The organism is Peribacillus deserti, from assembly GCF_002863585.1.
GTDB lineage: Bacteria > Bacillota > Bacilli > Bacillales > DSM-1321 > Paraperibacillus > Paraperibacillus deserti_A.
On record NZ_PGUY01000041.1, the window covers coordinates 1 to 57,671 of the forward strand.

Sequence of the window (57,671 nt, forward strand, 5' to 3'; positions counted from 1 at the left end):
TTCAAAGAACAATCATTGATCAGTATTGGTCAGTCGCTCGTAAGCAACTTAATAATCATAACATATCCCAGTCGTACGGTCAACACTTTTTTGTAATAAAAGTAAAAGTATAATCCGTCGCAATAGAAACAAAATCTGTTTCACATTATGCGTTACTAATTTTCATCAGCAATAAAGCAACTTTACTATCCTAACACGTTTAACTCGACAAGTCCATAGTTGTTTTTATGAACCTCATTAAAAGTTATTTGTTAATGATATGTATAGAAGATAATATCATCGTTCCATCTTTTAGTCTATACAATATTCCAACTTAGTTCATGGTATTTTATGGAAAAATATGAAGGCTGGAATTTAAATATCCAGCTTATTGAGGTATCACAGCGCACTTCTCCACATTTATCATTCAATTTACACCGGATATGGAAAGAAGGGTTAACTCTCTTCCTATTAAATGTAAAAACAAAACGAACTAAGCTAACTTGTATCTAAACAAGCTTTTTCCCAGTACAGCAGAGGTCTTGTTTCGTACCCCATTGAGCTTAGCCGTAATCACATAATGAACGCTTAGTTCGCTGATATAATCGGAAGCCCTGCCATAGGCAGTTATATTAAAGAATTGATCAGTATTTCAACAATACACTCATGCTTTCCTTCCACCCATAAAGTTCCCCTGCGAGAGTCAACACATCTTTATGATATTAAAACCTGCGAAGCCTTTTTGTATCCAGAAAGCTGCACCGGTATTTATAAGTCTAGACCAAGCAAGGTTCATACCGAATGGATGCACTTAAGCATAACCTGTGTAGTCTAGGGGATATCTTCACATATTACTTTTTTGTAGAGCTTCAAAAATCGATTTGGAGAACCGCCAACTGATCAGCAAGTAGAGCGGAGAAGTTATGGCAGGTGACACCACCACCCACCTACGCCTGCGTATTACCATGACACGTCTGCTCCCTCATACCATTATTCCTATAGTGTGTATTTATCAACTTTATCAGTCATATAGAACGTATTCCTCGAATAGAATGAATGTCAGAAAAAAGACTTTTGGGGGAACTATGAAAAATCATATATTCATTAAAGCATCGCTGCTTACTATTGGTTTATTGGGACTATCTGCTTGTGAAGGACAGACAGAAAAAGAACAGGAATTAGAGAAAAAAGTCGCAGAGCTGCAAAAAGAACTGAAGAAACAAAAGCAAACTGTTACTAATGAAGAAAAACGGCAGCAGAAAGAGGAAAAGACGGAGAATGCAGAAATAAAAATCATTCACCCTCTTTCACAAAGAGTTCTAAAAACTATAATTCCCAAATCCCTGGGGTATGGTAAAGATGAGGAATCCTATAAGAATGAAATAAAAAACTGGGCGAGGGCAGCTGCAAAGGGTTCTGAAACTTCGCTTGGACTCGACCAAAGAATGATTCCTGACAAAATAGGGCCAAACGGAGAAATATTGAAAGGGAAACCCCGGATCATATTCGAAGAAGCGGAGTTTTTGGAACAAGTTATGGGTATGTCAGACAGCGGTGGTGACCTTAAACTCCCCTTAACGATTACCGAAAGTGGATATAAATCAGAAGATGTGTCTCACTTAGGAGAAGCAGTAGCTGCATCATTCACAACACGCTTTGACAGCTCGGTTTCAGGGAGAACGCGAAATATCGAACTTTCTGCACAAGCCATTCATAATGTAATCATTGGTACTGGAGACATTTTCTCCTTTAATACAACAGTAGGGCCAAGCGACTCAGCACATGGATATCAAAAAGCTAAAGAAGCATTAAACGGAAAGCTGGTTGACGGGATTGGCGGAGGGATCTGCCAGACTTCCTCCACTTTATACAACGCAGTTGACCAATTAGGCGTAAATTATGTGGAAAAACATCACCATTCCCTCAATGTAGGCTACGTGCCAAATGGCAGGGATGCCACCGTTTCCTATGGAGGGTTAGATTTTAGGTTCGAAAACACTTTGGGTGTGCCATTTGTGATCAAAACCATTATCGATAAACAGAACGGTAGATTAACGGTTGAAGTACGGACTTCGAAAAAGTATCTAGGGCAGATTAAAAGATAGAAAAGAAAATCAAAATCATTTTTTTACCTTTGCCCTGTCCAGAAGCATGAATGCTGAAACCGCTACCCTTTACTTGCGGCCGGCGGTTTTACCATTTATCCCAGTAAATGTAATTCTTTCATGCATCTATAGAAATATGCCGAAATGAGTAAACTGGAATAAACCCTGATCGGTTAATTTTAATTCCGGGATAATAGGCAGGGTTAAGAAGGACAAAGTTAAGAATGGATTAAAATCTCCCGTAAATCCTATTATTTAGTGCATCATGAAAACGGAACACCTTGCTCCAGACCTCTTCATGGCTGTTATCGGATGTAACCCATTTTTAATATCCCGATGTGAACTAATTTCCTCTTTCCTGCAATTCCTTATCCAATAAACAGTTCCTTGCTAAGTTGTATTGTTTCATTCCTAATCAATGGATTCACCTTAAATTAACTAAAAATGAACGAGTAATCCTAATCTTATGTAAAATTTATCACAGATAAAATGTTACTATTTTTTAAAAAAGAATCCCAAGAATTAAAGATACCATCTGCCGGCTGCCCTCCTCGAAAGGGGGATAAAGGACAAAACTCAGTAAACAACCGAAGCAAAGGTCCTTCATAAGCCCGATGAAGGACACATCTTACTAAAAAGCCGAAGCTAAAGTCCTTCATGAGCAAGATGAAGGACATAAATCTGTGTTCTAGGACATTCATATATTTGTAGAGATAGAACTACCTTAATATATGCGAACATATGAAAAGGCAAGGCACACATTTCTCTTGAGCATAAAAAACAGCTTAGTTAAAACTAAGCTGTCACTCAAAAATTTGGTCCTGCACTATACTGTTTATTCAGCTTCTATATATGGGAAGGAAACCTTATTTACTTAACAATTCTTCTTAAATCTCTTACAAGGGACCTTGTATCTCTTTTAACCTCTCTTTTAAACGCTCTCAATCTATTTATAACTCTTCTTAACTGAGTACGGTTTATGTTCCGATTGCCGAGATTACGAAGGTTACTTAGATCACCTAAATTCCTTAAATCACCTAAATTGCTTAGATCACCCAAATTCCTTAGATTACCCAAATTGCTTAGATCACCCAAATTCCTTAGATTATTCCTACTAGCCATTCGTTTCACCTCCTTTAATTGCAAGGTACGTCAATTTTTACTTAGACGTATAAAAACCAGGGCAGGTCCGTATCTTGGTATTCTTCTTCCGACCTGGGTACCTCACCCTTGATAGAGGCCAAGAAACCAGAAAATACTAGTGATGCGAATCCGAGTCCATATTGTCCAAGTGGAAGTGTCCCTGGTGAATAAAGCAAGTACATAGGTTCACCTCCTTCATTACCTGGCTTGTATTGTCACTTTCTTGGGTCAGACCTTTCGGGCAGCCATTCGGCTAAAAATGGCGGAAACGTACCGGGACTAAATGAAGTATGTCCGCCTGCTAATAGCCTATAGGTTTTATCCCGGCTCGACACAAGCTCCATTATAGGCTTAACCATCTTTTCGGGAACCAGGGAGTCATTTTCTGCAGCTATAACAAGCAGATTTGCTTTTATATTCTTTAATGATGCTTTTTTGTTTTTAATTTTAATACTGCCTTTTACGAGTTTATTTTTTTTGACAAAGTCGTTGGTCATTTGTTTTATGGATGCTCCTGTTAGTGGAATATGATCTTTAGTCCAGTGGTCGATACGGCGCCATTTATCAACATAATTCGGATCCTCCACCCTGCTTAACAGGGTCAGATAATGGGAAAAATGTATTGGAAAAGTCACAAAATCTAATCCTTTATTTACAAGGAAGCCCGGTACTATCTGCATGGCATCAAGCCATTCATCAACATCTACCTCCCCTTCCCTGATTGCCTCGGTCCATTGATCAAAACCAGGAGGATCGCTGAAGTCAATTGGCGTTGTAGAAAGAATCAAATTCTTTACAGGCTCCTTAGCAATCGCTGCATACATCGCTGCAAGAGTTCCTCCTAGACAAGTTCCGTACAGGGTGATTTCTTTGGCCGATGAATGCCGCAGTGCCTTGCGTACTCCTTTTTGAATATAATCACTGACATAGTCGCTGATACTGATGCCCCCATCCTCATACCCTGGTTCTCCAAAATCCAACAAATAGACTTCAAAGCCTTCGTTTACAAAGGAACCTATCATACTGTTTTCCGGAGAAAGGTCCAGAATAATCGGTTTATTAATCAGGGAATAGATAATAAAAACCGGAACTCTGTATTTTTTCTCAGCAGGAGGGTAATACCACAGTACTGCTTTATTTTTCTTCCAGACTGCTTTTCTTTTAGTTACTCCCATTTCAGGAAGCGGACCATTCATCGCTTTCAAAGCGAGAGCCCATCTACCTTCAAAACTGTTTATATCTAAGTTCTTATTTTCTTTTTCCATGTATGGAGCTCATTCCCTCGATTAAAGAGTTTACAAGGTAATCAATACTTTCTGATTTCTTGGACCCTTTCTTGGAATACTCCTTCTTTTTCTCCTTTTTGTGTTTGCTCTCTTTTCGTTTAGCTTCTTTGCATTTTTTGTAGATCTTTACGAGCTTTTCTTCTAAGTGGTCGATTTTTTCCTCGAGCTGAACCTGCATTTTAGCTATATTCGCTACATCCCTCTTGGTCGGGAAGTTGCCTAATGCAGATAAGGCTTCCATTGCTTCTTGCAGCTGCTTCGCCATCTTGGCAGTGGTATTCGATTGAAGGCTCGCCTCTTTGATCCATCCATCATTGTTCAACGCTTCTCTAATGATGGTATTAAGCTCTTTCTCCCTCTCAATTCCCAATCTACGAAGCTCTTCAAAGTAGTTATCTGAATTCGTTTTATTTTCCATATTTAGTATCCCTTCTACGATTTTTCTTGGTATCATAACAGGAGATATGTTTTCTTTTTCATTCAGTCACTTTTGTAAAGAGGAAATACTCCTGCCCTATCCTTGTCCTACTACACTATGCAAAATCAAAAGAAATGGAACGGACAAATGTACAATTTTATAGAGCAATAAATAGTCCATAATCAATAACAATCATTTTATTTTCGGTTGATAGAGCGACATTATCGAGTCTTAAATCGACTGGTAAAATTCCGTTTCGATAAAATGTACTACTAAGCATAACTAAACTGATCAAATTGTTTATATTTATTGCTGCTTTACGTTTCACTTTCTTCATAACAATCCAGCCTTCCCCCATTTCAAGAACCGGGCATAAAAATGGACGTATTTCTTTATGACAGCTGTGATAAAGTGTATATTCCTTTTTGTTGCTAGTCAGGCCTATTCCTGAGACCGCTACTTTTAAGACATATCCATTCCCAAGATCAAACACCATCCGGTTTAAGCCATTTCCGATCATTTTATAAGGAAGCTGCATGATTTGTTCTGCAATCTTCATTTTTTGGTAGGGTGTATCCAGCGGGTAATTACCCATTTGAGATACCCACCGTTCAATCAATTGCCTTTCTTGCTTAGTCAAAAATCTTCTTTTTTTTAAACGTTTCTTCTTTTTATGATTATCGGACATATAGTAATAGCCCCTCTTTTTACAGATGAATTTCACTTTTTACCTATTGAGTTGGACATCAGCCACTATCTGGCTTTCTTTCTTCAACTATCATTCTTAATCCACCTCTAGGCCTTAGGGTGATGGAGGGATAAGGGGTTATAGGATCATGATCCGGGGCAAGCTTCACTCTGAATCTCCGGGCTATTGAAGCAATGATAAGTACACTTTCCATCATGGCGAAATGATTTCCTATGCAGACTCTTGGGCCTCCTCCAAATGGAAAGTAAGCATAAGTCGGGATTGTTTTTACATAATTGTTTTCGAATCTTTCAGGGCGAAACATCTCCGGATCAGGAAAATATTCAGGTTGTCGGTGCATTACATACTGGCTCATCATAATCATGTCGCCTTTTCTAAAATGGCAGCCGCCTATTTCCACATCTTCATCAGCTTTACGGCTAATTACAAATGCAGGCGGATACATCCTCATCGATTCCCACATGACATTTTGGAGGTAGGGTAATTTCATAAAATCTTCAGGAGCAGGCATTCGGCTTCCGATTACACGGTCGACTTCATCAAAAAGTTTCTGTTCAGCTTCAGGATTCTGTGAAAGCAAGTAAAATGTCCAGGCCAGAGCGTTGGCTGTGGTTTCGTGTCCAGCAAGAAATATGGTCATCAGCTCATCACGGACTTGTTCATCTGTCATTCCAATCCCGTCCTCCTCGTCCCGAGCGTCCATTAAAATTCCGAGCATGTCCTCATGTTTTATAGGATCCTGCCGTCTTTGTTCAATGATGTTATAAAGTACTGAATCAAGCTCTTTGATTGCCTGCTTGAAATCGCGATTTTTTTTAGTAGGAATCCACAAGGGCAAATTAAATAGAGTTCTCATTCTCTTTACAGCGATTCGCATGGCTGTTTCTATAGGAGGACCGAGGGTGTTATAGCCCTCCTTAAAATCCAAGTTAAACATCGTTTTCGAAATAATATCGAGTGTAATATTCATCGTATCCTGTGTAATAATCCGTTCTTCTCCGTTCCGCCATTTGGATACGTAATCATTGGTAATATCGATCATGCTCTGGCCATAACCGCTGATATTCGATCTTTTAAAGGCCGGTTGGATCAGCCTGCGCTGGCGCAAATGGTATTGTTTCTCACTGGTCAGCAAGCCTTCTCCGATAATTGGTTTTAATGAATTAAAGTCCTGGGATTTAACAAAGGACTTTGCTTTCGTAACAAGCACCTGCTTGATCAAGTCTGGATCAGATATCAGATACACTTTTTGAAAAGGCCCAAACCGAATCTTAGCAATGCTGCCATAACCGGACAAACGCTGCAAAAAACCAAGCGGATCAGCCTGGAAATCCTTGACATGCCCGGTAAACAGCCTCCCCTTTGGGCCGCGGGGAATCAGCTTCAAAACATCCGAATCACTCAAAATCAACACATCCTCCGTTACCATAAATAAGTTCTCACCCCCATCATATGTCCAATGCTCCAACCTGCCTGTACCAAAGCCCACAACACAAAAAATGGGGACTGTCCCCCATTTCCCAGTTGCTCTAAGCCTGATGCAAAGGCTTTTTCAATGGGGACAGTCCTTATTTCCCGTAGGACATTTCACCTGAATTGTTGAAAGTGCTGCAAGACCAGTTGATTAACAGCCTGTGGAACTTCTATCTGTATAAAGTGGCCTGCGTTTTGTATGATTGAAACCTGTGCATGCGGGATGCTTTGTTTTTTTAGTTTCCAGGCAAACTCCATAGGGACGTAGGGATCGTTCTCTCCCCATATAATGGAAATCGGAATTTTCAATTCACTGAGCTTATCCTGATAGATTTTCACGGTATCCAGATTCCCGGACCTGTATAAATCGAGGATCACTTTGCTGGACTCAGATGTGCGAAACGCCTGGTAAAAATCCTTCATGACCGTATCCTCAATGCCTGGAATGGATTTTCTTGTGCCAGCCTCAAATTGTGCTGGGTCTGACATCTGCTTCATCACCTCTTCACCCACCCCGGGCGTCCGCCAAAGCTGCGCGAGTTTATGCCAGGTATATTCATCAGAAATCGTCGAGTTGGAAACGATCATGCTCAAAACTTCCTCCTGGTGATCACACGCCCAATTAAGACCGATTAAACCACCCCAATCATGAACCACTAAATGAAGCTGACCCAGGTAAAGTTTGTTCTTGAACTCAGAAACAAACTGGCTGAAGCGTTCCCATGTCGAGGGTTCATCGAACGGTTCGCTCTGGCCAAATCCGGGAAGATCTGGGGCAACTGCCCGATATCCGTTTCCAACAATGGCCGGAATAATATCCTTCCAAACCAAACACGACTCCGGAACTCCATGGAGTAATAGAACAGCAGGATTCTCCGTTTCCCCTTCATCGAGATAAAAAACCTTCTTGTTATTGATGTCCGTCTGCTTTTTTTTCAATTATCCGACCCCCGAAATGCATAATGTAAACTTAAAAGTTTGTCCATGCTGTTAGAGTATGCCTGAATCTGACAGTCTGCTTGTGAAACCATATAAAAAACACAAAAAAAGAGGTGCATCCCATGCACCTCTTCCCGCCTTATAATGAAGGCTATTTGATCTTAATATCTTAGTTTTTTCGTTGATGCCTCCCACCTCGCAAACGGTATGTCACTATCATTAACAATCAGCTGCTTCATCGAAAGTCTGCGTTCTTCCTTAGGCAGTACAAGCTCTGTATAAATAAAATGGTCATCAAACCCAATGGCTGCTGCCTGGTCTTTCGTACATGCATAATACACCGCTTTTGGCCGTGCCCAATAAATGGCCCCCAGGCACATCGGACATGGTTCACAGCTTGTGTAAATTTCACAACCATCCAGCTGTTGATGCCGAAGCACTTCACAAGCCGCTCTGATTGCCCGGATTTCGGCATGTGCTGTAGGATCGCAGGAGGCTGTCACTTGATTTTGTCCTGCCGCAATAATTTTCCCCTCTTTTACAACCACTGCGCCAAACGGTCCCCCGCCGTTTAAGGAGACATTCATTTTGGCTAGGTGTACCGCTTCCTTCATGAATTTTTCTCTCTCCAAGCCCATTCCCCCTAAAAAAGGTATAGTTCCACTAAACTAAATTCAGAGGGAATTTCCTATTCACCTGTTAGATCTCTAGCCAACATTATCGTTAAATTTTGGTTGATTATACAAGAACCTAATGGGTTACTATATGAAGGGTCTGAAAAGGATTTCAATTTTTAACAAAATACGGAAGGTTTACACTTTTTTAAATATATTCACTATTCTAAAATATCTTTTTTATCCTTTTATATTGGAATTTAGTTGAAATATACTAAATTGTGTTTACAACATTACGGATTAAAGTTATTATAAGATAATTAAAAGGAGGAGAAAGTATGTCATCTATAAATAAACAGAAAATTGTGGATAGTGTCCCTCAAAAAGGGTTCTTCGGACATCCTAAAGGCTTATTCACACTATTCTTCACTGAGTTCTAGGAGCGATTCTCCTACTATGGTATGAGAGCCATCCTCGTTTATTATATGTATTACTCAGTTTCAAAAGGCGGTCTGGGAATTGATGAAGGTACAGCCCTAGCCATCGTATCCATTTATGGATCACTGGTTTACATGTCCGGGATCATCGGAGGCTGGCTGGCCGACAGGATTTTCGGTACACAAAGAGCCGTATTCTTTGGTGGAATCCTGATTATGCTGGGACATATTGTTCTTGCAGTACCTGGAAGCCTCTCCATGTTCTTTGTTTCCATGGTACTAATCGTCTTAGGTACCGGTCTTCTAAAACCTAATGTTTCCAGTGTTGTCGGGGAAATGTATGCTGAAAAAGACGAACGCCGTGATGCAGGTTTCAGTATCTTCTACATGGGGATTAACGCCGGTGCATTCCTTTCACCATTAATTGTCGGAACAGTCGGAATGAAATACAGCTTCCACCTTGGATTCGGTATCGCTGCCGTTGGTATGCTGTTTGGACTGATTCTATTTGTTGCTACAAAGAAAAATAATCTTGGACTTGCAGGAACTATGCCTGCAAACCCGTTATCACCTTCAGAAAGAAAAACTGTATTCATTAAATTAGGACTTCCAGCAATCGTACTTGCTGTTATCATTATTATCGCTGCTACTTCGGGCACTTTAACAATAGAAGGTTTTATTAATCTTGTAGCTGTTCTAGGCTTTGTTATTCCTGCTCTTTACTTTATCTTTATGTATCGCAGCCCTAAAACAACTTCCGTTGAACGCTCTCGTTTAATCGCTTATATTCCATTGTTCATAGCTGCTGTTATGTTCTGGGCGATCCAGGAACAAGGTTCAACGATCTTGGCAAGCTATGCTGACAAAAGAACTCAGTTAGACTTTGCAGGCATTCATATCTCACCTGCATGGTTCCAATCTCTAAACCCATTATTCATCATCATCTTTGCTCCAGTCTTTGCATGGTTATGGGTAAAATTAGGCAAACGCCAGCCGACTATACCTCAGAAATTCGCACTAGGTTTATTGTTCGCAGGTTTATCATTCCTTGTAATTCTGCTTCCTGCTTACTTTGGAGGATCAGATTCATTGGTTAGTCCATTATGGCTTGTCCTTAGCTATTTCATTGTTGTACTTGGTGAGCTTTGCCTGTCACCAGTTGGTCTTTCGGCAACAACCAAACTAGCTCCTGCTGCGTTCTCTGCACAAACTATGAGCTTATGGTTCTTAGCAAGTGCAGCGGCACAAGCTCTGAATGCACAGCTGGTTAGATTCTACTCAGCCGATACCGAAATGGCTTACTTTGGAACTATTGGTGTAGCTTCCCTAGTACTAGGATTCATCCTCTTGGCAATTTCACCAAAAATTCAAGGTCTTATGAAGGGTATACGTTAATTCATACCTCTATATTCAGACAGCTTGTCTTAGACAGGCTGTCTTTTTTGTTTCCAACAATAACAGATATACATACTCTCCGTATCTTTTTCAATTTTGGGCATATTAAGGTTGGATAGTCCCTCGTTATAGAATAAAAATGCGAGATAAGGAGACCAATTATTCATGAAAAAAACCATCGCTGACTTACTTATCGATTCATTGCTGCATGCAGGTGTTAAAAGGATTTATGGAATTGTAGGAGATTCGCTGAATGCAGTACTGGACTCTATAAGACGTTCAGGAAAAATAGAATGGATCAGTGTCCGGCATGAAGAAGTAGCTGCCTTTGCTGCGGGATCCGATTCACTGCTTTCAGACAGTATCGCAGTATGTGCAGGAAGCAGCGGTCCTGGGAACCTTCATTTGATTAACGGCTTATATGATTGCCATCACAGCAGGATACCGGTTCTTGCCATAGCTGCGCATATCCCGAGTAATGAGCTGGGTGGAGAATATTTTCAGCATACTCGTCCCGAACACCTATTCAAAGATTGCAGTCATTTCACCGAAATTGTGACACGGCCGGAACAAATGCCAAGACTGGTGACCATCGCCCTGCAGCATGCTGTTTCCAAGAAAGGAGTATCTGTACTTGTACTGCCAGGTGATGTAGCCTCTCTGCCAGATGACGAAACCGTACCTGAACATGTTGTTCACATTACCAAGCCTGTGGTACGCCCTTCAGATCCTGAACTAGCAAAGCTTGCTGAATATCTGAACAAAGGAAAAAGAATAACCCTTTTATGCGGTGCTGGCTGTGAAGGAGCGCATGCTGAACTCATGCAGCTCTGTGACAGGCTGAAATCTCCTATGGTTATCGCACTAAGGGGAAAAGAACATCTAGAATACGATAATCCATATTCAGTAGGCTTGACAGGCTTGATTGGCTACTCTTCGGGGTATCATGCCATGATGAATTGCGATGTATTGCTGATGCTTGGGACAGACTTTCCATACCGCCAGTTCTATCCGAAAAAAGCGGACATCCTGCAGGTTGATCTAAGAGCCGAACATTTGGGGCGGCGGGCTGCGTTAAGTTATGGATTGTGCGGGGATGTAAAGTATACGGTTGAAGCCCTGCTGCCGCTATTAACCGAGACTCATGATTCTTCTCATTTAGACAAATATGTATCTGATTATGCTGATGTACGCAAAGGGCTGGACGACCTGGCAGTTGGGAAACCCGGCCGAAAACCGATTCACCCGCAGTACTTAACCAAAATGGTGAGTGATCTTGCAAGCAAGGACGCCGTCTTTACCTGTGATGTCGGAACACCTACTTTGTGGGCTGCCCGCTATCTAGAGATGAATGGGAAGAGACGCTTATTAGGCTCTTTTAATCACGGGACCATGGCGAATGCTCTTCCACAGGCCATTGGGGCTCAAGCTGCCGATCGGAACAGGCAGATTATTGCATTATCCGGTGACGGAGGATTAGCCATGTTAATGGGTGATTTATTAACACTTCGACAGCACAAACTTCCTGTAAAAGTTGTAGTATTTAACAACAGTTCCCTAAGTTTCGTTGAATTGGAGATGAAGGCTGCGGGGTATCTCGAAACAGGAACGGAGCTGAACAATCCTAACTTTGCCGAGGTAGCTCAGGCAATTGGTATAGAAGGAATCCGAGTGGAAGACCCAGCTGATCTAGAAAGTGCTTTAAAACGGGCGTTTGAAACAGATGGACCGGTTTTGCTCGATGTTCTGGTCAATCGCCAGGAGCTCTCCCTCCCGCCTAAGATTAATTTTGAACAAGCCCACGGATTTACCCTATGGATGTTAAAGGCAGTTCTGAATGGTGACGGAGATAAATTGGTTGAACTAGCGAAGACTAACTTGATTCGTTGAGTCTGTAACATAAAAAAGCCTTTCGATCTGGAAAGGCTTTTTTATGCACTTTTATACTTGTAGCTTACTGAATGTTAAGCAGGCTAACTTTTTACATCAGCCTCTATTTTCTGCTATCTTGACAGATTTGCTTCCATATTATTTAACAGAGTGAATAAAACTCTTTTTGCACCTATCAGCAAATCTTGTCTCCCAGTCCAGCTATCCGGTGCTTGTATGTACTCGCCTGAGGATGATGGTCTCTCATTAACCGCCAGTTCACAAATGATATCCTCGGAAAACTCCGGATGGAATTGAATGCCCACTACGTTTTCTCCATATGAAAAGGCTTGGTTTGTACATCCTGTACTGGAAGCTAGGAGTGTTGCATCCTGCGGTAAATCAAACGTATCGCCATGATGTTCAAATGCTGGAAATTGATCAGGAACTCCTTCAAAAAACGTCGACCTGGCTGAAACCTGTATCGGCCACCACCCCATTTCCTGGTGTTCATGCGGATACACCCTGCCGCCCAAAACCTCCGCCAGCAATTGGGCTCCCAGGCAGATACCAAGCACCATTTTTTTGCCTTTTATTGCTTTTTTCATAAACTCCTTTTCCACAGCCAGCCAAGGAAAGGCCGCTTCCTCGTAAGCTCCCATCCTCCCGCCGAGAATGATCAGCATATCAAAGCTCTCTATATCTGGAAGGGCTTGGTTTTCGTACATTTTGGTACAAGCCAGTGGATAATTTTTTTCTGCAGCCCATTCTTCGATGTGGCCTAATGCAGCTAACTCATCGTTTTGTATATAATGTATTTTCACAATAAACCCCCTCCAGCTATAACTGATGTAATAACGGGTTAGAATCTTGTCGAAAAGATTTTGCGCTCCCAGTCACTTACATATCGGGAGTACTTATCCCATTCTGTCCTCTTGATTTTAATAAACTCTTCCCATATAGTCCTGCCAATCGTTTCTGCCAGTACGGAATCCTGAGCCAGTGAATCAATGGCTTCGGTAAGGCTTTTTGGCACCCAGTTTATGCCTCGTTCCTTCAGCTGAAATTCGCTTGCCTGGCTTACATCAAAGTCAACAGGCTCTCCCGGGTCGATGGTATTCTGAATGCCGCGGAGACCTGCTGCTACTAAGCATGCTGCCAGGAGATAGGGATTGGCTGTCCCATCTGCACCTCTATACTCGAAGCGTCTTGTTCTTCTTTTCTCAGGAATTCGGACTAAAACAGAACGGTTTCCGGATCCATAGCAGATGTGTGCAGGAGCCCATGATCCCGGCTGCATGCGTTTATAGGAATTAATGCTCGGTGCCCCTATGGCGATCATTGAAGATCCGTGCTTTAAAAGGCCCCCAATGAAATGATATGCTTTTTCTGACATATCAAGTCCGCGCTGATCGGTTGTATCTTCGAACAGATTTTCCCCGCCTTCATCATAGAGGCTGATATGGACATGCAGTCCGCTGCCTGATAAATGTTGAAAAGGCTTCGGCATCAAGGTTCCAACCATCCCTTTATCACGTGCGATCTGTTTGTATAAATGCATAAAAGTCACCTGGTCATCGGCAGCCTTCAGAGCATTGGTATATTTCAAGTTGATTTCAAGCTGGCCAGGTCCATATTCACTCGAAATCTGCTCCGTTTGTACTCCCATAGCTTCAAGCGAATAAACAAAAGCCTGAATGAAATCCTCTTGTATATCAGCTCCTTCTGTGGAGAAACAATGGCTGTTATCCGCTGGGACAAGCTCTCCATCCACTTCTTTCAATAAATAGGCTTCCTGTTCAAAAGCCATATTCATTTTTCCGCCAAGTAGAGATTCAACCTCATCCAGCAGGCGCTTTAATGCACTTCGAGGGCAGCCGTGCCATGGATCTCCATTAATGTCCACCAGATCGCAAAGCATACGCGCTGTATTCTTGCGGTATGGAAGAATGGCAAAGGTTCCTGGATCGGGGACGGCAAAGAAGTCACCGTCGTTTGGGCCGAATGCTGGATTCGGTATATATTCATCAAAAACATCAAAGCTCATAATAGCTGTACTGAAGTTGACTCCCTTTTCCATGACATCTTTCAGCTGTGCAGGGCGAATGGTCCTTCCACGTGTGACACCTGCATAATCGAGAAACTCCACCCGGATGAATTCTATCTTTTCATTATTAACTATGTCTAAGACGCTTTCTTTCGTCAACATTTATTCTCCACTCCTTTTTGCAGCCTGCTCTTTATAGTGTAGATAAATAATTCGACTCCTATAGGGATGATCTCTTCATCAAAATCAAATTGTGGATGGTGCAAATCATAAGAGGGTTTATCCTCAATTGCTGTACCAAGCCTGAAATAGGTGCTTGGAACTTTTTCGGAGAAGGATCCAAAATCGTCTGCTCCCATGGAAGGCTCCTTTAATTGAACAACTTGTTCAGAACCAAAGAGCTCTTTTGCGCTTTCTTCTAGGGCGTGTGTCACCCACTGAGTGTTGATTACAGGAGGATGGCTCTCCTTATAATGAACTGCAGCTTTTCCTCCAAAGCTTTTAGCAATGTTCTTACTTAGCTCCATTACTTGTATCTTTAGCCTTTTTCGAGTCTCCAAGGTTACAGCCCTTGTGGTTCCCTCCAAAACTACGTTGTCAGCTACTACATTGTTTGCGGTTCCTCCATGTATTTTTCCGACGTGAACAACAACTGGCTCTACGGGCCTGCTTGACTTCGTTACCAAGGTAGGAAGAGCTTGAAGAATTTGCGAGCTAATGGTAATGGCATCAATTGCCTGATGTGGCCTTGCGCTGTGCCCGCCCTTTCCCTCAACTGTGATCACAAAATCATCACAGGACGCAGTAACCGCTCCATATATGACACCTACTGTCCCATGGGGAAGGTGTGGCCATAAATGGAGAGCCAACATCACATCTACTCTTGGATTCTCTAATACTCCGAGATTGATTAGCTGCTGGGCAGCACCATCTGCCTCTTCTCCAGGCTGAAAAATACACCTCACCCGTCCAGAAAGGAGGTTTTTTCGCTGGTAAAGCTGATATACCACTCCCAATAGAATCGTCGTATGTCCGTCATGACCGCAGGCGTGCATTATGCCGGTATTGGATGAAGAAAACGGAAGGCCCGTTTTCTCCTGAATAGGGAGGGCATCAATATCTGCCCGGATTCCAATATGCGGCCCTTCCCCGTTTTCACCAATAATGTCAACGAATATCCCGGTTTCTCCTATTATAGTAAATGGAATTCCCCATTCATCAAGGAGGGAAGCAATATAATCACGTGTACGAAATTCCTGGAAAGATAGCTCCGGATGTTGATGAAGATAACGGCGGATTTCTATTAAACGATTTTTAAGCTCCTCATTAACTAGTATTTCCTTCTCGCTGATCACCCTGTTATGCCCTCCCTACAATGTGGTTTCTTTCCTTGTGGTGCTTGTTGTATTTTTAGATTTATTGAATATACGGAACATGACGTATAAGACTGCCATCCAGATGGCACCGCGAACAAGTGTCATAGGAGAACCGACAAACGTTCCGTAAAACACGATGGCAATTCCCACAAAACCTAAGATAGGAAACAACGGATATAGCGGCTGCTTCCATGACAGCTGCTGTACTTCGTGCAGTGCATTTTTACGGTAAAGAACCGCGGCAATCAGTGCCAGCGTCCAGGAAACTAGCCAGGCTAATACAAGCTGGGTGGAAAGCTCCACGTAAAGGAAATCCGGATTCACCGATCCAAAAAAAACTAATCCAACTGATGCAGCCCATACAGCCACAATCCCGTACACAGGAGTTCCTGTTTTTGGATGGATGTACCCAAAGAAGGCTGGGAGATAACCACTTTTTGCCTGTGCATAAAAGATCCGGGACGAAGCATACAGCGTTCCCATCAAAATACAGGTAGCTGCAGCAATCCATGCGGTCATATTCATAATATAGGCGCCGGCAATTCCAAATATCATATTGGCTGCTTCGGTGAACGGCGAGCCATCCATTGTGATTTGATCCCAAGGAATTAAGCCTTGTAGTACAATTTGTGCTGCTGAGTATAAAGTTAAGAAAGTAATACTTGACCAGATTAATGCCTTAGGCAGATCTCTTGGATTTTTAACCTCTCCGCCGGCGGTTGCCAGTGTTACAGCCCCAAGGTAAGCATAGGTTCCTAATGGAATAGCTGCCCAGAAGCCGTCTGCTCCGTGCGGAAAGAATGGAGTGAAATTATTAAAGTTAATATCCTTTAGTCCAATAAGAGAAAAAAGCGCCATTACAAGCGTCATGATAATAACGAGTATAAGCTGTGTTTTAGCTGCAATTTCCGTACCTAGAATATTTAAAATTGCAAAAATAGAGATAAATAGTATCGCAAAAAAGACTGGCCAAAACTCCCCTTTAAGCTGCGGGAAAAACCACATCGTCAGCTTCCCTAAAGCAAGTCCAACACTGCCGCCGGCAATGACCCAGCCCATTGCAAAGGTGAACCCGGACAAGAAGCCCCACCATTTACCCATGAACCGCTCGACCCAATGTGACATGGCTCCTGCGTTCGGCATTCCTACGGCCAGTTCTCCCAATGCAATCATTAAAAATAGCTGAGAAAGACCGGCAACCAGATAAGCCAGAATGGCTCCCGGGCCTGCTGTTGCAATCCCCTGACCCATAAGAACGAATACACCATCCCCGATAACTGCTCCAACCCCAAGCGCCCAGATCGACCAGTATCCAAGCTTTCTCTGAGGCTCAAGTTCTAATTGAATAGGTTTGCTCATTATTTTATTTACCCTCCTTTAAAAAGTCCTGATATACATTTTCAAAATTGCGGTATAACACCATTTCACCAATAACTTGAGCCGTCTCTGGATCCATATAATCCGAATCTACCCAGCCATTAAGCACTTCCTCAAAGCACTCTTTAAATAAGTGGACACCCAGCCAGTTCATTTCGGGCATGGTAAATGCATCCGATCCGTACATCACCTTATCAAACGGTGCAAATTCAAACACCTGGGATAAAATCCTTTTTACGCCATGCCCGCTGAACGGATTCTGCAGGGAAATATCCATATACACATTAGGAAGGATGCTCACAATGAATGCCGCCTCTTCAACCCAGGGATATCCGCCGTGAACAAGATGTACTTTAGTATCCCGGTACTTTTTATCCCTTAACATCTCAAGTAAAAAGCTCGGGCTTGCTTTCGGAAGAACCACCTCGCCATCACCAATGCCTGTATGAATGTGCATTACTTTATTCGCTGCTGAACATTCTTCCATTGCAATGTGCAGGCAATAATCACGAAGATTTTTGACAGCTGCCCGGCTGTTTCCTTTGAACTCTTCGTACTCCTCTTGTGCGAGTGCTTCATTCATTGGAGTAATATCCAGCCCGCTCCGGTACGCAATGATCGATTTTAACCCTACCATCCCCTCTTTTTTCAGCGCCTCTGCTAAATCTCTCCGATACGAATCCACAAACTCAGCGAAGTTTTTACATTCGCCGCTTAATCTCACCATCACTGGTTCAATCCGGTGGATCTCCCATATTTGCACCCCGCATAATTCTCTATATTCCTTCTTGCTTAACGGGGGCTGGGGATATCCGAAGTCCCCCACAATTCCAGATAAGTTAGCATCCTGGAAAAGCTCCCGGGTATAGGTTTTGAAATCAATTGCCCTTTTATTGCGCTGCTCCACTACCGCTTCTAGAGTCGGCTCACAGGAAAAATATTTTGCTAATCTTTGGATGAGAATCTGAACCCACATATTACTCCCGGGAAAGGGCTGTTTGTGAACCCGCTTGTAGTTTTGAGGGATTTCATTTGGAATGACTGCCAGTGAAAGCTGTCGAACATACTCATCGCCCGTATATGGCTCTCGGTTTGCAAGGTATGGATGTGCATGAACATCGATTGCATGGATATCCTTTAATGATACTTTCATTTGAACCCTCCTATTTGTATTTGCTATTTACAATGCAAGTTCTGTGCCAACTTTTGCTTTAAATAAAAAAATAGAAAAGCTTTAATGCAGGGCACTTTTTTTATTTGACTCATAAATTACCCGCAAAAATTTTTGCATATGAAAATTTTTTTGCGGAAGATTCTTTTTCACCATACTTTAGGTTAAAGGATACAAAATTTCTTTTTAATATATAATAAGTTGTGATAATATTTTGAAAAGTAAGTCATTTCAGTTATAAATGATAAATTTTTTCCGCAAAATTTTTTTCCTAAAACTAAAAGCAGGTGATCTGTTGAATGAATTCACACCTCCGATCTTAGAGGATATCTGGAACGCTACTTTCGACTGTATGATTCTTGTTAACGAAGAAGGTAGTATCCTCTCCCTTAATCGGCCAGCCACACGTTTATTTTCCGGGAATCCCTCTACCCTTGCTGGAGCCTCCATTTACGAATTAATTCCTTCGGAGGAATTTAGAAAAAGCTTGCAGAAAAAGACAAAAACCGGTATTTCTATTTCTTTAGGTACGAAGCAATTAGTCGGAAACATGATATTTCTTGAGAGGGAAAATACTGCCAGGGGCTATCTGCTGATATTTAAGGATATTTCCCAAGTGCAGAATCTTCATCATCAAATCCATGAAATGAACAAAACAAAGCAGTTGTTTGATTTGATGCTTGATCAGCTTGAGGAAGGCATCTGTGTAATTGATGAGCATGGAACGATTCTGTATTATAACCGGAAAGCTGGCGAGGTGGATACATTAGAGCCCGAGGGTGTCAGAGGCAGACGCGTTCAGGATATGTGGAATGTGGATGAACACACAAGCACACTCCTGACATCCCTTCGAACAGGACGTACCCTAAACCACAGAGAAACACAATTCTCTGCTAGTGGGAAAACAGTCACCTCCCTATTCAGGACCGTACCTCTACTCCTTGGGGACCATCAATATGGTGCGATGGAAGTTTCTAAGGATATTACAGAACAAAAGCAGCTTGCTGAATCCATTATGCAGCTTCAAAAGCAGAACAAAGGGAATTCAGAAGCTCACTCCTTTGTATCTCTTCACAAAAACAACACACGTTTTCAGTTTGAAAATATCATCTTCTCAAGCAGAGAAATGGCACTTACCGTAGAGCAGGCCCGCCGTTCCGCTAGATCTAGGTCGAATATTCTGATAGTCGGGGAAACAGGTACAGGTAAAGAACTATTTGCTCAGAGCATACATAATGAAAGCCCGAGAAAGAATAACTCCTTTATCGCGCAAAACTGCGCTGCTCTCCCTGAGTCCCTGCTAGAGAGCCTGCTGTTTGGAACGGCTGCAGGAAGCTTTACTGGTGCAGTTGATCGTCCAGGGTTGTTTGAGCAATCGCATGGCGGCACCCTTTTACTTGATGAGATTAATTCAATGAGCACAAGCTTACAGGCTAAGCTGCTTCGTGTCCTTCAGGAACGGAAAGTACAGCGTTTAGGATCTTCTAAAGTCGTTGATATTGATGTAAGAGTTATTGCAACGATGAACGAAGATCCACACGAAGCCATAGCCGCCGGCCGTCTTCGAGAGGATTTATTTTATCGTATAGGGGTGGTGAACCTGGTGGTTCCTCCGCTTCGGAACCGAAAGGAGGATATTAGGATCTTAGCGGATTACTTTATTACTAAACACGCTCAGCTCCTGGAGGTAACCGTTAATGGATTAGAGCCGGACATTTTCCGTTTTTTCATGAATTATCACTGGCCTGGAAATGTCCGGCAACTGGAGCACGTCATTGAAGGCTGCCTCAACCTTGTCTACGATGAGGACACAATCGGTTATGATCAATTGCCGCCCAATCTGAAAAATAAAATTCAGCAGCAAGAACAGCCTTCTCTAAAAGAGCAATCTATACAATTTGCCGGAAGCTTACCGGAGCAGATAGAAAAGCTGGAACGCATCATGATTGAACAGGCTATGAAAAATACAGATAACAACATTACAAAAGCTGGGGAACAGCTTGGTATTTCGAGGCAGACACTGAATTACAAGCTGAAAAAATATCTAATTTTTTGTTAAAGGAGGAAAACTCTTGTTTAATCGATTTCTTGAAACAGAAGACCAAGTGATTGCTGACAGTTTGAAAATTCGCTTTTACCCGATTTCGGTTAAATCCGCTAAGGGCACGCGGATTACTGACCAGGATGGAAAGGACTACCTGGACTTGGCAGCCGGATGGGCAGTTGCCGGAATTGGATATGGCCATCCAAGGGTCAGCTCGAAGATTAAGGAGCAATATGACACTTTATCTTTCACCTCTCAGCTCTCCGCACCAGAGCAAACCATGGTGTCTCTGGCACAAAAACTGATTGATATAACTCCGGGCAGTTTTCCAAAAAAGGTCTGGTTTGGACACTCCGGATCTGATGCAAATGATTGTATCTTTAAGCTGGTCCCGCTCGAAAAAAATCGGTCGAGAATGATCTCCTTTATGGGTTCGTATCATGGCCAGACTCTAGGGTCTCTATCCCTTTCCGGACATCCAGCTCAATCCCGATTTATCGGCAGCGGAAACGTTGTTAAAATTCCATATCCAAATCCATACCGCCCTCCTTTTGGCGAGACAGACCGTTTAACTGATCAAATCATCGATTTTCTTGAGAATGAAGTGTTTAAAACGGTTTGCCCGGCAGAAGAAACGGCTGGAATTATTATCGAGGGAATCCAGAGTGATGGAGGCCTCATCATTCCCCCTGATGACTTTCTGCCGCGCCTTCAAGAAATGTGCAGACATTTTGGAATTCGTCTGATCTTCGACGAAGTCAAGGTCGGTTTAGGAAGGACAGGCAAGTGGTTTTCCTTTGATCATTATGGAATTGAGCCTGACGCAGTGGTACTTGGCAAATCCCTGGGAGGCGGGCTTCCGATTAGTTCAGTCGTGGCCAGAAAGGAAATGCTCGATGTCGGAACCGGAATTCATATGTTTACAACCAGTGGTAATCCTGTAAGCAGTACTGCCGCTCTTGAAACCTTGAAAATTATCGAGGATGAAAGATTAATAGAGAATGCCCGACACAAGGGAGAATACTTCATAAGCCTACTTACAGAACTCCAGAAAAAATACCAGTGGATAGGGGACATCAGGGGGAAAGGCCTTGCAATAGGAGTAGAACTGGTGGAAGACCGGGTATCAAAAACCCCAGCCGCGGAAAAGACGGCTGCAATCTGCTACCGATGCTATCAGCTGGGACTGCTAGCGTTTTATGTAGGCATTCATAGCAATGTAATCGAAATCACTCCGCCACTCACGTTGACCAAAGACGACATTGATTTAGCTGTAAGCATACTAGATCAGGCCTTTTCTGATCTGGAAGAACAAAAAATTGATATGAATCTAGTCAAAGAGTATGCAGGCTGGTAAAAGTATTAGGACTCTGTATTAAATAGAGCTGCGAACTGCTCTATTTAATACAGAGTCAATATATATAAACACGCAAAACGTTATTAACTGCTAATCTACTAACTGACGTGATTAGTTTTTGTAAGATTCGAACCCAAATAAGTCCGCATCACCTGTTCCGCCGTCTGCACTAAAAGCTGCTCACATCCACTTTTCTGCCTTAAACGGCGGCGACTAAATTGTCAAGCGTTCCTTCACCGTCCGCAACCGGTACCAGGACTGTTTCTGCAGAAGGAAAAGCTTTTTAAAACGCCTCGTTCGATGGTTTTTGCTGCTTCAAAGGCCCTTAAGGATCCTTTGAAAGAGTTGAGTGCAATGACAATTCCGACCTGAAAATCTCCCCTTATAATCTACTTTTTAATCCCGTTTTAAGATATGAGAACGACTCTAGTATTCAAAAAGACAACAAAAACTTGTAGAGAAACACTTCCCCTTTCTCTACAAGTCTATATATAGATTATTTTATTTTAATGGGTGGCTGTACTAACACATGGCTCAAATATCTTTCTTTTATTTGATTCAATGTATAATCCCCGTCTTGATCCCAGATCGCCTTGTTGAAGATTTCGACTTCGATCGGGCCTCTGTAGCCTGCTGCTTCGACGGCTTCTCGTATTCGTGCAATCTCAATGACGCCGTCACCCATCATCCCGCGACCCATTAACATGTCAGGAGTGGGGACGATCCAGTCTGAAACATGAAAGCCTAATATTCTTCCTTTTGCTCGATTTATCTGGTTGTAGAGATCCGGATCCCACCACACATGAAATACATCAACCACGACGCCTACCTGATCCGGCCTGTATGCTTCGGCAAGGGTATTGGCCTGATTCATCGATACCACCACTGACCGTTCGGCGGCGTACATCGGATGCAAGGGCTCGATGGCTAATTTTATTCCATAGCCCTCTGCAAAAGGGACAAGCTGTTCAATTCCATCTGCCACCATTTTCCGAGCACCATCGATATTTTTATCTGCTGAAGGTCCACACACTAAGACCAATACATCCGTACCAAGCTCAGCCGCTTCCTCAACAGCCCTTTTATTATCATCAATCCTTTTTTCACGTTCTGCCCTGGATAGTGCAGGGAACATGCCTCCGCGGCAAAGGCTGGAAACTTGAAGGCCAGCATCCTGGATTAATTTTTTGCTTTCTTTTAATCCGAGTTCTTCCACCTTATGGCGCCATGGAGCGATCCATGGGATTCCTGCCCTCACACACCCTTCGACGGCTTCACGGAGATTCCACTTTTCTGTTGTGATTTGATTCAAGCTTAAACGATTAAAGTTTTCCACTGACCATACCCTCCTGTCGGATACCTGCTAAGTTCAGGACAAGTTTCATTCTTTCAGCGGCCTGCTCAGGATCGGAAAGCAGACCAGCCTTATCGGCTAATGTAAACAAATCCGACAGGTGTACAATGGAACGAGCGCTTTCTGCTCCTCCTATCATCCTGAAATGAGATTGATGCCCATTCAGGTAACTCATGAAAACAATTCCTGTTTTATAAGAGAAGGTCGGTTTTTGAAAAATATGCCGTGATAAGGGGACTGTTTTTTCCAATAAAGAGTTATATCGGGCTAAGTCACCGTCGTCCATGGCGTGCAGTGCAGCAGATGCAGCAGGCGCTATCGCATCAAAAATGCCCAGGAGCGCATGGCTGAATCCTTTCTCATCACCCTGTATTAATTCCGCATAATTGAAGTCATCGCCCGTATACATTTTTATTCCCTTTGGAAGCAATCGGCGCATTTCGATTTCCCGCTCGGCATCCAGGAGGGATATTTTAACGCCGTCAACCTTATCTTTGTTGTCCCAGATTACGTTCAGGCATACTTCCATGGCATTATCCAAATTCTTAAATCCCCAATACCCGGATAGGGATGGGTCGAACATATCTCCCAGCCAGTGCAGGATAACTGGGCTCGAAACCTGTCTGAGGATATTGCCGTAAATGCGCTCGTAGTCCTCAGGCCCTTGAGCACATTGGGCAAGGGCTCGGCTCGCCATCAATATGATCTGAGCATTCTGATCCTGGACAAATGCACATTGCTCCTCATAAGCTGCTTCAACATCCTCTAATTTCACGGCAGGGTGGGGCGTTAAATGGTCCGTGCCGGCACCGCAGGCAATCCGGCCGTTTACAGTACGTGCTTCGGCTGCCGACCGTTTAATTAACTCCTTTGCCATCTCATAGCTCAGACCCATTCCTCTTTGTGCAGTGTCCATCGCTTCAGCAACTGCAAAGCCATGCGACCAAAGATGCCTTCTGTATGAAAGCGTACTATCCCAGTCTATCTGAGAATTCGAAACGGGGTCTGTGGCCGCTAGAGGGTCTGCGACCACGTGTGCGGCCGAGAAAGCTATCCTGCTTTTAAAATTTCCTTTCGGTCCGTCCACAGAACCAAAATTCCCTGCTGTATACTCATAAGTTGAACCGCTGCTATTTGGAAGCGTTAACGATTTTCCCACTCTTTTTCACCCCCAGGCTAAGTTCTGGTATATCAATCCACCGGCGTTCCTTCCATGATTGGAGGCCGAGCTCAGAAAGCTGTGTTCCTTTAGCTCCTTCTAATAAAGTCCATGGAAACGGTTCATCCGCAGCTACGTGCTTAAGGAATAATTCCCACTGAATTTTAAAACCATTATCATATTCCTGGTTTCCAGGCACTTCCTGCCACTGTTCCTGGAATGGAAGTGGATTAGGAATGTCTGGATTCCATACTGGCTTAGGAGTACTTACCCTGTGCTGTATCTTGCATTCGCGCAATCCAGCTACCGCACTCCCCTCCGTGCCATCCACATGAATAACAAGAAGATCTTCCCTATTAACCCTTGTCGTCCACGAAGAGTTAACCTGGGCGATGATTCCGCCTTCCAGCTCAAATGTCGCGTATGCTGCATCGTCAGCTGTGCAGATATATGGTTTATTATTTTCATCGACTCGTTTCGGTATATGGGTTTTGCCAATACAGGAAACAGATTTTACCTCTCCGAACAGGTTATCAAGCACATAGCGCCAATGGGCAAACATATCGACGATGATTCCTCCGCCATCTTCCTCGCGGTAGTTCCAGGACGGGCGCTGGGCCGGCTGCCAATCTCCTTCAAATACCCAGTAGCCAAACTCCATCTGTACCGAAAGAATCTGTCCGAAGAAGCCTGAATCGACAAGCCGTTTTAATTTAAGCAGACCTGGCAGGAACAATTTATCCTGTACAACGCCATTTTTTATACCTGCTTCATACGCCAATTGGGCAAGTTCGAGTGATTCCTCCAGATTTGAAGCTGTTGGTTTTTCACAATAAATTTGTTTTCCTGCCTGAATTGCTTTTCGTATCGCCTCTGCTCTTCGTACTGTGGTCTGTGAATCAAAATAGATTTCATTGTAAGGATCGTTCAGGCAATCATCCAAACTTGTACTCCAGCGTTTGAGGTTATGTTTTTCCACAAGGGCCTGTAGTTTCGCTTCGTTTCTTCCAACTAAAATGGGATCAGGGATGATCACATCTCCATTTGGCAGTGCAACCCCGCCTTGCTCTCGGATAGCGACGATCGACCTGATTAAATGCTGGTTGGTCCCCATCCTTCCAGTGACTCCGTTCATAATAATCCCTATGTGTTTAACGGCCATATTCTCTTGTCCTCCCTGTCTTTCAGGCTGAATGCCATGAATAGTAAGCTTTAAGCTTATTTAAATTGTAAAAGAAACTAAATACTGGAGTCTCTGCTATATCGGAATGATTTTCGCAATATCGGAAATAAACGGCTGAATAGTAAGATTCATGTCATTTATGTTGAAAAAGGTGTGAATAGTCCTTTACCCATAAAACGACCTCTCCACGGTTTCTTAGGGAGAGGTCTCTTACAACTGCCTATTCTTGGTATACAAAATCTGGAAGGTACAATGAGAGCTGAGGGACAAACGTGATAACCAGCAAAGCACCAATTAAGACCACAATAAACGGGAACGTTCCTCTTGTTACACCCATTATGGACAATTTGCTGATCCCCGAAGCAACGAACAGATTTAATCCAAAAGGAGGAGTCAGCATCCCTATTGCCAGGTTGACAATCATGATCACTCCGAAATGGATCGGGTCAATGCCCATTTCCATTACAATCGGCAAGAATAGCGGCACAAGAATTAAAATGGCTGCACTGGAATCCATAAACATACCGACAATCAACAGAATTACGATAACTAATAACAGGAATGAAACCGGACTGTTCGCGAACTGCAGGATCTTACCCGCGACCGTGGACGGAATTTGTTCAAACGTCAGGTACCAGCTGAATACTTTAGCTGCAGATATAACAAACATAATCATCGCTGAAGTGACAATGGACCTTTTTGCTACTGTAACCAGCACTTTAAAAGTCAGTTCTTTATAGATGAAGAATCCGATGAACATGCTGTAGACAATGGCGATAGCGGCGGCTTCGGTAGGAGTGAATATACCAAAATAGATACCGCCCAGAACGATCACTGGCATTAAAATTCCCCAGACAGCAGAGATTGTCGATGACCATAACTCTTTGGCAGTCGGTTTTTTATCGGGTTTATGCCCCTGCCTCTTGGCGATGATGAAGCTGACGGCCATAAGTACAATCCCAATAAAAACCCCTGGTATGACACCGGCAATGAATAACTTACTTATCGAAACTTCCGCAACCGAGCCATACACTAAAAAGGTGATGCTCGGCGGAATAATGATTCCAAGGGAGCCTGCTGCCGTCATTAATCCAACCGAAAATTTTTCCGGATAACGTGCTTCCTTAAGAGAAGGAATCATAATGCCGCCTATCGCAGCAACTGTGGCCGGGCTTGATCCGGACAGGGCTGCAAAAAACATTGAGGACAATACCCCTGCGATCGGCAGTCCGCCCGTTGTCCATCCGACCCATTTTTTAGCAAAATCGATGAGTCTTTTTGATGTTCCTCCGGCAAGCATTAAATCGCCTGCGAACACAAAGAATGGAATGGCCATCAACGAAAAAGAATCAACTCCGGAAAACATGGACCTCGCCAGTGTATCAACCGGAACACCGCTGACCATTATAGCTGTAAATCCGCTTAATCCTATCGCTATGGCTATTGGTGTCCCCAGCAATAACAGAATGAAAAAAACGATAAATAAGATCACAGGTTTGCTGCCTCCTTGTCCGATAAATCATTTACAGGCCCTTTTGAGGAACGTATATTTTTGATGTCAGTAACGAGCAATTGTACAAATCGGATGAGCATTAGAGCTGTACCGACTGGTACGGCCAAGTATGGAATATACATTGGCATTCCGATTGCAGGAGTCACACTTCCAAAAGCAATAACATTTGAGATCATAACGCAACTGGACCAGATTAAAACAACACAAAAGCTGATGGAGATTAAATTGGCCAGGATAGAAAAAGAACCTTTCCACCTTGCAGGAAGAATTACAACAAGGGCATCGACGGTTGCATGGGCTTTTTCCCGGACCGCAATACTGCTTCCTATAAAAATAAACCAGACGATCAAAAATCTTGCTGCCTCTTCCGACCAGGAAAGGGAATAGTTAAATACGTAGCGCAGGACAACCTGGACAAAGATTAACAGTGAGGTAAATACAAGGGAAACGAAACCCAGATACTCCTCAAAGTGATTTAAAAACTGATTGGTTCGCTTCATGATATCTCTCCTTTCAAAAAAGGGACGGCTCTAAGCCGCCCTACTAATTATGTTATTTACCTTCTGCTTCTTTGACGGCATCCAGTAATTCCTGGCTTCCCTCTACCTTCTCGAACTCGTCATATACTTTCTTTGTAGCTTCCTTGAAAGCTTCTTTCTGCCCTTCATTTAACTTAGTTATTTTGATCTTCGAATCCTCTAGCGTTTTCATATATTCAACTTCGTCAGCAGCGGACTGGTCCCACTGCCAGTCATTGACTTCAGCAGCTACTTCATCAACTGCCTTTCTTAAATCTTCTGGAAGGTCTTGATAAAATTTGTTGCTGATCAGGAGAGGATAGGCCATGTATCCATGTGAGCTTAAGGTCATATAATCCTGAACCTCATAGAATTTCTTGCTGACGATATTGCTTAGCGGATTTTCCTGGCCATCTACAGTCTTGGTTTGTAGAGCTGTGTATAATTCAGCGAAGTCAATCGATACACCTCCAGCTCCCATTGCTTTAAACTGTGAAATAAGAAGCGGACTCTGGGAAACCCGGATCTTCATTCCATCTAAATCTTCCGGCCCTTCAATTGCGCGCTTTGAGTTAGTTAGATGTTTAAAACCGCCATCCCAGTATCCCAATGCCCTTAGGCCTTGCTGTTCCAGGCGTTTGTTTAGCATTTCCCCCAGCTTCCCTTCCATTGCATTACGAGCCGATTCCCGATCGCTGAATAAAAATGGAAGGTCAAATACTTCATACTGTTTAACGAAAGAAGGCAATACCCCTGTAAACGGAGCATTCATTTGAATGGTTCCTGACTGCATTTGCTCTGTAATTTCACGGTCAGCACCTAATTGGGAGTCAGGGAAAATCTCTACCTTGATCTGGCCCTTTGTACGTTCCTCAAGAAGCTTTCCAAACCTTTCCGCAGCTTTCCCTTTTGCTGTTGAAGCGCTTACAACATGTGCAAACTTAATGGTATAAGATCCCTTTTTGCCAGATCCTCCTTTCGCAGTGCCGGATGATTCCGATTTCCCACAGCCGGATAGCACCAGCATGAACATTAAGATGATAACTGACAAGCCACTCCACATTTTCCGCATTGTTTTCTCTCCCCTATTTAAATATTTTACCTTACAGACTATTTTGAATATTTAAAACAAAAAAGTCTTACTAGATTGGGAAAAGAATTCTTAAATTTGGAAGACACTACTCATTTTTCTCAATTATTAGAAGCGGATAATGACAGGTCATTAGCAAGCTGGCCAGTTGTCCTATATTTATTAGGGGAAATTCCTACCAGGTTACGGAAGGTGCGATAAAAGGTCGATACCGTTTCATAGCCTACTTCAAAGCATATTGATACGATGTCTTTCTCTGTTTCGGACAGTAAATCCTTCGCCCGGTTAATTCTAATTTTCTGCAAATATTGTAATGGCGTATCATTATACTTTTTTTTAAAAATATCATTCATATATCTTGTGGAAATCCCAAACAGAACGGATAGGTTTTCAGCCGTTATGTTTTCGAAATAATGGGTGTCTATGTACTCTCTCATCTGGATGCATCTCACATCATTTGCATCCTGCACTTTCTTGACTCCCTGATGGCGAAGAAGGATTAAAAGAGCTTCCATCAGATAAATGGGAATCGCAAATTCGCTGTAAACATCTGTCGTTTTTTGTTCATAAAGCATTTTCCTGAATAACGGCCTGATTTCGCTGGCCGTGAACAAGTCCAGTTCCACATGCTTAGAATGATTTTTTATCAAGCTGAGTATCCCTTTATAGACAAAGGGATTTAGTACTGGGATGGAAAATGCCAGCACCAGCACGGTCAGTTTTTCATTAGCCTTTATAGAGTGAATTGTTTCAGGAACAATCAAAACAACCCGGTCCTTTGAAAAATCATAGGTCCTTCCATCCAAGGTGATTTCCCCTTCTCCCTCAAGGGCATATAGAATTTGAAAGTGGTCATGGTAATGCTCTTTTACCATCTGCCCTTTTAAGTGTTTACTCTCATAGAGATCCACACCTGTTTCAGGAAAAACTAACTTTCTATAAAGTTTCTTCTCCATTTCGACTACCCCCTGTATCTATTCACCTTAAGTTATCAGGAATTATTCCGGCTCTGCAGCATCTTAGCTGGTGATGTATTTATTATTCTCTATCCACGCTTTTGTTCCTGTATAAAAAACATTAATGTGTAAATTTAACAACCATTTGTGAATCTATAGGTTTCAAAAAGAGTTAGGAGAACATACTGCATTTCGAAAAAATGAAAAAAATAATTGTTGGATAATATTGGTCCCTCAAGCCATGCCACAAGAAAAACGTTCAGCCCAAGGGCTGAACGTTTAAGTTTTTAATATTTAATACAGATAGTAGAAACTTCACTATAAAAATCGATGCTGAACATTCCGCCCTGGCGTCCGACCCCGCTTTGCTTTTCTCCGCCATATGGCGTTCTAGGATCCCTCAGGAACCAGGTGTTAACCCAGGTCAAGCCTGCCTCAATTTCATGTGCTACCCGAAAGGCCCTGCTGCTGTCCTTTGTCCAAACAGAGGCACTAAGCCCATAATGAGTATCATTTGCATATGAGATCACTTCCTCCTCGGTATCAAACGGCTGAACGGTGACAACAGGCCCGAAGATTTCTTCCTTAATAACCTGGCAGCTGTTATCAAGGCCCGTAATAATTGTTGGTTCTAAAAAGTATCCCTTTTCCTGGCTTTGTACAGGGTTGCCTCCAGTCTCTATGGTCCCGCCTTCTTTTTTGGCTGTTTCTATATAATCCAGAACGCGATTATAATGCTGTTTGCTGATCAATGCCCCAATATTTGTGTTTCCTTCAAGAGGATCACCGACAATCTGCTCCCTGGTTTTACTAATGAATTTTTCGAGAAACTTATCATAAATCGAGCGCTGCACATATATTCTCGATCCGCACAGACAAACAGCCCCCTGGTTGATGAAACTGCTCCTTAAAGTGGTTTCTACCACTTCCTCTAAATCGCAATCCTCAAAAATAATATTAGGATTTTTTCCGCCAAGCTCAAAAGAAAATCGCTTTAAATTAGATACACCTGCTCTCATAATGCTTTTACCTGTTGAAGTTTCCCCTGTAAAAGCAATAGCCCTTATGTCTTTGTGTTCCGCAATCGCCTCACCAACGGTTCTTCCTGCCCCATTTACAATATTTACAACTCCGTCCGGCAATCCTGCTTGTTTACAGATTTCGCCTAACAGAGTGGCAGTCATTGGAGTCCAGCGCGCCGGTTTTAAAACCACGGTGTTGCCCATTGCCAGACACGGTGCAAGTTTGGCACTTAGCAATAAAAGGGGCAGGTTCCATGGATTGATCATCCCGACGACACCGAGGGGACGGCGCACTACAAAATTCATGGCTCCCACTTCCATTGGATATGCCTCCGTACCCATGGTTGAGATAAAATTGGCATAGAAATGAAAGCTGCCCGCCGCCCTTGGAATATCGACATTGCTGGATAGCCATAGCGGCTTTCCAGTATCCATTGTTTCAAGGAGTGCCAGTTCGTCCTTTCTCTCCAAGAGCAGGTCCCCAATTTTCCGAAGAATAGCCGCCCGTTCACTTACCTTTGACTTCTTCCAGGTTTCAAACGCATTTTTAGCTGCTTTTACAGCAAGGTCTACTTCATAAGCGCCGCCTTCCTCTACCTGGCCAATCACTTCTTCTGTCGCAGGATTAATATTATCAAAGGATTTATTATCAACAGAAGAGATATATTCTCCATTTATAAAGTGCTTACAATCCATATTCTTGACTTTTACCGCCATTGGTAAGTCCTCCTTCAATTATTAATATTGGAATCTTCAATTTAGAATAACTTACAATCTTACAGCCTTCCCCCTGCCATATAAAAACAGGACAAACAGGATGACAAGACCATAGATAATTTGTTTTCCGGCATCATTTATATCAAGCACCGTTAAAATACTCATTAACAGATAAATAATAATTGCACCGGCTGCTGTTCCAGCATATCCGCCTTTCCCCCCAAGAATTGAGGTGCCGCCAATCACAACCGCTGCTATGGTAGGAAGAAGCAGAGAGTCGCCCATCCCCAAATGTGATAATCCATAAAATCCAACCAGCATCATTCCTGCCACAACAGAAAACAAACTGCTGAGAATGTAAACCATGATGATCAGCCGTTTATTCTGAATTCCGGACAGATAGGAGACACTTGTATTCGTACCAACGGAGTAAAGCTTTCTGCCAAAGGTCGTTTTGACCAATAAAACCACCACAGCGGCTGAGAGAATAATCCATATGATCACTGCGGTCTTTATGCCCAGAATGGATCCAGTGCCTAGAAATCTAAGCCAGTCAGGCGATGCACCCTTCGGATTTCCATTTGAATATACATAGGTAATGCTTTTTAGAATGCTGCTCATAGCCAGGGTCATAATGATGGGCGAGATGTTGAGATAAGAAATTCCAATCCCGTTAAACGCCCCAATGAAAATACCGGCTGCCAGTACAGCTGCGAAGGCTGCAACCCCCCCATGCTCTATAGAAACCTGCGTCATGATAACAGCTCCGAGGTTCAAAGTGTAGGCAATCGAAAGATCAAGCCCTCCCGATAGAACCACTAAAGTCTGGCCGATTGCTGCAATGCCTAGAAATGAGGCTATCACAAGCAGCTGCATCACATGATCAACAGCAAAATACTGGGGCTGAATAATTCCCGATATAATATAGATGGAGACCATCGTTACATAAATTTTGAGCACACCATACTTATGAAAAACGCTGACTGTTATTTTTGAATGGAGTGGATTTTTTTTGACCATTTCCGTATTCATGTCGATCCTCCTCCCTCTAACCCGTTCGCTGCAAGGATTTGATTTTTATTTTCGGTAACAGCCCCACTGAAAGCGCCAGCAAAAGAATCACACCCTGGACGGCATTCTGGTAGAAGGACGGAACACCCCAAAAAATCAGTAATCCTAAAACCAGTGACAGGATCGATGCCCCAGCTACTGCACCCATATATCCCCCCTTGCCGCCGGCAAGAGATGTTCCTCCGAGAACTACAGCCGCAATCGAATTTAATGTAAACAGGCTGCTGCCCAGCGGATCACCGGAAGCTGTTTGTGCAGTTAACAACAATCCTGCACATGCAGAAAATAATCCTGACAGCGTATAGGCCCACAGCTTTGTCCGGTCTATATTAATGCCCGATACGAACGCAGAGTACTCGTTGCCTCCTATGGCATATAGAGATTGACCCAGGCTGCTGCGCCTCAGCGGAAACCAGACCAGGAAAATAAAAACGGCCAGAACAACGGCCGAAGCAGGAAGTATGTCAAAAATCCTGCCTGTTAGTATTTCTGTGTACTGATAAGGTACCATTCCTCCAGGTGTCGGACGTATATACAAGGCAATCCCACCGTATACCGAAGCGGTAGCAAGCGTGACAATAATGGGCTGAAGCCTACCATAAACAATAATGGCTCCGTTGATGAATCCTGCTAAACAGCCTGCCGCCAATACAATAATCACGGTAAGCAGAATACCGGCTGCCTGGCTCCCCGCCTTTTGAGAAATGGGTTCCATATATGTTGCAGCAATAGAGTTAGTGAGTCCAATCATGCTTCCAATAGATAAATCAATGCCTTTTGTCAAAACTGTCAGCGTTTGGGCGAGCGAAGCAATAGACAAAGTGATAACCTGGTTAAAAATCGATTGAGGTCCATAACGTGTGAAAAAGTCGTTCTGGTTAAGCGCGAATAATACCAGTATTAAAAGCAGGATTCCAAAAGCCAGAACTGCTTCTTTATTTCGTCTAAACAACAGAGCTTGATTGTTCAAGCAATAATCACCTCCTATGCTACGCCAAGAGCGGCATTGATAATATGGTGTTCTGTAATTTCCTCACCGCTAAAGGTAGCCGTTACCCTTCCCTGTTTAAAAACTGCTACACGATGGCAGACCCCCACCAGCTCAGGCAGCTCAGTGGAGTAAAAAATTATGGTTATTCCCTGTGCAGCAAGATTTGACATGTATTGGTAAATTTCTGATTTTGTCCCTACATCTATGCCTCTCGTTGGATCAGCAAGCAGCAAGATGTCGCCCTCTGCTAAGATCGCTTTGCCAATCACAACTTTTTGCTGATTTCCGCCGCTTAAGCTCCCAGCCTCTTGTTCCAAGTTTGAAGTTTTGATTTTTAAAGATTCGACCGCATGGTGAAGTTCGTTTAATTCAGAAGTCCCATCAATGAAGCCCATTTTTTGTCTTTTATCCAGGGTCATTAATGCCAGATTCTCTTTTACTGACCGGGTTAAAAGCAAACCCTCGTGCTTCCTGTCTTCAGGTACCAATGATATTCCTGCCTGTATAGCTGACTTAGGGCCCTTTAGGATAATGCTCTTATTATTTACTATGACATGGCCTTCTGTAATTGGGCATGCACCGAATAAGGAACGGAGAAACTGGCTTTGTCCGTGACCCTGAAGTCCTGCGATACCAAAAATTTCACCTTTTTTTATGACTAGATTAATATCATAAAAGTTCCCTGAAGAAGTCAGGTTCCGGATTTCTAATGCAGTTTCATTAGAATGCGGCTTCTTCTGCGGGAAGGTTTCCTCTACTTCCCTTCCTGCGATCCAGTGCACGATTTGATCCTTTCCCACTGTTCCCCAGTCGAAATCCGCTACATATCTTGCATCCCTGAACACGGTAGCCCTGTCAGCAATCCGATCAAGTTCATCCATTCGATGAGATATGAAAATGGCCGTAGTCCCTTTTTTGGTTATCCTCTTAATTAAGGTAAATAACAATTCTACCTCCTGGCTCCCGAGTGCAGAGGTTGCTTCATCAAAGATAATTATTTGGGGTTCACGGGATAAAGCCTTTGCAATTTCTACTAACTGCTGATCCGCCAGAGATAAGTCAGCAACTCGGCTTTCCGGGGAAATAGTTAGACCGAGGTCTTGAAAAAGATGATCTGTCCAGATCTTCATTTTCTTAAATTCGATCAAGCCCCATCTCGTTTTTGGTTCATGTCCAAGAAACACATTTTCTGCCACTGATAATTCTGGTACCAGGGAAAGCTCCTGAAAAACAGCAACAATTCCTTTACGTGACGCATCGATTGGAGAATCGATCGTCGTTTCCTCACCCATATATCGAATCGTCCCGGAATCAGGTTTTACAACTCCGCATAATATCTTTACCAGTGTACTTTTCCCCGCGCCATTTTCACCGAGAAGCGCATGCACTTCTCCTGCGCCACACGAAAAATCACAATCAATCAAGGCTTTGACCCCGCCATAGCTTTTACTGACATTCCTTACTTCCAGTAATGGAGCATTCGGTTCTGCCGTTTTCTCCTGAACCTTATCCACGTATCCCACCTCCGCTTCTATTATGGGGAGCTGCATAATGGAACGGTTATACCTCAAGGTATAACCGGTTCACCATGTCTGAATCTCTTCCTTACTTCAAGATATCTTCAATCTTTAAGCCAAAACTGTTTTCTGGATTAGTCCAGTCAACATAAAAGTTATCTGGCTGGCCGGGTGCATACCATTTATCCACATCATTATTATCAGCTGTTGGCAACGGGATAATTGTCTTCTTGTCAACCTTTTCGCCGTCAAGAACCTTCAGCGCTACATCTAAGGCGGATGCACTTAAGTATGGCGGCTGGCCGGTGGCGAATGCTTTTACATTGCTTTCTTTCATATGTTTAAACAGGCCGTTCAACATTTCTCCTGTTAATGGGATGGATGCCGGATCAATCTTATTCTGCTTCAAGGCTTCAACAATCGCATTTTCGCCTCCTCCTTGAGTCAAGATTCCATCGATGCCCTTCGATTTATGGGCGGAAAGCATATTGTTAATGACAACAGACGTGGTCGCATCATCATAATTCCCAAAGCCCTCTTGCAAAATTTTGATATCAGGATATTTAGCAAGAACTTCCCTGTGTCCTTTATCTCTGTCTTTATCAATTTGAATTCCTTCAACCCCCTTGATTAAGAGGATGTTTCCTTTACCGCCCATCTGCTCGACCAGCCACTCAGCCTGGAGCCTGCCGAACTCTACCTGGTCGGTATTTACGTTATACACTTTATTGGAATCAACGGTGTTATCAAAAGCTACTACTACAATTCCGCGATCAACGGCTTCATTGAGAACAGGCGCCAGGGCTGTAGGAGAGGCAGCATTTACTACGATGGCGTCATAGCCTTTTGAAATCATGTTGCGGATTTCATTAATTTGTGCCTGGGGATCATTGCCGGAGCTGGAAGAAAAGAACTCACTGATTTTGCCTGCCTCCTTCTGCTTTTGCGCGTAAGCCTCAAATATTTTTACCATCTGTGACCGCCAGGAGTTGCCGGTGAATGAATTGCTTAATGCCACTTTATAGCCGCCCTTTTTCTCCTTGGCTTCTTCTTTTGGAGTACTTGAAGTTTTGTCATTTGCACAGCCTGCAAGCACACCGATGAGCAGTAAAACAGCCGCAATCCATTTAAGCCATATAAACCCATATTTCTTTCTCAACATCTTTTCCCTCCAATTGGTTTCACTTTTATTAATATCCTCGGTAAAACTACAGTGTGGGTTCTGCTTTTAACATCTTCTGGGGCTGGTCAAAATCCGGATAACCGCCTCGCTCGGCTGAAGCCCCCGGGAAACCAATCCTCCGCAGTACATTTGGATCACTTAAATATAATGCTGACACATCCATTCTTAGCTGTTTGAAAAACCCGGGTTGATGAGATTTTATTAACATCATTAAGTCGTATACTTTTTCTGTTTCCAGCAGGCAAACACTTGTACCGAAATGCTGGCCAGCCAGGAGTTCTGCATTTTCAACTCCCTGCAGATACAAATCCCTAAGAATACCACTTTCAACCCTCTCCGCTAGAACTGGGCCTGCATCCACTTCAGCAGCTCCCTGGTCCCTTCCATCCGCTGGAATTATCCCATTCGCAAGGACCGCTAGTATAGCGGCTATCTCCGATACTGACAGATTCATGAACAATCTCCCTTTCGATAGTTATAATTCTCCTTTACTTACAGCTTCACCGATGAAATCAGCCGCTCTGCTTGCAATTGCCATTGCCGTTAATGTTGGGTTTAATCCTGTCCCAGTAACAAAAACACTAGTATCACAGATAAACAAATTGTTTATATCATGAGTCTGGCCATACTCGTTAACCACAGATGAAGCTGATTCATCACCCATTCTGCAGGTTCCCATGGCATGTGCCCCATAATTCAAACCAATGCGGATTTTACGGGCACCTGATGCCTCCATAAGCTCTGCAGCCTTATCGCGGGCGGCAGCTGCCAGTTTAATATCGTTTTCAAGCCATTCAGTCGTTAGCCTCGCTACCGGTAATCCTCGATGATCCTTTACGTCCGGATCTAGTGTAACGGTATTATTTTCATTTGGAAGCCCCTCCGCATGCGCCCACCATGCTGCAGTGTAGGGGTAATCGTATAAAAACTCTTTGTAATCCGCTCCGATGAAATCACCGCTCAGATTAGCGTAGGTGATCGGTGTCATCATATAAGAAAGAAGGATGTATCCTCTTGCATAATCATTGTGCCGGTTAGGTTGATAGAAATCCTGTACCATAACCTGCCCCATCTGTATTCCCTTGTATGCATTCACCAGCTCGTCAAAGGTACCGAATACCATCCATGTTGGATGGCTGAGCAAATACTTTCCAACAGTCCCGCTGCTGTTAGCAAGGCCTTCAGGAAAACTAGGGCATGATGACAAAAGCAGCAATCTTGGCGTTTCAATGGCGTGAGCAGCCAGAATCACGATGCGGGCCTGGATTTCATGCTCATTTCCGTCGGCATCCTTGTAAAGAACTCCCGTCGCTTTTGCCTGAACAGGGTCATATTGAACTCGATGAACGAATGCTTCACTAATGACCCTGGCCCCTTTTTTTTCCGCTTTCGCCAGGTACGTATTTTGACTCGTTGCCTTCGCATCAGTTGGACACCCAGACCCGCACCAGCCACAATAAATACATGCTGGGCGCCCATCATACTCCATCGAATTTATAGCAATTGGCGGAGCAAATGGCCTTGTTCCTGACTTCCTGGCTCCCTCAGCTAATACTTGGGCATGCCAGCTCATACGGTGGGCTGGCATAGGAAGTTCATATGGTTCAGGCGGCACAGGGCCACAGTCCCCAGCAACACCGAACTCCTTCTCCACCTTGTCATAATAAGGAGCCAGGTCCTCATACGAAATAGGCCAGTCTTCTCCTACTCCTTCCGTACTGTAGGTTTTAAAATCATTTTTGTGAAAACGCGGCATTACCCCTAAATAAGTTAACGTTCCGCCTCCCACCCCTATACCAGCCTTAGGAACGACAGAATGCTTCCCCGTATATACCCTCGGTTCATTCCACTGGATTTTTTTACTGTTCGCTTCCGAATTTGTTAAATCCACAGGAGGTTGGAAGCGCTTACCATTTTCTAAAACAACAACTGATAATCCCTGGTCAGTTAGATTCTTGGCAGCCAATCCGCCCGTTGCTCCAGCCCCAACAATGACAACATCAACGGCCATGGTCATTTAAATCCCCCCTTGAACTCTTTATCCGTGTATACTTATCAACCTAGCTCAATAATAATCAGAAAAATAAAAGCCGTCTTATCATTTAGAGAATTGTTTTCCGAATTTTGGAACAAAACGAAAATCCATCTTTTTTCCTATAAAAAAAAAGCCGCTCCCCAGTTAGGAACAGCTTTTACTAGTTTTATATAAAGATTTATCGTCCCTTTTTTACCTCATGAAGCAGATCCGGAAAGTTCGTAAACATACCGGTCACGCCCCAGTCAATCAGCTTCACCATCGTTTCCTTATCATTAACCGTGTAAGGATGGATTTCCAGGCCGCTCTTGACCACTTTTTGTACATACTCCCGATTTAGGTATGTGTAGTTCGGTCCTACTCCTACGGCATATTCCTTAATTTCTCCGATTTCGGCATCTGTTATATTTGCATTTGTTTTGTAAGATAGCAGTTGAACGAGTTTAATAGATGGATCCAATTCGTGCATGATTTGCAGGCTTTGAGGACTAAACGACTGGACCAGCAGTTTTTCTTTATTAATATGATACTTGTTAATCAGACGTAAGAGCTCCTTTTCCATTCCCGGATACACGTCTGGCGATTTTGTTTCTATGTAATAGCTTTTGTTTTTTCCGAAAGTCTGGAATGTCTCCTCCAGAGTCGGTACTTTCAATCCCGCATATTCCGGATCAGCATATTGAGGATATTTTTCGTTGAACCAGGTGCCCGCATCTAACTGCTTTATTTGCTGCAGCGTAAAGTCCCTGACAAGTCCCGTCCCATCTGTCGTCCGATCCAGCTTCTCATCATGCATATTAATCAGCTGTCCGTCCTTCGTCATCTGCAAATCTATCTCAATATAATCCCCATGCATCTTCTCGCCCATCTGATAAGAAGCGATCGTATGCTCTGGTGCATAACCAGAAGCACCTCGGTGTGCTACATTCACAATATCCTTATATTTTTCCCCTGCCATTGCATTTCCTCCACCTGCCGCAATGCTTATTCCCAATACTAGAGCACCAGCTGCTGACATCCATTTTCTTTTCAAAATACCCATCTCCCATCTCTATTAACCTTCCATTTAAGAATAATGCTCAATTGTAAAGCAGATTTAATAGATACGTAAAGATTGGTAAATGATAGATTAAGAGGTCGTAAATGTAGCTCTTTCATTTTGGACACAGTTGCGGAATTTGAAGGTAATAGAGGAAAAAATAATGAATTGCGGGAAACACAATGGATTCTTTAACCACTAAAAAAAGGGTGACAAAAATCGTCACCCTTGTCTATTAATCTAACTCATTTTCCAAGATATATTTAATATCCTCTTCCACTACTTGAGCAAAATCTTCGGTAATTGCTTTACTTTTTTGTGCCTGAATGTGATTAAGCAAGGCATGCAGCATGTCAGCTGTTTTGGCTTTTTGTGCCGCTTTCACTTGAGCATGAAGACTCGTTACGATTCCTTGCTTAGTAATTGCGTGGTTAGCTGCACCCAAGTCGATTAATTCATCCAGATGGTCGATATCCATTAAGATAAAAAGTTTGTATTCTTTCGAGGCAATATTGCCAGCTGTATCTTCCGCCCATACTGTAAGAGTATGTTCTCCCGGAGTTAATGAAAGGGGCTTAACCTCACTAATGGAAGAGACTACATTTCCATCAAGTGCATATTCCACCTTAACGACTCCACTCAAGTTGTCTTCAACCGAGAATTGCGTATCCATTTCAGAATCAGTCTGATAGAATGCTAGTTCCCCGTCCAAGCTGATTTGCGGAGCCGTTTTGTCGATCCAGACCTCAACTGATTTCTCATTCTCCACATTGCCAGCTTTATCGACACTGCGGTAAGCAATCCTGTTTTTACCTTCTTCTGATATCACTACAGGTTCAGTAACTGTTCGCCATTCGCCGCTGTTCAGGCGATATTCAGTTTTGGAGATCCCTGTTCCATTTCCGTCATCACCTGTAAAAATGACTGTAACATCCCGATTGTTATACTTTTCACCAGTCAATCCATTTGCAGTAACCGCTGTAACAGGCGCCGTAATATCGGACAGTTCAAAATGGTCCTGACTTAGAGGCTTTAACTGGTACACTCCTTTAAACACTGAAGAAATTCCAGTGATGTTAAGGATGTCACCTTCTGCAAATGACTTGCTCCAGTCAGCGAATGAAATGCCTGTCCGGCTGTCTACTCTAACCCTTGTCGTGCTCTGCCCGTTTATTGCATCAAATTCAAAGGATCCGGAAGTTCCTGCTGCCGGGAGGTTCTTGATTTGAACATTTTCCAGCGTTATCAGAGTTCCCTGATTCGCGTCGTTCACCGAGGATTGAACAGCTGCGGCAGGGATATCAGCTGTACCGATTTTCTCTATTTTCACAGGATCCGCCAGTTCGATTTCTGTATTAAACGTCTTTTTAACAGCGGTGATGCGGACAGAGTCCCCCGAGGTAAATCCTGTTGTGTTTTGGAATACGTAAATTCCTGATGCTCCTTCTTGAAGATAAAATCCTTGTCCTCCAAAGGCACCCGGCTTTGAAGTGATCGTCCCTTCCACCGTAACCACGGTTCCGTCTGCCTGTTTTCTAGCATCTTGGATTGAAATCACTTCTGGTGCGGTATTTTCATTCGGAAGCGGCTCCGCAGGAACGTTCCCGAATGTAACGGCTTCCGTCTTAACATTAGTACTTCCTTGTCTCAATCTCATGTTTGCAGAACCAGTTGTACCTGGTTGGACCTTGATTGTCAACGTTTTAGAAGCATGTCCGGTTTTGTCAGCGGTTACCGAAAAATTCGAGCTATAGCCATAGGTATTTGGCCAGGTTCCGTCCGCATTCTGAACCTTGGCAACCTGTGTACCTCCAGTCAGGTAGATGCCAAGATTTAAGTTTGATACTGTACTTCCGGCTGCTGCGCCATCTACTTCAACCCGGACCTGAAATTCCTGGCTGTTAGGCAGAACATTTTGATAAACAAGCTTGTAAGCTGCCTGTCCAACTGGCGGAGGTGGAGGCTGTGTTCCTTCTGAAGCTCCATAAGAACCAGGTCTGAAGGTTTTTGAATCATACCATTTATAGCCGGCTGCTGGAGCGGCCCATGGTTCAACCTGAGGCTCGATCGAGGTTGCCGGGTCTTCATTTTCCTTCTGCGAAGGATCTAGAATCAGTTTTGTCGGCTGATCCAGCTCCATTCCCGGAACCTGGTCAAAGCTCGTGTAGCTTTCTTTATTCGCCAGCCACTTTACCGTCTGAACAAGGAATTTCCCATCATCCTGCTCTTTAAAGCCATCATATGTTGTTTTTTTGGAACCATTCTCTTCACGAAGATATTTAGGTGAGCCATCTTCAACTGGAGATGAATCACCGATAAATGCCGCTTTACCTTGTCCTAATTTAGAAATCGCGGCATATGGTCCTTCAGCCCGGCCGCCGCCGTTATAAACACCTTTATCAACTGCATTGCCCCATCTTGTATTTGTTGATGGCAGATACACGATCCCCTTTGCTTTCGATGGATCCACTATGGCAAGCGTTGAACCCGCATGCATGGCTACTGAATCGACTCCCTCAGTAATGCCAAAGGATTGGGCAGGTGCTGCAATATCAGCAGCGGTTACATCTCCAATCGCATTATAACGGAAACGAATGCCGAAGTTACTTCCAAGCCAGTCGGAGCTCTGAACTCCCTGCATAGCTGGCGATCCTGCTTCTTCTGCAGTCATTCCCTTGGCCGGATTCGCAAATGCACCCCGGCGGTAGCCGTTCATCACTTCAGAAGCATCCCACCTATTCTTGTTGCGGTCTGCATTATAGTGGTCGGCAATAAAGAAGATGCTTCCGCCTTCACGCACATATTGCTCCATTGCATCTTGTTCGGACTTTTTATAAGGAATATTTGCTTCCCCGATGATGAATACATCGTAGCGTTTTAACTTTTCATACGTTACTGCCTGCTCGCCGAACGTATAAGGAATCTGTCGGGATAATTCCTCCACACTGAATCCAGCGTCTGTTAACCCTTTCGCAAAATCAGAAAACGCACCGTCAATGACCCAGTCCGCAGCGCCCGCTGTCTGGCCGTGAGTATTATCAAATAGCACCTTCTTGCCTTGTCCATCCGGCAATACAGCCGCAGCTGAATCGGAAGCTGCAAAAGCATTCCCTATATGGCCAGCTAGAGCATTTGTAACGACTAATACTGTGAGAAGCATCAGCCTCAAGGTGTGCAAAAAAATTCGGTTTTCCAATCCCTAACCTCCTAAAAATGAATAAATTACATATAAAGGAAAAACTAACTATAGTATCCCATAGAATTGGTGTTTTTTAATGATACAAAGGATTCAATACACATTTTAAAAAACAGGTCTAATTTACCAAAAGGATGACTCCACTCTTCTTATCTTCCTAGAGGAAAGGCGCTGCCGTTTTCACATCTAACCTTATAAAGAAATGCCCGGTACCTTACGCTTATCATTTCTCAGGTAAGGTCTATCTATTTCGGAGTGCAATTCCAATCAGGCATAACAAAAAAAACAACTCAAGCAGCTTGAGTTGTTTTTTTAAATATGGTGTACATCATTTATTACATAAATACCTCATCAGCCGGGTTCTTCATGCTTAAGCTGTACTCTTTCCTTGCAACTCCAGATTCGTGCGCTGCATCAATGACGGCTCTGCGTACTTTATCTACTACCTTTTCGTTGAATACGCTTGGTATGATATAGTCGGCATTTAATTCGCTTTCTTTAACGGTGGACGCGATCGCTTTGGCAGCTGCCAGTTTCATGTCTTCCGTGATTTCGGAAGCACGGCAGTCAAGGGCCCCTCTAAACATACCCGGGAAACACAATACATTGTTGATTTGGTTTGGATAGTCAGACCTTCCTGTCGCCATCACACTTACGTATGGTTTTGCCACCTCTGGAAGAATCTCTGGTGTTGGGTTGGCCATTGCAAAAACAATCGGGTCCCTGCCCATATTTTTCACATCTTCTGCTTTTAATACACCTGGGCCTGATACACCAATAAATATATCCGCACCTTTAATGACTTCGGATAATAATCCTTCTTCCTCATATGGATTAGTGTTTTCTGCATACCAATTCCATTGTTGGTTTTCATATGTTTTCGTTTTTACAAGTGCACCCTTCTTATCCACACCGATTACATTTTTAGCGCCGGCGCGGAGAAGCATCTTGGTGCAGGCAATTCCGGCTGCCCCGATGCCGCAAATGACTACCTTACAATCCTCAAGTGTTTTCTCAACAACCTTCAAAGCGTTAAATAGACCAGCTAAAATAACAACCGCTGTACCGTGCTGATCATCATGGAAAACAGGTATGTCGAGTTCTTCACTTAATCTTCGTTCTATTTCAAAACAATGAGGAGAGGCTATATCCTCTAAGTTGATACCGCCAAATGTCGGTTCAAGCGCTTTCACGACATTGATGATTTCCTCAGGATCCTGTGTGTTCAAGCAGATTGGAAAGGCATCGATATTGGCCAGCTGTTTAAAAAGCATGGCCTTCCCTTCCATTACAGGCATGGCCGCTTTCGGACCAATGTTTCCTAAGCCAAGAACTGCAGATCCATCCGAGATAACGGCAACCGTATTCCGCTTTATAGTCAAGGAGTTGGCTAAGCTTTCATCATTATGTATAGCGGTGCAGACACGAGCCACTCCAGGTGTGTATACCCTCGATAAATCATCACGATTCTTGATCGGTGTTTTTAGCCGCGTTTCGATTTTACCGCCTAAATGAACCAGGAAGGTCCTGTCAGAAACATGATGCAGCTTAACTCCAGTGATACTTCTAACTTCCCTGACCACTAAATCGCTGTGCTCCTGGTCGAATACAGTTACGGTAAAGTCCCTTATCGTATGAGATTTCCCCTCGCTTATAACGTCAATAGCTATAATATCGCCATTTAAGCCATTTATTAGAGTGGCGATCCGGCCAAATGTTGCTTTTTCTTTGTCGATTTCCAACCGCAAAATAATATTTAAATTTCCTCCTGCTGTGGCCATATACCATTCTCCTTTGTTTTTTCTGCACTCTTTTCTATTATATTCAAAAATAATAGAATTTTACAAAACTTAAGCGGTTACAAAATAAAAGAAAGAGCCGCCGTTACACATCTATTATATCGAACTACCATATTGTAACGGGCACTTCTTTTAGTTTCAAGCGAAAAAATAATATTTTAAAAGATTTGTATGGTACTTTTATCAATTATCCATCTTTAAATGACATGTCTAATCCTCTCTTTCCTTCTTCCAGTATTCATAGATTACTTCTGTTAAAAATGTATTAAGCTGGCCTTTCTTTAAACTTTTAAGCCATTCCGCCTGATCAATCGGCAGAGTAGCAGTCAGCTTCACCTTCACATCAGGCATTTCTACTTTCCTGATATCTTCGATGGAAATGCCTTCCTCTATATCAGGAAACACAGCCTCGTTTTCATGGACATGCATGATATCGGTATATTCACTTATGTCATCCAGTTCACAATATAACTGAAGCTGAGGCAGCCGCCCGGCGACTCCTCCCCTATGCATGATTGCCTGAATTTCCTGTCCATCTTCTAACTCTATTTCTACAATCAGGTTTTCTTCTTTTTTATATTTCTGTTCTACTATTTCGCTGACGATCATGCCAAGCTCCAGGCTGTATCCCCTGCTAGATTCAAAGATATAGATCGCATGGTTAAATATATATACTTCTTCACCATCAATTTTTACTGTTTTGACCTTTGCTGCCACTTCACTCTCTCCCCCACGATATTTTTCTACATAAGGAGGTCATGTCCTGTAATCACAATTTTTTTCTCTCTTATTATTCATCTTATCTCAGTAAACTCTTTTTTTCGATAGTAGATTCCCCCGTATTTGCTCGGTAATGGGTTTTTTCACGAAAATATGTAAAAAAACTGACGATGAAAACAACTTCTGAAATAGAGGAACATTTCCTGTTCCTGTTGAAATTTCTTACTACAGGGAGTGACGACCCCTCATTATTTTTCGGAAAGGTAGTGAAAGTATGAAAATCCTCAAACTACATCCCAAAAATCCTGAAAAATCCAGACAGATGAGCCGCACTGTAAGAAAGGTAAATGTTTCAGCTGCTGAAGCAGCCGCCGAGGAACAATCACGGGGGAACCCGCTAAAGATCTTCACCATTCTTGAAACCTTATCTGTGCAAGGAAACAGCGTCTTTGAAAGGATCCGAATCAGAATGGAGGCCGCAAAGAAAAACTCCTTGGCATTCTCCCCGGCGGATCTCGATTTTATAGGCCCGGGCGATCAAGCTGCATACTTCATAAAAGAGAGGGGTGGTAAATGATATAAGAGCCGTTCCGTCCTTCAGTAAAAAGGGCCGTGCACACCCTTTTTTGCGAAAGAAACGGAGCCTTGCTGCCCCACAACCAAATACTGTTGAAATGCTGGGGGTACTGTCCCCCAGATTATTTTTTTGTGCAGGTCTTAGCGGGAAAGAAAGACTCTTAACCACTTACTATTAGAAAAAAAGCGATTTATTTTCCCGTGATATTAAAATGAATGATTTCTCTACTCCTGTACATTTCAAGTTCCTCCAACGTTTCCCTTCAACTAATTATGACCTCGATTACCCGCGTGTTGGGTGTAACTCCGTAATACCAGTCTCACGTTATCCTTCATCTTCCCTATGAAGGACTTTTCTCTCACTCTTTTACTACCTTTTGTCCTTCATCACCCTCATGAAGGACTTTTCTCTGCTTCATTTACTACCTTTTGTCCTTCATCGCCCTCATGAAGGACTTTTCCCGGACTCATTTACTACCTTTTGTTCTTCATCACCCTCATGAAGGACTTTTCTCTGCTTCATTTACTACCTTTTGTCCTTCATCACCCTCATGAAGACTTTTCAAACCTTCATCTACTACATTTTGTCCTTCATCGCCCTCATGAAGGACTTTTCTCTGCTTCATTTACTACCTTTTGTCCTTCATTACCCTCATGAAGGACTTTTCTCTAACTCATTTACCACCTTTTGTCCTTCATCGCCCTCATGAAGGACTTTTCTCTCCTTCATTTATCACCTTGTGTCCTTCATCCAACTCATGAAGTACTTTTCTCTCACTCTTTTACTACCTTTTGTCCTTCGCAACCAGCGGGACTTCGTTTTCATACTTAACGGCCCTAACGCACCCGGACACTTTGATACATGGATTTAAGATGGACGGTTAAATTTGTTTTTATGGGGCATAATAAGCTTTTAAGAAGTGAGTGTAAAAGACAACTTACTTTGGTGTACCCAGTTTCCCAGGGACACTGAATTGTCACATAAAAGGTCTAGAATTGTAGGTATAACTCGAACGATTGCATATTGATTTGCAGGTAGTTATAAGATAGTATAAGGATATTATTTTTACGAAAAGGGTGACTAAGGGCGATGATCTACTAATTCTATTTTAGAGAACATTCGTATAAGCTAATGCGTACGTTTATTTCTGGATAGGGTTAGTGTGCCTTTGATGCAGCCATAAAAGAAGAATACACATGTTATAGTGTGTATATCCGGTATTTTATGTCCTCTTACAAGTGCCTCCTGTCCAGAACGGAAAGGGAGGTTTTTTTATGACTGAAACTGCAGTACCCAAAATTACGATTGGATCGATGTTTCAAAATCAAGTTATAAGAACGATTCTGTTGTCTGTTTTTTTCCTGCAGATTGGGATCTGGGTTCGAAATTATTCTATTTTACTGTACGTAATTGAAAAGACAAATGAAAATCCAGTGGCTGTTTCGATGATTTCAGTGGCTGAATTTGCACCCATTTTTCTTTTTTCCTTCATTGGAGGGACGTTTGCCGACCGATGGCGGCCGAAGCGGACGATGATCTGGTGCGATATTTTAAGTGCCGTTTCTATATTCGTAGTTCTGTTAACGCTATTCTTTGGGAGCTGGAAGGTTATTTTCTTTGCAACACTTGTGTCTTCCATCCTGTCGCAGTTTTCCCAGCCATCTGGAATGAAATTATTTAAATTACATGTCCCACCGGAATTGGTACAGATGGGGATGAGCATGTATCAGACCGTATTTGCCTTATTTATGATCCTTGGCCCGGTTATAGGGACCTTTGTGTATCAGAAATTTGGCATTATGGCTTCAATTGGTGTAATGGGAGTCGCTTTTATCTGCTCAGCGGCTGTGCTGGTGATGCTTCCTGCGGATCGTGCACCGGAACAGACTCAAGGAAGTACATCAATCCTCAAGGAAATGAAAGACGGCTTTAGATATGTCTGGAACAGCAAACCGCTGACATTACTTGGAGCATGCTTTGCTGCGGCAGGACTTGCAATCGGCCTCACTCAGCCCCTGGGTGTGTTTTTAATTACCGAGCGCCTCGGTCTGCCGAAGGAACATCTCCAGTGGCTGATGGCTGCCTTCGGTATCGGTATGATCCTTGGGGGAGGGCTGACCATGGCCATGGCTAAAAAATTCCTGCCGCAAGTGCTTCTTGCCCTGGGAATGGCGGCAAGTGCGATTGGATTTGTCGGGATGAGTTTATCAACCGCCCTCTGGCTTACTCTAGCGTTCCAGTTTTTCGCGGGAGTCTTCATGCCGTGCATCCACATCGGAATCAATACGATGATTTTGCAAAATACGGATGAAGCTTTCATCGGCAGGGTCAATGGTATCTTAAATCCTCTGTTCATGGGCGCCATGGTCATTACCATGTCACTTTCCGGATGGCTAAAAACCCATTTATCTATCGTTCTTATGTATGAAATTTCAGCCTTGTTACTGGCTGTAGGTATCATCACGCTGCTGCCGTTAATGAAAAAAGTTCAAGACGGGGCTCCCCAGCAAGAAGTCAGGGAAGAACTATAAAAGATAGACCAGATTCAGAGATGATGTCGGGGGCTGTTGCTCATACGCAAAAAAAAAGAGATTTCCAAGTGAAATCTCTTTTTTTCCTTTACATATTTCTTCCCAGGGAATTCTGGGTCCTCATATCGACTGTTGGTACAGAAGCTTTTTCAGCCTTTCTGCTTTTCCATTTTGTATAAAGCTCTCTTGAAACGTTCGTCCACTTAATGATATTGGCGATTTTGTCCTGATTTCCATCCAGTTTGTTCTGGGCTTTAGCAGAAACATGCTGAAGAGAGGAATTGAATCCCTGCAGTGAGTTGCCGACGTTTTTCACATTCACAAAGATTGAATCGAGATTCTCCGATTTTTCCTGAATATTCTCAGCCAGCGCATTTGTTTTATGAAGGAGCTGAGCTGTCTCTACTGTTACTCCCTGCAGCTGATTTTCCAGGCGTGAAATGGTATCGGAAACCGTCAGCATGGTTTTCTCCAATGCCTTTAACGTTCTTGTCAAATAAACTACTAATAATACAAATGCAACTGCAATGACGGCGACACTTAAGTATAAAATAATCTTCATCCTGTCTCCTCCTTGATTGTTATAGTGTTTTATTACCCGCATGCTGGCAAGTTAAACTGTTATAGGTGGTTTTGCTTAACCGCTCCTTTAAGAAGGCATTCCTCCTCAAACTAAAAAAGGACACTTCTCCAGGAGAAATGCCTCTTTCCAAAAGTATTATATCTTAGTTAGAAGCTCGGCCGACTCAAGCCGGCGTCCTTCTCGATTGGAGATTGCAGCGAGTTCATTTACAAGAGTCAGATTAAAAGCATCTTCCAGTGTTATATCAGGCTGCTTTCCGGAAACAAGGGCACGTGCCCATTGATCGATTGGCATGGCGATACTTTCGGGCATTTCAGGTATCTTCCATTCGCGGGACTGCTGGGTTCTGATCTTTACCTTTGAATCCTCGATTAGGAGTGTACCCTCTGTCCCATATAGTTCAAGCTGGAATGGGCTGCCGCTGGAGACAAAACCTGTTTCAAGAATGCCGAGCGCACCTGAATCATATTCCACCAGTACAGCCGAATTTACGTCCACATCATGCCCGTGCGTCTGTAAACGTGCGGTTACGGCTCTTACATTCCCGGCCAGACGGTTTGTTAAATAGATTGGATGTGCACCAAGATCTATGAAGGCTCCCCCTCCGCACTGCTCCTTATTGTAAAAATGCTGCGGCAGCCATCCATGTGGATTCTCCTCAGTCTTTACAGCCCCGTTGTGGGCAACACGGCAGCGTACGGTGGTCAATTTTCCGAGGAGGCCCTGATCCATCACTTGCTGCGCATATAAATAATAAGGTGCTGTTAATCTTGGCAATGAGAGCGTGAGCAGCACCTCATTTTCTTTGACAGCCTGGAGAATTTCCCGCGCATCCTGAACGGTGATGGCCAATACTTTTTCAGAAAAGATATGTTTTTTGTTTCTTGCTGCTGCCATCATAATGTCCTTATGCATGCTGGTAGGAGAAGCTACAATTACGGCATCGATACTGTCATTTGTTAAAACCGCATGCAAATCCTGCTCAAACGGGACTCCAAGGGACTGACCCCATTCTCTGCCGCGGGTCTCATTTTCATCCCAAACCATTTTTATCGATAAGTCCGGATTATTTTGAGCCTGCTCTGCATATTCGTCTGCATGAACATGCCATCTGCTTAATAAAGCAACATTAATCATATACACACCCCTAAAATTTGTTTGAAAGCGCTATCTAAGACATTACTTAAAAGTATACAATACCACTTTCTTGCGATAAAGGATAAAGTAGCGTCCAAACGAAAATAGACCCCGGTCGAGTACGATCGGGATCTATCCTGCTTTAATCTCCTATAAACTATTCATAACTCTCTCTATACGCTGTAACCCTTCTTCCAGGATAGATCGGGGACAGGCGATATTCATGCGGATAAAACCTTCGCCGCCGCTTCCAAAGATATAGCCTTGATTAAATGCCACTCTTGCCTGTTTATGGATGAGTTCCTCAAGAGCTGTGTAATCCAGTCCAAGTTTACGGCAATCAATCCAAGCCAGGTATGTTCCTTCAAGAGGAAATACATCTATTCCGGGAACATGCTCCTCAAGGTAGCTTTTGAGAAAATCATAATTACCCTTTATATATTCCAAGAGCTGGTCCAGCCATTCTTCCCCATACCGATAGGCACTTTCCGTTGCTGCCACACCGAAGGTATTCATCGATCCCATAAAATTTGCCTCAAGGGCTTTTTGAAATTTTCCCCTTTTATGTTCATTTGGAATGATGATATTAGAAGTCTGCAGTCCTGCTAGGTTAAAAGTTTTACTCGGCGCCGTGCAGATGATTGAGTTTTGTGCAAAATCTTCTGAAATGGAGGCAAATGTGAGGTGTTCGCCCTCCAATATAAGATCTGCATGAACTTCATCCGAAACCATGAGGATGTTGTGTTTCAAACAAATATCACCTAGTTGAACAAGTTCTTCCCTTGTCCATACCCTGCCCACTGGATTATGAGGGCTGCACAGGATCATAAGCTTTACTTGGTCATCTATTTTTTCCTCAAGGTCATGATAATCCATCACATAACGCCCATCCTCTTCCTTAAGCGGATTAGATACCACCGTACGTCCGTTCATTTCAATTACTTTAGTAAACGGATGATAGACAGGGTGCTGAATAACAATCTTATCTCCCGGTTCGGTAAATGTTTGGACAATCACATTTAGAGCCGGCACGACTCCAGGGCTATGGCAGATCCATTCACCCTGAATACTCCAATTATGCCGCTTCTGCATCCAGCCGATGATTGCCTCATGATAGGAACCCATCCCTTTTGTATAGCCAAAAATACCATGTTCCGCCTTATCCTTAAGCGCATCAATAACAGGCTGAGGCGCCCTGAAATCCATATCCGCTACCCACATTGGAAGAATATCCTTATCCCCGAATATAGCCTCCGAATGATCCCACTTCACAGAACCTGTATTTGTCCGTATGATTTGTTTATCGAAATCGTACCTCATCTGTTATCCCCCTAGTATTTTTAATCCAATTATGTTGTCTCCCTTTTCATTATATCCATTGCTGCAGGTTATAGATAATGGTTTGAATCGGTCATGGAAGAATTCCTGGATTCCAACAGAAGAGATTAAGTTTATTGCCCTTTAACCAGAAAATAGGGACTGTCCCCATTTCTCGATTATTTCCCACAGTGAGGTAATGACTAAGGGACAAAACGTCGTTCCTAAGGCTCCAGCTGTTTGCAAACAAAATGTTTAGATTTGCAGTGCCTAAGATATTTTATATAATAGAGAAGCCTTTACTTATACTTTCTTGTGGTGATTAAATGCAGCAGCACATATCGATTTTAATTGAACATTATGGATATATTGGAATCATTGCAGCTTTAGCAGCAGGGATCATTGGCCTGCCTTTGCCTGATGAAGTTTTGCTCACCTTTACCGGTTATCAGGTATTTAAAGGAGAAATGCTTTTTATTCCATCGTTATTAAGTGCGTCTGCTGGTGCAATCGCGGGGATATCCATCAGTTACTTTTTAGGAATTAAATTAGGAATGCCCTTTTTGAGGAAATATGGTCCAAAAATTCATTTGTCTGAAGCCAGGCTGGCCAAAACAAGAAATCTGTTCAATAAGCTGGGGCCTATCCTTCTTTTGGCCGGCTATTTCATACCGGGTATCCGCCATGTTACTGCTTATTTAGCCGGAATTAATGGATTTTCTTATAGAAAATTTTCTTTCTTTGCCTATTCCGGTGCAATATTATGGACATTTACCTTTATTTCTTTGGGAAGGAGTCTGGGTAAAGAGTGGTTGATCGTTGAGTTTCTTCTGTCGAAATATAGCAGGTACGCAATCATTTCTGCTATTGTCATTTTCATTGCGGGATATTTCTTTTTCACCATGAGGAAAAAAGCAGAACCGAGATAGCACCTTTTTCGCTTCTACTAAAAAAGACTCCAGAAATTTGAATTGTACTCCTAAAATTAGTTTACTATTTTTTATTTTAAATTCAGCTTCAAGCATTTTTGGGAATTTGGACTTTCCGAAGACAAGAATCTAATTTTCTGTTTGAACCTCCGCTTCCTCGGCGCGGAATTACCCATCCAGTACATCTTTCTGGTAGCATGAGTATTTTTTAGCAGGTTTAGCGCGTTTTTCCCTTTTCATTACGTATTCTGTTCTCCATGGCCGAAAATCCTGCTTCAGTGCCTTCGTTTTCCAGACATTCAGGTCTCCCAGCTCGAAATCTCCTTGGCCAGCGCGAAATTCCGACTGCACGGCATGAATTTCTTTTCTCAGGATTAACGGATACTGTAAGCCGCTTCCAGATTGTTAGAAACTAAAAAACGGTAAACCCAATTGGGTCTACCGTCACATTCAATCTATAAATCTTGGCATGTTTTCTATTTTAGGAATCCTGAACCGTGTTACCACTTCAACCGGCGAAGGCTTGCAGCACTGGCACATTTGAACATCGCCCGCTACGGACATGAGCAGATATGCATCTGTATTGGAAAGGTCCCAGTGCTCGGAAATTATATCCTGCATATCTTCAGAAGCCACTCGGATAGCAGTCTGGAGGTCATGATCAGAAGCGACTGTATACCAGCTTTCCGCTGTTTCTACCATAGGACGCGGAATCGTTTTTCCTTTAATGACCGAAATGGTCTTCTTAACTTCTCCTGAAATTTCAATCCCCGTTCCGCCGATCTCCCCATCCCCCATCGAAGCATGGACATCGCCAAGAGCGAATAGCGCACCTGGTACATTGACAGGAAGATAGACAATCGAGCCTTTGGTAATGACATGGTTATCAATATTCCCTCCATGATCTCCTGGATGCCCGGTTGGCACATCTTCCCCGGCTGGAGCTACCCCGATCACGCCAATCATTGGATTTACTGGAAAATGGATGCGATCATTAAAGTGAGCAATCGAGCTGTTTTCCACCGGAACGATTTTCGTTGCCGTTTCGGCCCGATGTATCAGCGTGCCCATTTCAGGCAGGGTGCTGATGACTCCCCATTCTCTAACCGTAATATCATTAATTTCTACTCTTAGAATATCTCCAGGCTCGGCGCCTTCAACATAAACCGGACCGGTTGCCGGATTTACTTTTGAAAAATCAATTGCAGTGACCAGATCACTTTCCTTCGTAATTTGATTGGAAAAACAATCATATGTCTGGAATTGGACACTTTCCCCGCTTTTGATGTTCAATATAGGTTTATTGTTTTTAGAGAATTGAAAGATGGATTCCTCACGCTTTATATAATGCATATGCTTCTCCTTACATTATCCTAGATTTTTCAATGAATCGGGAATTTCCTTATATCCTTTTGACTTCACTGCCCCCACTATAACACCGACGGCAAGCCAGCTAAAACCAACGACGAACGTCATTTTATCAAATCCGGACCATACATAACCTATGATCAGAAAACCACACAGCGGAAACAGCAGATATTGGAAAAATCCTTTCGTGTCTCTTTGTTTCTTTTTAACAAAGAAATAAACGAATACTGTTACATTCAATAATAAAAAGGATGTAAGAGCACCGAAATTGACAAACTTAATAATCGTTTCAATCGACAGCGACAGTGCCACGACAAGGGAGATGACACCTACGAACACCGTGGCATTAAGCGGTGTTTTAAATCTAGGATGAATTTTCCCAAAAAAGCCTGATGCTGGCAGCAGTTTGTCACGGCTCATGGAATAAAGAATACGTGAAATCGCTGATTGTGCCGCAAGAGCATTGGCAATGGCCACTGCCACGACATTCACAAGTATCAATAAGTAGTACAGAAAATTCCCGCCGGCTTCTTTGGCAATATCAAAGAATCCCATATCTGGATCAAGCCCTTTATATTGTGGATGGATCAGCGCGGCCATGTATGTTTCAACCATAAATATCAACCCAAGAATGACAAGAGCTGCAACGGTCGCTTTTCCTACTGTCTTCTGTGGATTCTTGGTTTCCTCAGAAAGAGTGCTGATTCCATCGAAGCCAAGAAAGCTCAATACAGCTATACTAGCCGCTGTTGAAATAAATCCTAAACTGATATGTTCTGATTGGAACAACGGATCTAGTGATAATCCGCCTGTTCCCATTCCATCGATAAATACAAACTTAACGGCGTATCCTATAAAAATTAACAGTGCAATCAATTCAATACCCAGCAGAATAAAGTTCGTTTTCGCAGCCAGGGCCACGCCCCGGCCATTTACCATCGTATTAAACAAGACAAATGCAAGTACCCATACCCAGATCGGAATGGAAGGAACAAGACTGTTTATCCAAATCCCTCCGAATGCATATAAAAGGGCCGGCGCCAGGATATAATCGACCAAAATCATCCAGCCTGCCAAAAATCCGATGTGGGGATTCAGTCCCCGCTGTACGTACGAATAAACGGAGCCTGCGACAGGGAATTCCCGGCTCATCTGGCTGTATCCGAATGCCGTAAACACCATGGCAATGATACCTACGAGATAGACCAGCGGCACCATGCCGAAGCTTTCATTCGAAACCATTCCGTAGACACCCATTGGTGCGATAGGAACCATAAATACCATGCCATAAACCAGCAAATCTTTAAATGTTAAAACCCGGTTCAATTCCTGGTTAGTGCCTCCGCCTGGTGTACCCGGAACAGTGCCTGTCTTTAATTGTGCCTGAGCCATTTCTTTTCCCCCTCTTAATCTATTACTCTTTTGTTGATTCTATAAATTTAACAATAAGTGCAGCTGCGTTTTCCAGATTATCTACATGGACACATCCTGTTGCTGAATGAATATAGCGAGATGGCAGTGAAATACATCCCGTTGCCACGCCTTCTCCTGAGAGGCTGATCGCCCAGCCATCTGTTGCTCCGTTCAAAAGAACTTCACGCTGAAATGGAATGCTGTTTTCTTTTGCAACGTTCACCAGCTTTTGAGTCAGCCAGCGCGGTACTGAATTTCCTATCATCGCTGAGTGCGGTGCCCAGTCAAAAAACTTGATAGCCGGTCCTTTTCCGAGCCCGATTGGAATTTGCTTATCTTCGAGCCCTGGTGTCCCGCCAGCAAGAGTAACATCAATAGCCAGTGCCACATTAGGCTTTACATGATAGGCTGCGGGCCCGGCGCCGCGGATTCCTACTTCTTCCTGAACAGAAGCGACTCCATAAACAGTTGCTTCAATTTCCTTATTCTTCAGCTGCTTCATGACTTCCATCAGAACGGCAACACCAGACCGGTCATCGACGGCTTTACCTGTAAATACTTTGCCGTTATTCAGAAATTGCCCTTCGCGGTCAAATGTGATGTAATCGCCAATCTGGACTCCCAGTTCCTCTGTTTCTTCCCTGGAAACTGTACCCAGGTCAATGAACAGCTCCGAAATAGGAATCGCTTTTGCAGCTTCCTCAGCTGTGACAATATGAGCTGGTTTACCACCAGTAATGCCTTTTACCTGGCCTTTTTCGGTATGTATATTTAGGACCTGATTGATCACCATTCTCGGATCGTGCATCCCGGCTGGTGCAAAATACACAAAACCATGATTATCGATGTATTGAACAATAAATCCAATCTCATCCATATGGGCACTCAGCATGATTTTTAAGTCCGGATTCTTCCCTTTCTTGATAAAAAATTGATTCCCAAGACTGTCCGCATGCTTTTCATCGTAATACCCTTCTAATTCTGTCTGCACATATTCAGCAACCAGTTCTTCAGCACCTGAAACGCCTGGAATCCGGTCAAGTTCCACTAAGTATTGAGAGATATCCTTACTCATTTTCCATTCTCCTTACCATATATGTAATAAATTTTGTTTGGCTGTCATATAGTGATCTTCAAGCTCCTGAATGAAGGCTTTCTTATCCTCTTTTATAAGTGCCTGCACCAGCTTTTCATGATTTTCTGAAATGTCTTCCCCGCTTTCAACATTCAACTCAAAAACCTTGGCAAAGATGAGTTCGATCAGGGCATTATACGAAGCCCAAGTATTGAGAAGCCTGGCGTACCCTGGCAGCCTTACGATGGTTTCATGGAATTGAAGATCCAATTCTACCAGTTTGTCTTTACGGTTTTCCTGTGAATTAACCTTCATGTCTTCAACCAGCTTCATTTGTGTTTGAAGAGTATCTTCTGTAATGAATGAGAAACCCAGTTCAACCGCGATTTTTTCTAGAGCCAGGCGGATGTCGTAAATTTCGTTGATATCTGCTTTTTCCAGGCTTGTTACAAACATCCCCCTGCGCGGATAATACGTCACAAGCCCTTCCTGATTTAATATTCTTAATGATTCCCGGATGGGTCCTCTGCTCATATTCAGCAGATTTGATAATTCTACTTCTTTGATTTGCTGCCCTAATTTTATTTCCCCTTCAATAATCAGCTTCTTAATCTGAAAAACAGCTTCCTCTTGGAGTGTATTAACATAGATGCCGATTGAACATCACCACCTTAAATTGTAGATTGTTAACAGTTTACAAATTTGATTTTAAATAGTCAATATATTATGATAATTAAAAATATATTTTCTTGCAGGAGGAATCGTTGTGAGCACCAGCCTTTCATGTACCGATATCATTTACGCTTTCAGTAAAGATAATAAGCCAGCTGCCTCAGTTAAGCCTGGCACAACCATATCGATAGATACATATGACTGCTTCCAAAACCAAATCACATCAAGTGAAACCGAGATTACGTCGATTAACTGGGATCAAATCAATCCAGCTACAGGTCCCATTTTTGTGGAAACCGCACAGCCTGGTGATATCCTAAAAGTGAAAATAGAACATATTGAGCTGGCCAATCAAGGAGTAATGACCGTAGGCCCAGATCTGGGAGTCATGGGCCACCGATTAGAAAAATTCGAAGCTAAAATGATACCCATTTCGGGTAACAGGGCTATCTTCAATGAAAAAATTGAAATCCCTCTTAACCCTATGATCGGGGTCATCGGGGTTGCTCCTGAGGGCGCTCAAGTTTCATGCGGCACTCCAGGGGCGCATGGAGGAAATATGGATACTAAATTGATAACTACCGGCGCCACTATCTATGTCCCGGTATTTACGGAAGGCGCACTGTTTGCACTCGGAGATATGCATGCTGCAATGGGAGATGGGGAAGTGGGTGTATCCGGGATAGAAGTTTCAGGCACTGCAACTGTAACATTAGATGTAATCAAGGGCCGATCCCTCAATCACCCTGTTCTCATTAATGAAGAAGGACTGGCTGTCCTGGTGTCTGCCAAAACGCTTGACGAAGCTGTCAAAACATCTGTTGAAGAAATGATATCCCTGATTCTTCCACATACCGACTTATCGATCAACGAATTGACCATGCTGTTCAGTGCTTTAGGACAGACACAAATAAGCCAGGTTGTCGATCCTCTGGTAACCGTCCGATTCTTTGTGCCTGCCTATTTTCTTAAGGCATATTCAATTGCTCTATTCTAAATGAAAAAGGTGTCCCTGCTAATTTTGCGGGAACACCCTTTTTTACCTTCTCCAGCTTTTAAAATCTCGATTGAGGCGGGATAGATTCTCTTGCAATAATTGAAGTTCTTCGTCGGTCCACTTCTTCAGTATTTCGGAATAAACCTCTTTTCGGGCCATTTGGACTCGTTTAAGAATTGCTTTACCCGTTGGCGTGATTTCTATTAAGCTGATCCGCCCATTCTGCGGATCAGGATACCGCCGAATCAATTCTTTCCCTTCCAACACTGA

The 57,671-nt window shown here is 43.1% G+C and carries 49 protein-coding genes and 1 pseudogene (1 of these 50 running past the window's edge); 9 read left to right on the forward strand and 41 right to left on the reverse strand.

Annotated elements, in window-relative coordinates; translation table 11 throughout:
• The first annotated feature begins 1,064 nt into the window (after positions 1–1,064).
• A complete protein-coding gene (locus CUU66_RS13175; RefSeq protein ID WP_101642905.1) occupies positions 1,065–2,084 on the forward strand; it encodes a VanW family protein in 1,020 nt (339 codons plus the stop codon).
• Between the two features lie 126 nt (positions 2,085–2,210).
• Here CUU66_RS13175 and CUU66_RS25440 read toward each other — a convergent pair whose 3' ends face one another.
• From CUU66_RS25440 to CUU66_RS13210, 9 genes are all read right to left on the reverse strand, one after another.
• Positions 2,211–2,300 (reverse strand): adenine deaminase C-terminal domain-containing protein, encoded by a 90-nt coding sequence (locus tag CUU66_RS25440; RefSeq protein ID WP_374702998.1) that lies wholly within the window; start codon positions 2,298–2,300, stop codon positions 2,211–2,213.
• Between the two features lie 654 nt (positions 2,301–2,954).
• Positions 2,955–3,206 carry a hypothetical protein gene (locus CUU66_RS13180; protein WP_101642906.1) on the reverse strand — a complete coding sequence of 84 codons (252 nt, stop codon included), beginning with the start codon at positions 3,204–3,206 and terminating at the stop codon, positions 2,955–2,957.
• A gap of 41 nt (positions 3,207–3,247) precedes the next feature.
• On the reverse strand, positions 3,248–3,409 hold the full coding sequence (locus CUU66_RS24190) for a hypothetical protein (protein WP_180955277.1): 162 nt from the start codon (positions 3,407–3,409) through the stop codon (positions 3,248–3,250).
• A gap of 33 nt (positions 3,410–3,442) precedes the next feature.
• Positions 3,443–4,492, reverse strand: coding sequence for an alpha/beta fold hydrolase (locus CUU66_RS13185; RefSeq protein ID WP_101642909.1), 1,050 nt, complete (start codon positions 4,490–4,492; stop codon positions 3,443–3,445).
• Entirely contained in the window at positions 4,476–4,931 is a 456-nt protein-coding gene (locus CUU66_RS13190; protein ID WP_101642911.1) for a hypothetical protein, read from the reverse strand. The genes CUU66_RS13185 and CUU66_RS13190 overlap by 17 nt, the downstream gene beginning before the upstream one ends.
• Before the next feature lie 157 nt (positions 4,932–5,088).
• Complete coding sequence (locus tag CUU66_RS13195; protein WP_101642914.1) at positions 5,089–5,619, reverse strand: hypothetical protein; 531 nt, start codon at positions 5,617–5,619, stop codon at positions 5,089–5,091.
• A 58-nt stretch (positions 5,620–5,677) separates the two neighbouring features.
• Complete coding sequence (locus CUU66_RS13200) at positions 5,678–7,045, reverse strand: cytochrome P450 (protein ID WP_257967989.1); 1,368 nt, start codon at positions 7,043–7,045, stop codon at positions 5,678–5,680.
• Between the two features lie 182 nt (positions 7,046–7,227).
• The gene (locus CUU66_RS13205) at positions 7,228–8,052 is read right to left on the reverse strand and encodes an alpha/beta fold hydrolase (RefSeq protein WP_101642916.1); all 825 of its coding nucleotides are present in this window, start codon (positions 8,050–8,052) and stop codon (positions 7,228–7,230) included.
• A 161-nt stretch (positions 8,053–8,213) separates the two neighbouring features.
• The gene (locus tag CUU66_RS13210) at positions 8,214–8,690 is read right to left on the reverse strand and encodes a nucleoside deaminase (RefSeq protein ID WP_374702999.1); all 477 of its coding nucleotides are present in this window, start codon (positions 8,688–8,690) and stop codon (positions 8,214–8,216) included.
• A 314-nt stretch (positions 8,691–9,004) separates the two neighbouring features.
• Between CUU66_RS13210 and CUU66_RS13215 the strand changes: the two are divergent.
• Positions 9,005–10,498 (forward strand): annotated as a pseudogene (locus tag CUU66_RS13215) (peptide MFS transporter).
• Between the two features lie 165 nt (positions 10,499–10,663).
• Positions 10,664–12,388, forward strand: coding sequence for a ubiquinone-dependent pyruvate dehydrogenase (poxB, locus tag CUU66_RS13220; RefSeq protein ID WP_101642924.1), 1,725 nt, complete (start codon positions 10,664–10,666; stop codon positions 12,386–12,388).
• Positions 12,389–12,501: 113 nt separating this feature from the next.
• Here poxB and CUU66_RS13225 read toward each other — a convergent pair whose 3' ends face one another.
• From CUU66_RS13225 to CUU66_RS13245, 5 genes are read right to left on the reverse strand one after another with little or no spacing between them, the layout of a single operon-like run.
• Positions 12,502–13,191 (reverse strand): type 1 glutamine amidotransferase, encoded by a 690-nt coding sequence (locus CUU66_RS13225; RefSeq protein WP_101642927.1) that lies wholly within the window; start codon positions 13,189–13,191, stop codon positions 12,502–12,504.
• Positions 13,192–13,229: 38 nt separating this feature from the next.
• On the reverse strand, positions 13,230–14,576 hold the full coding sequence (locus tag CUU66_RS13230; protein ID WP_101642929.1) for a glutamine synthetase family protein: 1,347 nt from the start codon (positions 14,574–14,576) through the stop codon (positions 13,230–13,232).
• On the reverse strand, positions 14,570–15,769 hold the full coding sequence (locus tag CUU66_RS13235) for a M20 metallopeptidase family protein (RefSeq protein ID WP_101642931.1): 1,200 nt from the start codon (positions 15,767–15,769) through the stop codon (positions 14,570–14,572). The genes CUU66_RS13230 and CUU66_RS13235 overlap by 7 nt, the downstream gene beginning before the upstream one ends.
• A gap of 15 nt (positions 15,770–15,784) precedes the next feature.
• On the reverse strand, positions 15,785–17,149 hold the full coding sequence (locus CUU66_RS13240) for an APC family permease (protein ID WP_101642933.1): 1,365 nt from the start codon (positions 17,147–17,149) through the stop codon (positions 15,785–15,787).
• A 4-nt stretch (positions 17,150–17,153) separates the two neighbouring features.
• The gene (locus tag CUU66_RS13245) at positions 17,154–18,320 is read right to left on the reverse strand and encodes an amidohydrolase family protein (RefSeq protein WP_101642935.1); all 1,167 of its coding nucleotides are present in this window, start codon (positions 18,318–18,320) and stop codon (positions 17,154–17,156) included.
• A 313-nt stretch (positions 18,321–18,633) separates the two neighbouring features.
• Between CUU66_RS13245 and CUU66_RS13250 the strand changes: the two genes are divergently transcribed.
• Both CUU66_RS13250 and CUU66_RS13255 read left to right on the forward strand, forming a co-directional pair.
• Positions 18,634–20,397 carry a sigma 54-interacting transcriptional regulator gene (locus CUU66_RS13250; protein WP_257967990.1) on the forward strand — a complete coding sequence of 588 codons (1,764 nt, stop codon included), beginning with the start codon at positions 18,634–18,636 and terminating at the stop codon, positions 20,395–20,397.
• Positions 20,398–20,410: 13 nt separating this feature from the next.
• Entirely contained in the window at positions 20,411–21,739 is a 1,329-nt protein-coding gene (locus tag CUU66_RS13255) for an aspartate aminotransferase family protein (RefSeq protein ID WP_101642940.1), read from the forward strand.
• A 496-nt stretch (positions 21,740–22,235) separates the two neighbouring features.
• Here the strand turns inward: CUU66_RS13255 and CUU66_RS13260 are convergent, their stop codons facing one another.
• The 18 genes from CUU66_RS13260 to CUU66_RS13345 form a co-directional block, all read right to left on the reverse strand.
• Entirely contained in the window at positions 22,236–23,075 is an 840-nt protein-coding gene (locus CUU66_RS13260) for a sugar phosphate isomerase/epimerase family protein (protein WP_101642943.1), read from the reverse strand.
• Positions 23,062–24,252, reverse strand: coding sequence for a dihydrodipicolinate synthase family protein (locus CUU66_RS13265; protein WP_101642945.1), 1,191 nt, complete (start codon positions 24,250–24,252; stop codon positions 23,062–23,064). Before CUU66_RS13265 ends, CUU66_RS13260 begins: the two co-directional genes overlap by 14 nt.
• Positions 24,224–25,414, reverse strand: a complete 1,191-nt coding sequence (locus CUU66_RS13270) for a Gfo/Idh/MocA family protein (RefSeq protein ID WP_101642948.1) — start codon at positions 25,412–25,414, stop codon at positions 24,224–24,226. Before CUU66_RS13270 ends, CUU66_RS13265 begins: the two co-directional genes overlap by 29 nt.
• A gap of 241 nt (positions 25,415–25,655) precedes the next feature.
• Positions 25,656–26,927 carry a TRAP transporter large permease gene (locus tag CUU66_RS13275; protein WP_101642951.1) on the reverse strand — a complete coding sequence of 424 codons (1,272 nt, stop codon included), beginning with the start codon at positions 26,925–26,927 and terminating at the stop codon, positions 25,656–25,658.
• Entirely contained in the window at positions 26,924–27,448 is a 525-nt protein-coding gene (locus CUU66_RS13280; RefSeq protein ID WP_101642954.1) for a TRAP transporter small permease, read from the reverse strand. Before CUU66_RS13280 ends, CUU66_RS13275 begins: the two co-directional genes overlap by 4 nt.
• A gap of 52 nt (positions 27,449–27,500) precedes the next feature.
• Positions 27,501–28,538 carry a TRAP transporter substrate-binding protein gene (locus CUU66_RS13285; protein WP_101642956.1) on the reverse strand — a complete coding sequence of 346 codons (1,038 nt, stop codon included), beginning with the start codon at positions 28,536–28,538 and terminating at the stop codon, positions 27,501–27,503.
• Positions 28,539–28,657: 119 nt separating this feature from the next.
• Positions 28,658–29,512, reverse strand: coding sequence for a helix-turn-helix domain-containing protein (locus tag CUU66_RS13290; RefSeq protein WP_101642959.1), 855 nt, complete (start codon positions 29,510–29,512; stop codon positions 28,658–28,660).
• Between the two features lie 287 nt (positions 29,513–29,799).
• On the reverse strand, positions 29,800–31,269 hold the full coding sequence (locus CUU66_RS13295; RefSeq protein ID WP_374703000.1) for an aldehyde dehydrogenase: 1,470 nt from the start codon (positions 31,267–31,269) through the stop codon (positions 29,800–29,802).
• A 33-nt stretch (positions 31,270–31,302) separates the two neighbouring features.
• The gene (locus CUU66_RS13300; RefSeq protein ID WP_101642963.1) at positions 31,303–32,283 is read right to left on the reverse strand and encodes an ABC transporter permease; all 981 of its coding nucleotides are present in this window, start codon (positions 32,281–32,283) and stop codon (positions 31,303–31,305) included.
• A gap of 16 nt (positions 32,284–32,299) precedes the next feature.
• Positions 32,300–33,292, reverse strand: a complete 993-nt coding sequence (locus tag CUU66_RS13305; RefSeq protein ID WP_180955278.1) for an ABC transporter permease — start codon at positions 33,290–33,292, stop codon at positions 32,300–32,302.
• Positions 33,293–33,306: 14 nt separating this feature from the next.
• Positions 33,307–34,827 (reverse strand): sugar ABC transporter ATP-binding protein, encoded by a 1,521-nt coding sequence (locus CUU66_RS13310; RefSeq protein WP_180955279.1) that lies wholly within the window; start codon positions 34,825–34,827, stop codon positions 33,307–33,309.
• A 91-nt stretch (positions 34,828–34,918) separates the two neighbouring features.
• The gene (locus CUU66_RS13315; RefSeq protein WP_101642969.1) at positions 34,919–35,992 is read right to left on the reverse strand and encodes a sugar ABC transporter substrate-binding protein; all 1,074 of its coding nucleotides are present in this window, start codon (positions 35,990–35,992) and stop codon (positions 34,919–34,921) included.
• Positions 35,993–36,038: 46 nt separating this feature from the next.
• Positions 36,039–36,467, reverse strand: coding sequence for a gluconate 2-dehydrogenase subunit 3 family protein (locus CUU66_RS13320; RefSeq protein WP_101642971.1), 429 nt, complete (start codon positions 36,465–36,467; stop codon positions 36,039–36,041).
• 21 nt (positions 36,468–36,488) lie between these two features.
• A complete protein-coding gene (locus tag CUU66_RS13325) occupies positions 36,489–38,030 on the reverse strand; it encodes a GMC family oxidoreductase (RefSeq protein WP_101642974.1) in 1,542 nt (513 codons plus the stop codon).
• A 196-nt stretch (positions 38,031–38,226) separates the two neighbouring features.
• A complete protein-coding gene (locus CUU66_RS13330; RefSeq protein ID WP_180955280.1) occupies positions 38,227–39,090 on the reverse strand; it encodes a glycerophosphodiester phosphodiesterase in 864 nt (287 codons plus the stop codon).
• A 232-nt stretch (positions 39,091–39,322) separates the two neighbouring features.
• On the reverse strand, positions 39,323–42,247 hold the full coding sequence (locus tag CUU66_RS24870; RefSeq protein ID WP_257967992.1) for an OmpL47-type beta-barrel domain-containing protein: 2,925 nt from the start codon (positions 42,245–42,247) through the stop codon (positions 39,323–39,325).
• 371 nt (positions 42,248–42,618) lie between these two features.
• A complete protein-coding gene (locus tag CUU66_RS13340) occupies positions 42,619–44,064 on the reverse strand; it encodes an NAD-dependent malic enzyme (RefSeq protein WP_101642978.1) in 1,446 nt (481 codons plus the stop codon).
• Positions 44,065–44,292: 228 nt separating this feature from the next.
• A complete protein-coding gene (locus CUU66_RS13345; protein ID WP_101642980.1) occupies positions 44,293–44,799 on the reverse strand; it encodes a hypothetical protein in 507 nt (168 codons plus the stop codon).
• A gap of 277 nt (positions 44,800–45,076) precedes the next feature.
• On the opposite strand from CUU66_RS13345, the gene CUU66_RS13350 reads away from it, so the two are divergent.
• Positions 45,077–45,379: a hypothetical protein gene (locus CUU66_RS13350; protein WP_101642983.1), complete on the forward strand. Its 303-nt coding sequence runs from the start codon at positions 45,077–45,079 to the stop codon at positions 45,377–45,379.
• A gap of 496 nt (positions 45,380–45,875) precedes the next feature.
• On the opposite strand, the gene CUU66_RS24875 is transcribed toward CUU66_RS13350, so the two are convergent.
• The gene (locus CUU66_RS24875) at positions 45,876–46,004 is read right to left on the reverse strand and encodes a hypothetical protein (protein WP_257967991.1); all 129 of its coding nucleotides are present in this window, start codon (positions 46,002–46,004) and stop codon (positions 45,876–45,878) included.
• A gap of 649 nt (positions 46,005–46,653) precedes the next feature.
• On the opposite strand from CUU66_RS24875, the gene CUU66_RS13355 reads away from it, so the two are divergent.
• Positions 46,654–47,910: an MFS transporter gene (locus CUU66_RS13355; RefSeq protein WP_101642985.1), complete on the forward strand. Its 1,257-nt coding sequence runs from the start codon at positions 46,654–46,656 to the stop codon at positions 47,908–47,910.
• An 88-nt stretch (positions 47,911–47,998) separates the two neighbouring features.
• Here the strand turns inward: CUU66_RS13355 and CUU66_RS13360 are convergent, their stop codons facing one another.
• The 3 genes from CUU66_RS13360 to CUU66_RS13370 form a co-directional block, all read right to left on the reverse strand.
• On the reverse strand, positions 47,999–48,472 hold the full coding sequence (locus CUU66_RS13360; protein WP_101642987.1) for a DUF948 domain-containing protein: 474 nt from the start codon (positions 48,470–48,472) through the stop codon (positions 47,999–48,001).
• 156 nt (positions 48,473–48,628) lie between these two features.
• Positions 48,629–49,630 (reverse strand): Gfo/Idh/MocA family protein, encoded by a 1,002-nt coding sequence (locus CUU66_RS13365; protein ID WP_101642989.1) that lies wholly within the window; start codon positions 49,628–49,630, stop codon positions 48,629–48,631.
• A 150-nt stretch (positions 49,631–49,780) separates the two neighbouring features.
• Positions 49,781–50,950: a MalY/PatB family protein gene (locus tag CUU66_RS13370; protein WP_101642991.1), complete on the reverse strand. Its 1,170-nt coding sequence runs from the start codon at positions 50,948–50,950 to the stop codon at positions 49,781–49,783.
• A 323-nt stretch (positions 50,951–51,273) separates the two neighbouring features.
• On the opposite strand from CUU66_RS13370, the gene CUU66_RS13375 reads away from it, so the two are divergent.
• Entirely contained in the window at positions 51,274–51,876 is a 603-nt protein-coding gene (locus CUU66_RS13375) for a DedA family protein (protein WP_101642992.1), read from the forward strand.
• 450 nt (positions 51,877–52,326) lie between these two features.
• Here the strand turns inward: CUU66_RS13375 and CUU66_RS13385 are convergent, their stop codons facing one another.
• The 4 genes from CUU66_RS13385 to CUU66_RS13400 are packed head-to-tail and all read right to left on the reverse strand — an operon-like array spanning position 52,327 to position 56,389.
• Entirely contained in the window at positions 52,327–53,229 is a 903-nt protein-coding gene (locus tag CUU66_RS13385; protein WP_101642997.1) for an acetamidase/formamidase family protein, read from the reverse strand.
• 15 nt (positions 53,230–53,244) lie between these two features.
• The gene (locus CUU66_RS13390; RefSeq protein ID WP_101642999.1) at positions 53,245–54,636 is read right to left on the reverse strand and encodes an APC family permease; all 1,392 of its coding nucleotides are present in this window, start codon (positions 54,634–54,636) and stop codon (positions 53,245–53,247) included.
• A gap of 22 nt (positions 54,637–54,658) precedes the next feature.
• Positions 54,659–55,732, reverse strand: a complete 1,074-nt coding sequence (locus tag CUU66_RS13395) for a M42 family metallopeptidase (RefSeq protein ID WP_101643001.1) — start codon at positions 55,730–55,732, stop codon at positions 54,659–54,661.
• A 12-nt stretch (positions 55,733–55,744) separates the two neighbouring features.
• On the reverse strand, positions 55,745–56,389 hold the full coding sequence (locus CUU66_RS13400) for a GntR family transcriptional regulator (RefSeq protein WP_308302493.1): 645 nt from the start codon (positions 56,387–56,389) through the stop codon (positions 55,745–55,747).
• Positions 56,390–56,498: 109 nt separating this feature from the next.
• Here CUU66_RS13400 and CUU66_RS13405 point away from each other — a divergent pair, with 109 nt between their 5' ends.
• Complete coding sequence (locus CUU66_RS13405; protein WP_101643005.1) at positions 56,499–57,401, forward strand: acetamidase/formamidase family protein; 903 nt, start codon at positions 56,499–56,501, stop codon at positions 57,399–57,401.
• A gap of 42 nt (positions 57,402–57,443) precedes the next feature.
• On the opposite strand, the gene CUU66_RS13410 is transcribed toward CUU66_RS13405, so the two are convergent.
• Positions 57,444–57,671 carry the 3' portion of a MarR family winged helix-turn-helix transcriptional regulator gene (locus CUU66_RS13410; RefSeq protein ID WP_101643014.1) on the reverse strand. It continues 201 nt past the right edge of the window, so only the last 228 of its 429 coding nucleotides appear in the window; the start codon falls outside the window, past its right edge; its stop codon occupies positions 57,444–57,446.

Excerpts from the sequence above, each read along its gene's own strand:
- CUU66_RS13195 (WP_101642914.1), bottom strand. The coding sequence starts at position 5,619 with ATGTCCGATAATCATAAAAAGAAGAAACGTTTAAAAAAAAGAAGATTT.
- CUU66_RS24875 (WP_257967991.1), bottom strand. The coding sequence starts at position 46,004 with ATGAAGCAGAGAAAAGTCCTTCATGAGGGCGATGAAGGACAAAATGTA.
- CUU66_RS13210 (WP_374702999.1), bottom strand. The coding sequence starts at position 8,690 with ATGGGCTTGGAGAGAGAAAAATTCATGAAGGAAGCGGTACACCTAGCC.
- CUU66_RS13320 (WP_101642971.1), bottom strand. The coding sequence starts at position 36,467 with ATGAATCTGTCAGTATCGGAGATAGCCGCTATACTAGCGGTCCTTGCG.
- CUU66_RS13315 (WP_101642969.1), bottom strand. The coding sequence starts at position 35,992 with ATGTTGAGAAAGAAATATGGGTTTATATGGCTTAAATGGATTGCGGCT.
- CUU66_RS13390 (WP_101642999.1), bottom strand. The coding sequence starts at position 54,636 with ATGGCTCAGGCACAATTAAAGACAGGCACTGTTCCGGGTACACCAGGC.
- CUU66_RS13365 (WP_101642989.1), bottom strand. The coding sequence starts at position 49,630 with ATGATTAATGTTGCTTTATTAAGCAGATGGCATGTTCATGCAGACGAA.
- CUU66_RS13175 (WP_101642905.1), top strand. The coding sequence starts at position 1,065 with ATGAAAAATCATATATTCATTAAAGCATCGCTGCTTACTATTGGTTTA.
- CUU66_RS13245 (WP_101642935.1), bottom strand. The coding sequence starts at position 18,320 with ATGAAAGTATCATTAAAGGATATCCATGCAATCGATGTTCATGCACAT.
- CUU66_RS24190 (WP_180955277.1), bottom strand. The coding sequence starts at position 3,409 with ATGTACTTGCTTTATTCACCAGGGACACTTCCACTTGGACAATATGGA.
- CUU66_RS13340 (WP_101642978.1), bottom strand. The coding sequence starts at position 44,064 with ATGGCCACAGCAGGAGGAAATTTAAATATTATTTTGCGGTTGGAAATC.
- CUU66_RS13330 (WP_180955280.1), bottom strand. The coding sequence starts at position 39,090 with ATGGGTATTTTGAAAAGAAAATGGATGTCAGCAGCTGGTGCTCTAGTA.
- CUU66_RS13230 (WP_101642929.1), bottom strand. The coding sequence starts at position 14,576 with ATGTTGACGAAAGAAAGCGTCTTAGACATAGTTAATAATGAAAAGATA.
- CUU66_RS13300 (WP_101642963.1), bottom strand. The coding sequence starts at position 32,283 with ATGAATACGGAAATGGTCAAAAAAAATCCACTCCATTCAAAAATAACA.
- CUU66_RS13385 (WP_101642997.1), bottom strand. The coding sequence starts at position 53,229 with ATGCATTATATAAAGCGTGAGGAATCCATCTTTCAATTCTCTAAAAAC.
- poxB (WP_101642924.1), top strand. The coding sequence starts at position 10,664 with ATGAAAAAAACCATCGCTGACTTACTTATCGATTCATTGCTGCATGCA.
- CUU66_RS13360 (WP_101642987.1), bottom strand. The coding sequence starts at position 48,472 with ATGAAGATTATTTTATACTTAAGTGTCGCCGTCATTGCAGTTGCATTT.
- CUU66_RS24870 (WP_257967992.1), bottom strand. The coding sequence starts at position 42,247 with ATGCTTCTCACAGTATTAGTCGTTACAAATGCTCTAGCTGGCCATATA.
- CUU66_RS13290 (WP_101642959.1), bottom strand. The coding sequence starts at position 29,512 with ATGGAGAAGAAACTTTATAGAAAGTTAGTTTTTCCTGAAACAGGTGTG.
- CUU66_RS13375 (WP_101642992.1), top strand. The coding sequence starts at position 51,274 with ATGCAGCAGCACATATCGATTTTAATTGAACATTATGGATATATTGGA.
- CUU66_RS13355 (WP_101642985.1), top strand. The coding sequence starts at position 46,654 with ATGACTGAAACTGCAGTACCCAAAATTACGATTGGATCGATGTTTCAA.
- CUU66_RS13190 (WP_101642911.1), bottom strand. The coding sequence starts at position 4,931 with ATGGAAAATAAAACGAATTCAGATAACTACTTTGAAGAGCTTCGTAGA.
- CUU66_RS13185 (WP_101642909.1), bottom strand. The coding sequence starts at position 4,492 with ATGGAAAAAGAAAATAAGAACTTAGATATAAACAGTTTTGAAGGTAGA.
- CUU66_RS13180 (WP_101642906.1), bottom strand. The coding sequence starts at position 3,206 with ATGGCTAGTAGGAATAATCTAAGGAATTTGGGTGATCTAAGCAATTTG.
- CUU66_RS13285 (WP_101642956.1), bottom strand. The coding sequence starts at position 28,538 with ATGCGGAAAATGTGGAGTGGCTTGTCAGTTATCATCTTAATGTTCATG.
- CUU66_RS13325 (WP_101642974.1), bottom strand. The coding sequence starts at position 38,030 with ATGACCATGGCCGTTGATGTTGTCATTGTTGGGGCTGGAGCAACGGGC.
- CUU66_RS13350 (WP_101642983.1), top strand. The coding sequence starts at position 45,077 with ATGAAAATCCTCAAACTACATCCCAAAAATCCTGAAAAATCCAGACAG.
- CUU66_RS13395 (WP_101643001.1), bottom strand. The coding sequence starts at position 55,732 with ATGAGTAAGGATATCTCTCAATACTTAGTGGAACTTGACCGGATTCCA.
- CUU66_RS13270 (WP_101642948.1), bottom strand. The coding sequence starts at position 25,414 with ATGGCCGTTAAACACATAGGGATTATTATGAACGGAGTCACTGGAAGG.
- CUU66_RS13280 (WP_101642954.1), bottom strand. The coding sequence starts at position 27,448 with ATGAAGCGAACCAATCAGTTTTTAAATCACTTTGAGGAGTATCTGGGT.
- CUU66_RS13240 (WP_101642933.1), bottom strand. The coding sequence starts at position 17,149 with ATGAGCAAACCTATTCAATTAGAACTTGAGCCTCAGAGAAAGCTTGGA.
- CUU66_RS13370 (WP_101642991.1), bottom strand. The coding sequence starts at position 50,950 with ATGAGGTACGATTTCGATAAACAAATCATACGGACAAATACAGGTTCT.